Raw genomic sequence first — 54553 nt, 5'->3', positions numbered from 1 at the left:
TGCAAATTGGGCGTACTGGATGCGAACGACCCCGCTGTTAAGGCCTACCGCAATCCTGACCTCAAGAATTTCGCAGGGCTTGTAACAGGTGACATGCGTCCCAGCGTCGCTCTTGCCTGATCTCTGCGAATCCGCCACATAGAGATTGTTCTCAGGGCGGGGCGAAATTCCCCACCGGCGGTTATAGCCCGCGAGCGGCCCCAGTTGGGGTGTCCAGCAGATACTGGTGAAATTCCAGAGCCGACGGTCATAGTCCGGATGAGAGAGAGCTTCGGTGTGCTTGTGGTCCCCACATGCGCAGCGATTCTTTGCCCCGAGGTGATATGTCACCCACGCAATCGCGTGGTAATCGGGAAAGGAGACCCTAATGACAATCGCCCCACGCTACGCCTTTATTAAGGCGCAATGGCACGCCGATATTGTGGATCGTGCCTATGATGGTTTTTGCGAACTTATCCCCGCATCCCAAATCGACGTTTTTGATGTACCCGGTGCGTTTGAGATGCCCTTGGTTGCAAAGGACGTCGCCGGGACGGGTCGCTATGCAGCGATTGCTTGCGCGGCATTCGTCGTGGATGGAGGTATTTATCGGCACGACTTCGTGGCTTCCGCCGTTGTTGATGGCTTGATGCGCATTAGCCTTGATACAGGCGTACCAGTCTTGTCGGTTTCACTGACGCCGCATCACTACCAAGAAACAGATCACCACAACGCAATCTATCGCGACCACTTTGTTGAAAAAGGTCGCGAAGCCGCGCGCGCCGCTTTGATGATCGGCAAAACGCGGATGGCACTGGTTGCTTAGGTAAGGTCCCAAAGCAGTTTGGCGGCAAGAACACTTGCCGACACGACCAGCAGCGGCTTGATGAGTTTCGACCCGATCCGCATTGCCATGCGCGCGCCGACGTAAGCACCTGCCATTTGCGCAAAGCCCATAAGCAAGCCCGTAATCCACCACGGGCTTGCGACCAATGCGTAAATCAGCAGCCCGCCGAGGTTAGAAGAAAAGTTCAAAAGCTTGGTGTGTGCGGTGGCCTTTAGAACGCCGTAGCCTGCAAGTGCGACAAAACCGATCATATAGAACGCGCCGGCACCTGGGCCGATTAAGCCATCGTAAAACGCAACCAGCGGAACAACCGTCACGGCAAACATCATCGGCCCAAAACGCGCCGTTCGATCAATGTCATTTAGTCCCGGCTTCAGGGCAAAAAACAACGCAATCGCAATTAGAAGCACTGGCAATGCAATTCTGATCAGTTGGGTCGGCAATGCTGCGGTTAGAAGCGCGCCAACCCCGCCCGCTCCGAGCGCAAGCAGTGCTACCCATAGCTGTCGACGCAAGTCGACATGCCCAGCGCGTCCGTAGCTAACGGCCGCCATCCCTGCCCCAAAAACCCCCTGCACCTTATTGGTCGCAATCGCCGTCAAAGGTGGTGCGCCTGCGATAATCAAAACGGGGACCGTGATGAGACCACCACCACCCGCAATGGCATCAACGAAACCAGCAAAGAACGCCGCAGCAACCAATAACGCGAGCACATCCGGCGCGACTTCGATCACGTTACGAATTCTGTCTTAGCGTAACCTTGAATATAGAGAAGCGCCGTGAGGTCGCCGTGGTTGATGCGAACTTCGCATTTTTCCTGCAAAGCGGGCTTACCATGAAGCGCCACGCCAGTGCCTGCATTAGATAACATCAACAAGTCATTCATGCCGTCCCCAACTGCGAGGACGTCTTTCTTAGAAATTCCCAACCGCGTCGTAATCTCGCCAAGCGCGTCAAGTTTCGCCTGCTGTCCAAGGATCGGACGTACCACGTGGCCAGATAGCTGATCATCAACAATCTCCAACGTGTTGGCGCGGTTTTCATCGAACCCCAGCTCTGACGCGACCTTAGCGGTGAATGCGGTGAAACCACCCGATACCAGTGCGCCATAACCGCCGTTTGCTTTCATTGTTTGCACCAAGGCTTTGCCGCCGGGCATGTATGTGATCCGCGTGTCCAGGACGTGATCAATAATCGCAGCGTCTAGCCCTTTCAGAAGCCCAACGCGTTCATCAATTGCCGCTTCAAAGTCCAACTCGCCGTTCATCGCACGCGCGGTGATGTCTGCGACATGGGCGCCGACGCCTGCTTCATCCGCGAGCTCGTCGATGCATTCCTGCTGGATCATGGTGCTGTCCATATCGGCGAGCAGCATCTTTTTGCGGCGGCCCTCGATCGGTTGGCAAACCAAGTCCACACCCATGCATTGCACGTCGTCCCAGACACCCCACAAATTTTCCGGCATTGCTGGAACGGCAAATTCAGCCGCTTCATCTGCGGCCAACCACTGGGCCGACTGCCCACCCCACGCATTGCGCAACGATTCGACAAGCGTTGGGTCCAAGCCACCAGCTTTCGCGATCAAGGTGATAACAAACATTTGCAGTCCTCCGATTTGCTGCCAAAAACCCTGCTGAGCGCGGAATCGCAACCCGAACTATTAAATTTTATCAGGTTTGCTGTTGCCCGAACCCACCGAACCACGTACATGCGGCGGTGGGACACCCTTCCCCAACGAAGGGTCCAAGTCATTGTTATATTTCCTTTTATTTACAGTTAGTTGGACGCTTAACGCCTTGGGCTTGTGTCTATTTTGTGCCAAAAAGCACATCTGTGACGGTCGGATCGTCCATCGCATGGGCATAGAATTTCATAACTGTTCCAACGTCTTTCCAGCCACCGCGTACCGCAACGGTCTTTGGGTCTATTCCTGCCTGCAGCATCGAAGTGGCAAATCCGTGGCGGCAACAGTGGGGCGAAAGCTTTTCGATGCCCGCTCGCTCAATGACGTTGTTCCAGACCTGCCCCACGCTTTCGCCAGAGGCATACTGAAACACCAGACTGTCGGGTTTGCGGTTTGAAGGAATGTTCGCCAATGCCGCGATCACTGGCGGTGACAGGTGCGCGACGCGTTGGTCATCGATTTTGGTTTGATTTATCACGGCCTTCTTCTGAAACAGCTCAACGTCACCCCAGGTCAAAGAACATGCCTCACCACGTCGTGCTCCCGTGCCAAACATAAACAGGCACAACGCAGCCAAGTGGTGTAGCTCATCTTGCACCGCTTGCTGGGCGAAAGCTTCTACCCATGCCCTTGTGGCGGGGGTCTTTCTCTTGGCATTGACCTTGAACCGCTTCACCTTGATCCGCGCGCACCATTCCAAATCTGCTGCGTAGTTGATTATCGCCTGCGCCGGTACGATGCCTTGGCGGTTCAAAGTGGCGTTGGCTGCACCGGGATACAGCTTGCGTGCCATTTGGCGGATAGCCTCGCCTGTGATCTTTGGGACAAGCGTGTCCTTCCAATAGTCTTCAACACGGTCAAGAAATCGGTCGTCATGCACAGCCTGCCGATAGGCGATTGCGGCTTGGGCAAATGTCAGCGTTGCGCCCGGTCCATCAAGATGACTTTGCCACGCCTTTGCTTCGACTTCGGCTGCGATCCTCTCAGCGACCCTTTTGTCCGCTGTTCCCGTAGGGCCTCGTAATCGCCTACCGGCAACCGTGCCCCTGTAGCTATAGAGCTTGTTCCGTTTGAAGACTTTGAGCGGCATTCCATCGCCTCCATAAACGTGACCACATGATGATCCAACATAATGACTTTCTGACCAATTTTGCAAAAGCATCCGAGTTCGCGGACAGAATCTGACACGAATCTAGGAGAAGCGGTAAGACGCTTCGCGAGGGCACGCGGCGTCGTATATGGTGGCACAATGTCACTCATCTTCTTGCACCTCGGCTTGGCATGGCTCGACCATATTTCGAGCAATGTAGTCATGGATGGCGTTCTGAGGCAGAAGAAAATTAGCCCCATTTCTTAAGAACCTAATGCTTCTCGTCGAGATCAATTTCCTGATCCGCTTCTCAGGCCAACCAGTCTGAGCGGCCAGTTCTCTTGGGGTAAGCAGGGAACAATCGTCCATAGTTCTTTCCTCTTTACCAGATAATGGTATGAATAGGTGAAATACGTCGCATTGGGTAACGTTAGTCCAAATATGGGAACATTTGTCCGCATGTCAACTGTGTTGATCGGGATAGGCCAAAGGATGCTCAGCGTGCGCAGCCAATTGGGCTACCCTCAAAGCAAGGTCGCCGCGATACTCGGGATCGCCGACAAGTCGTATAAGAATTATGAACTTGAAAAACGGGAGTTGCCGCTCTCGATCGCAGTAAAATTCTGCGAAGAGTTCGACAAGAACCTCATGTGGTTGGTCTATGGAAGTTCTGTCCCGGACAGTGAGCAATCAGCTCGCTTGGCCGGGGAAGCCGCACAGGCAGTTTTTGAGCACGCGGATGCGAACGACAAATCCCTTACCAGCGCAGAAATCCAAAAGTTTACCAGATACATTTTTGAGCAATCCCTCTCAAAGGGAACATCGCCGCAAAGCGAGGCAAAGCTGTTCTTTTCAGCCATTGGATAAAGCGAACAACTCAATGAAGCATCTAAAAGACCCAAACACGCCGATCAATAAATTCGCTAACTCCTTGCGCTTGATGGGCATCCTGCTCTTGGTCGCTAGCAGCATTGGCTTCATCTCGTATCGATCAGAGACAGGCAACTTTTGGGACATCTATACGCTCTTCCTGCTGCACCTTGCTGTCGCGGGAGCCATCCTTGCATTTGTTGGCGAAACACTCTGGAAAATCCTCATCACGAATAGCGATGTTTCACGCCGCAAATTCTATTTTTATGATGAAGACTGACTGGCGGGCAAAATTGGAGACAAAGCTTCAACTCCGCCTCTCTACATTAGGCTGTTCGCATGCAAAGCTGACCTTCGTGCGAGATGTGGCGAAGGTACCCTAAGAGCCCGACTCGGCCATTGTGATTTTGTGCTGCGCGCTCACGCAGCAAAGAAAATGCGGCATGAGCGAAAACCTCATGCTATCGCGCGGCGGGAGAAACTGCCGTTCGAGGATGTCGCAGCATGGATTAGAGGGCGAATTTACAGGTCGCGGGACATTGGTGCCGTTCCAGATCTGAATCCTGAAGTCCGCATTGATTACCGATTGCTAATTTCAAATCATCAACCAAAGCATCACGATTGCCATAGCCACCATCATAAGGTTTTCGGTGAGGCTGACAAACCCTAGCGGGACGTTGGAGTTTCCTCCGACGCACGCGCATTTCAGCTCGCGTTTGTCGATGTAGACGGCTTTGAAGACGCTGATGGCTCCGACGCTCGCAACCAGGAGCGCTGCGGGAGTGGACACCCAGGTCAGGATCATGCCGGTCATGAGGATACCCGCGCCGGTTTCTACGAACGGATAAATATAGGCGTAAGGCACCCATTTCCGCGCGAGTAAATCGTAGTTGAGGAACATCGTGGTGAAACCTTCGATGTCGCGCAGTTTCTGCATACCGAGAAGGATCATCGACACCGAGATGAACCAGCCAAGTGTCTGCCATGTGATTGCTCCGAGAAATCCAATGGAAAGTGCCACTGCGGTAAGCGCTGCAACAGCGAACAAATACAACACAGGTCGATAGGTTGTTGCTGTAGGATCCCAGCCGGTTAGTTTCTCGCGCAGGTCTGTGTAGCCACCAACGCGTTCGCCCTCGATCCAAGCCTGGGGAGTCGTATTGACGTCGTGCTTAGCCTTGAAGGCATCCACTTCGGCGCGGGTTCGGAACAGCCGGTCATCGACGTCATAGCCCTGACGTTCGAGAAGCCAACGCGCCTTTTGCCCGGATGGGCATAGATGATCTGACAAGGCCATTCGGTAAAGCACAGCAGTTTTGCCGACTGCTTCTTGAGCCGGATTTGTTTCAATTTCAGCAACATCGCGTGCGTCTTTAGGCATTGGCTTCTCCGTTTGCGTGCTTCGTATGCGGGTGCGGTGCTTGCGTTTGCACTGCTTCGCTTTATATACCCCCCTAGGGTATATTATCAAGACCGCGAGATTTAATCCCGTGTTCTCTCGACTTTTTCTCCGCCACCATGCGAAAAGAAGGCCATGCACAACAATCGCGAAGCCACTCTAAAACGTCTCAATCGCCTTGAAGGACAGGTCCGCGGAATCGCCCGGATGGTCGAGGAAGATCGCTATTGCGTTGATGTGTTGACGCAAATCGCAGCGGTGCGGGCAGCGCTCAAGGGCGTGGAGAAGCTCGTGATAGATGATCACGCATCACACTGCATTGAAGATGCGCTTGCATCGGGGGACCGAGAGGATCAGCGAGCCAAATTCACGGAACTGCTCGAATTGCTCGACAAGGCGCGAGGCTAGGTCGTTAGAGATTGACGGGTGGTGTGGTTACACTCGTGATCGTTGCGGTTGCCAACAGGATCAGGACAACAGCTAGCATTTCAACTGAAATAGAACGGCGCAGAGCATGTGTTGCGCCAGGTTTCTCGGCGCGCATAGCAGGGACAAGCCTCACCTTATTGAAAGCCGCAAAGCCCAGAAGTACCGCAACAATCGCGACTTTGAACAAAAGCCCTAAGCCATAGGCTGTTCCGAACAGGGCAGCGACGGAACCTGAAAGGAGCCACGCGAGCGCTGTACCCGCAAGGATCAGGGCGGCCACTCCGAAAGCAGCGACATTGCCAAAGTGGTGCAACACATCAACGCCAGAGGGAGTAAGCGCCGCGCGGCGCAAAGGCAAAAGCGCACCAACCCATAAAGCTGCGGTCAGTAGGTGAAGAACAATCAAGACAGCAAGAACCAACCTGGGGTCACCCAGGGCGTGGCCCACTTGAGCAAAAGATATGGCTACGACAAGGCTGCCCACCAAAGCAATCCACTGCCCTATACGGGGGACCAAAACCGTCAGTATCGCAAGTTCGCCAAATCCACGCCAAATCGCGGCGGTGCCAAGTGGGCTTTGCCAAACAAACCCGAGCATCATCGGGTCCGTTGCTCCCTCAAAACCCATCCCGGATATGCGTGCCGCACGAATGCCGAAACGTGCAGCCAAGACCGCGAGGCCAACCAGTGCCGCACCGACCGCAAGCTGCCGAGCAAGGCGTAAGACAGACACCTCAGCGCGCTTCGCAAAGACGAAGGAAAACAGCACGCTCCCCATCGCGAGCAGAGCCGCGCCATAGCCAATCGCTTTGGCCACAATGGCTAAAGCGGCAAGACCGTCGATGGGAGCCAGTCCAGTCACTCTGCGACAGTAAAAGAGAAGTTACCCTGCATCGGGTGACCGTCTGAGGCCATGCCGCGCCAGTCGAAACGGTAGCTTCCAGGCGCAAGCTCTTCCAATGGCACTGCTCGGAATTCCGTTACTGGGTCCATACCGGTCTCGCGTTCGATTTCGATGTCATCATCGTTTGCAGTCAGCGTGACGAAAATGATGCGCATCGGATCATCGAACCGCATCGAAAGCTCTGAAACTTCCGTGACAGTCGCGCCATCAGCAGGTGTCGTTGCTTCGGACTTGGAATGCGCCGCAGCAACCATTGGAGCAATTGCGACGGCCAAGCCAAGAAGAAATTGTTTGATCATCTGAATTTTCCTTTATTCGGACTGGGCATTGAGTGCGTCGTGATGCTCTCGAATATCACTGGGCCAGGTTGATTTGATGAAGGATAGCACGGCAATGATTTCTTCATCGCTGAGCACATCTTCGTAAACAGGCATGCCGGATGGGGGTGCATTCTCCATCAGTCCGGCAAGCCCATATTTGGTCAGCGTGAAGAGCGTTTCATCGTCGTGGTGCCACGTGTGCCCGGTCGCGTCATGCGGCGGTGCTGGTAGCAAACCATCTTCGCCCCGCGTCCGCCAGTTCGGTTGCCCTTCGAGGCGCGCCCCGTGGCACGCAGCACACTGAGCCACGTAGATGCCCTGACCAAGGGCGACCACTTCAAGGTCATCAGGTGACAACAGACCGACCCCATCGGAGGGTTGTGCCATGACAAAGGCGGCGGCGAAACCGGCGAGCGCGAGCCCGCCGGTAATAAGAACTGCCTTGCGACTTGCCATCACGTGTCGAAGGGCTGTGCAGTACCAGCTCGGTAGTACACCGTTCCGGTGCCCGCCTCTCCGCCAAATGCAATAACGTCGTAACGGGCGGACGGATCATCTCCCATGCCGGGGGAACCCATCGGCATGCCCGGAACGGCAAGCCCGGTGACGTCTGGGCGATCCTGCAGGACTGCTTCCAATGCTTCAAACGGAACATGCCCTTCGAAGACATATCCATCCGCTTCAATGGTATGACAGGATGCCAATTCAAGCGGTATGCCGCGTTCTGACTTCTGCGCCTCGGGGTCGGTCAGTTCCTCGACCGTGACAGCGTAGCCACGCGCACGGGCCAAGTCGGCCCAAGCGTGACAGCATCCGCACCCGGGTGAGGCGAGAACGCGCATAGGCGTGCCTGCGCGCGCAGGAAGAGCGGTCATGACAAGAGCCGCTGCGGAAAGAGATGTGAAGTGACGACGTGTAATCATGTCTGTCGGTCCTTTGATTTGAAAGTTGAATGGACTGCGGGCTAGCGCCCGTTGCCGCTTAGACTTTCGGAGGACCGGTTGGGACAGCTAGCGTCAGGTTTGCAAAGTCGAAGTTAGCGTGCAGAACACTAACAACCGATCTGCTCGCGGGAATGACCTGCAAAATAGCAGAAGCGGCCGCGAGATCGCCAAAACAGGGCATTGACCCCATGCCGCTTGAGGCGTCGCAGCAGTCCGCGAGTGCCTTCTCAGCATCAGCCAAGGGGTCGCTTTCTGACGTTTGGGCGTGGTGGTCGGCGTGATCCGATCCATGGTTCAAGCCATGCATCACAGATGCGGTGGATGCACCAGTGAATACAAAAACAAGAATGATCGACAGAACCAAACGAAGCATAACCAATACCTACTGGGGGTATTTGGCTTTGACAAGTCACGAGGATGTGTCGCCGCGAGCCTGGCTAGTTGCAACCATTATGGCTACGCCACATGTCCGGATTATGCCCGTCTGGAACGGTGGCACAGGGATCATCTGAATAACCGCGCAAGACCGAGTACCGGCTGACTTGGGCATCAGTCAGCAATGATAAAGTCAACAGATGGGCATTCAAATGGACAAGGCGAAGAGCTGAGCGCGCTTGACCTGCTTCTGCGACTAGACGTTCAAGCATATCGGCATCTGGTGCGCCTTGTTGAAACGCTGCGTCCAGCGATTGTTCCGCCGCGACGAACCGCTCCCCAGCAGTTATGGCGTCTGATAGCATCTGCGCCCGGACTACCTCGATGTCGGCGCGCTGCTGTTCGGTCAGACCGATTTCATCGGCAAGCTCAAGGAGATGCGTTGGCCCGGGAACGCCATTTAGCTCGGCGGCGCGTGCAAGACCCCAACCGCCGCCACGTGCGATCTCTTCCAAGTCGTCCTCGGAAAGGGATTTGATAAGGCGCGTTTCTTGCCCTGCATAGTCCGATGGGACTGAGCCGTGGTTTCCAGAGTGGTTTTGAGCAAAGGCAAAGGTGGGCAAGAACAGCATGAGAAATGCGAAGCGTTTGGTTGTCATGTTTGATATCCTTGTTTGATCCGGTATTTGCGCAAAGACATTGCATATGATGAGCAACATGAAACATGATATAGATCATGTTAGATCATTGGCTCACATCATTCGAAGGCGCATCTGTTCGAACACTAGACGCAGGCGAGTATCTGTTTCGGCGTAACGATAAGGTTGAAATGGCATTCCTTGTAAGGGAGGGAAAAGTTCTTCTTCGGCGAGCTCTGAAAGATGGCGGGCTTCTTACCTTGCACACTGCAAAAGCGGGCGATCTTGTGGCCGAAGCGTCCTTGTTTGCAGATCATTACCACTGCGATGCGGTGACGGATCGGTCGACAAAGGTCTCGGGCATACCCAAAGCGAAGATTCTGGAGAACTTTGGGAACGGTTCTTCGGGGAAACATCTTTCGGTAAGGGCATTGGAGCGGACGACCAAAGAACTTCAGGCACTGCGGACGCGCATTGAGATCATGCGGTTGCGAAAGGTAACAGATCGGCTGGATGCCTATCTCGAACTTAATGGACCTCCAGAAGAAGGCGGGTGGGTGCACGTCGCCGATTGGATTGGGGTGACGCCAGCCGCTCTTTATCGCGAACTTGCGAAGCGTCGACGGGACGATCAGGCATGAACCCAGACACAAATACCCTTCTTGAGATATCGGATTTTCTGGGACTTGCAGCAACCAGATAGGTTCAGACTATAAGTTGTTGCGAAGTTGGTTCTCCTTCCTAAAATGAACTGGAGAGGAAAGATCATGTTGCCTGAGCAGTTTTCCGGTGGGTGCGCGTGTGGAGCAGTCCGATACAAATCCGAAGGTGTTGCCCGCTACATGGGTAACTGCCATTGCCGCGATTGCCAGCAGGCCACTGGAAGTGCCTATTTTCCAGCTGTGCTAGTGAAACAGACTGATTTCAGGCTTGAGAAAGGTGAACCAAAGTGGTTCGGGCGCCAAGCTGATCGCGGCCATGCAATGCTTCGCGGTTTCTGCTCTGAATGTGGATCACCGCTGTTTCTGATCAACAAGGCAAGCGAAGGAGCAATGATCCTGTTCGCGGGCAGTTTGGATGATCCAAGTTGGTACCAGCCAAGCCGTGACATTTACGTGAAGAGCGCACAGCCTTGGGACCAAATGGACCCCAGTCTCCCGAAAGCTGATGGGATGCCTACCTAGCTTTTTAGCGTTGCTACTTTTTTGGTGTCAGTCGCAATCCGACTTTGGCTCGTTGCGTACCTCAGAAGAACCTCCCCACACGTGTCGCGTACTGTTCAAACGCGCTTCCGTATTTATCCTTGAGCCAAGGTTCCTCAGAAAATGGTGCGGCGATAAGCACTGCTATTCCCGCTAACCCGACGACCATTGCCCAAGGCGCTGCTGACAAGATCATCCAGCCACTTACGATGCCAATATCAGCCATGTACTGCGGGTTCCGAGAGTAACGATACATGCCCACAGTGCGCAGGGTGCCTTTGGCTCCACCAGTCTGCGGCACCCCAAAGTGCGAGACTTCCATCCATACCACAATGTTGCCAAAGAGGATGAGAGGCAGGCCAACGCCAAACCGCACCCAACTTAGAATGGCCAGATCAGCCCAACCCAAGACACCAAGCAAGATGAGAACACCGAACAGCGTGAATGTCGGCACCCAGACAAGGAAAGGTGTAAGTGCCGTATAGCGTTTGGGCGGCCATATCCGCCGCGCAGGAAAGGCGATTGACCAAAGGATCGCGGCCAAGGTCATAGCCGCAATGCCCAGACCTAGAGCAACAAGCATGCTATGCATCATACCTCTACGTGGCCGTGGTCGATCACTTCCCGCCGTTCCGCGAGGGCTTGGCGCACGATCTGGAATGCTGACGACAGAAACAGTCCCGCCATGATTGTTGCCACGATCAGATCAGGCCAGCCCGTTGCAGTGCCCCAGACGCCCAAGGCGGCGAACATAACGGCGACGTTGCCGATGGCGTCATTGCGGGAGCATAGCCAGACTGAGCGCACGTTCGCGTCACCGTCCTTGTAGCGCACCAGTAAGAACACACTGGCAAGGTTGGTTAGCAATGCCAGAAAACCAACAGCCCCCATGATCTCGGCTGCGGGAACCCCAACATAAAAGACGCGGTGCACCGTCGATCCGAAAACCCACATCCCCATCAGCAAAAGACTAAAACCTTTGAACAGCGCGGCATTAGTACGGGCGCGGAGCGACGCTCCTATGACGGCCAGTGAGATGCCATAGGTCATTGCATCCCCTGCAAAGTCGAGAGCATCGGCTTGCAATGCCTGTGACTTCGCCAAATGGCCCGCAGTCATCTCAACCGCGAACATTATCGCATTAAGTGCAATGACGATCCAGAGCCGTCGTTTGTAGTCATCTGAGACACCATCAAACTTGGCGTCATGTCCGCAGCAGCCTGCCATGGGGTAACCTCTTTCATCTTACGTTCATGATAGTATAATGTCTCTAGTGACTAGAGGTTCAAGAGGTTTCTTTATGTTTTCTATTGGCGAGCTATCCAAGCGCACAAAGGTCAAGGTTCCCACCATTCGTTACTATGAAGAAATGGGACTTTTGGCAGAAGCCGAGCGCACGAGTGGCAACCAAAGACGCTACGATAAGGAAGGATTGGAACGACTGAGTTTCATTCGTCACGCTCGTGATCTGGGATTTTCGATTGAGGCGATATCATCGCTCATCGAGTTACAGGATCATCCAGACAGATCGTGCGAGGCCGCAACGGACATCGCTGTTTCGCAGCTTGCAGATGTTCGCGCGAAAATCAAACGGCTCAAGCTTTTGGAAAAGGAACTCACGCGAATTTCGAAGGGATGTGATGGGCACGGCGTTTCTGAAGACTGCTATGTCTTGGCGTCTCTGGCTGATCATGAACTTTGTGAGAGGGAGCACTGAAGAAATCCCTTCCTCTTGCTTCCAACGAACCGCCGCAGTGCTACAGGTGAACAGCCGCACAGTAAGACCGATGCGGGACTTTTTTGTAGAGCGGCTCGGATTTGAACTTGGTACGGAGATTGGGACTGGTCCAAAATTTGTGACTTTGGACCGAGATGGTCAGACAATCATGCTTGCTTGTCATCGAACATTGGGATTCCGAAAACATGGGTGGGCGGCCTATTTCTGGGTAGAAAACATAGAAGCGCTGCATGACGAATTCGAGCGCCGAGGCGCAAAGCTCAAAAGCCCGATCACCGACAAGCCATACGGTTGCCGAGAGATTGTAGCTATGGCACCAGATGGCCGAGAAATCGTATTCGGCGAGATAACAGGCACCCAAGCAGATTAAGCCCGTGCATACCTAAACACCGCAGCAGGACTTGCCTTCTTGGATCGGTGGGCATGGAACTGTTGCGTAAGAACAGTAGACGCAGCAATCCCCCTCTAGCGGTTTCAAGACGGTCTGACATGACTTGCATTCATAAAACCACTGGCAGGCATCGGTCGGCATAGTCTCGGTTTCAACGTGCCCGCAAGATGGACAGGTGAGAGTCGATTGCAGCACTACTTTTGCGTCTTCTGTCGCCATATCGCGTACCCCGTGAGTATGAGAAATCCTGCCAATATCGGCAGCAAGACAGCATCGCTGTAGACGACACCAAGCAGGCCTGTCAGGCCAAGCGCTGTAAGCACGACCGGCAAGATCGGCGTGAAGCAACAGAGGATCGCCACAATCGTGCCGCCCACCCCGAGCGCCAGTAGTTTGTTTTTCATCGTGTCGATCTCCACAAATCCCACATAAAACGCTGCGCTGACGCCTCCCAGAGCGGCGAAAACAGTGCGATCAAAAAGGCGATGGATGCAAGTGACGTCCAGATAATTGCGGACCGCCTGCGCGTTGAGCATGGCTTGCGCCGCAGCACCCGATACCAAGCCCAAACCAGTGCAATCGCAACACCGACAAGAATGAACCCTCGGTAAGCGATGAATGGGCCAAGCATGGTGAGCCATGCGCCACCAAGGCCTAATATCGATAGGCCGATAGGCAAAACACAACATGACGCCGACAATAGCGCCAAAAGCGCTGCGAAGGGCATCACTAGGCGGGCAGCGATGCCGGTGTCTACCACGGGTTGTTGATTTGCATTCATGTCCATTTTGCACTTCTACTTCCTGTAGCCACTACAGGAGCAAGCAAAATGTTCACCATCGGCAAAGCGTCAGAACAAAGCGGCGTGAACATCGAAACGATCCGGTATTATGAACGTGAGGGTGTGGTTCCGAAACCGGGGCGCTCGGCAGGCGGGCGTCGGCTATACTCGTCCGATGAAATTGCCAAACTCAGGTTCGTGCGCCGGTGTCGCGATTTGGGCTTCCCGATCTCGATTATTCAGACCTTTCTATCCCTGACCGAGCTGAGTGACCGATCCTGTGGCGAGGTGAAAGCAATGGCTGAGAACCATCTGGGTGAGATCACCGCCAAGATTGAGAACTTAGTGCGCCTCCAAGACGCGCTCTTGAGCCTTTCCAAGAACTGCGACGATGGCTCTGCGGCTTGTCCTATGTTGGACGCATTGATGAAGGATGGCTTTGGCGGCAACCTACACGAGTAAAGCAGCCGTTAGCTTGAGTTTCGCGAACGGTATCTCTGTCCCACCATCTTTCATATTGGCGAAGCGTACGGCGAAAGTTCGGTCTTGGCTCAGGCACAATCGGGGCCCCTGATCGACCGGTATGGCGACATCAGCTGCGACACAGCGATGAACGCGCCGCGCGTGCGAACTAATGCTGCGTCAGCAACAGCCGCGCCTGCATAAGTCCGGTTTGTCCGCGGAGCGCGCCTTGATCGGACGCGCAGCGAAGGTCAGCTCGCTACATCTGGCGCATTGCGCCGCTGTTGGAGCTAGGACGTTTTCGCGGCGTCTGGACGTGGCTCGGACGCGAATTGAGAGATTTACCAAGGGTGCAACCGGGATCACGCCTGACAAGGCACTAAGGCTCGCCGGGTCTCCAACATCTAACCACTTAGCGTGGCTTAAATCACCTGCATTGCGCGGCCCAAATTTGGCCGGGCCGCGCATTTCCACATTAACGCTTGCTGCGATGCTTTGTCGGATCAGCAAGGCGGTACTTTTGGCCCTTCTCCTCAGGAGGCGGAAGAGGTTCATTCCGAGTCACCGTGCGCTCTACACCGGTCCTGCCACCACGCGGGCCAGTGATCTCGTACTGTCCTGAGCGTGGTGCCTTTTGACCGGGCTTGAATAGCTTGTCAGACATGTGAAACCTCCATCAGTGCGGGAGGAATTTCTGAAAAGCGCTTCCCAGTAGCGATTTCGCTGACACGGCCTTGGTTTAGGTCAAAGTCTGCTGCAATGCGATGTTGATAGTCGCCCTTCGCAATTCGGGCCTTAATGATAGCCACCTGTTCAGGTGTCAGGGTCTTGATAGTAGCCATTTGGCGTACTCCTTGGCGCAAGTTAAAAGATTTGCCCTAGAGTCCCGAACCGTCTATCCCTTGTTTACCACCACAAGAGTGCTTCGGTCTCCGGAGCCACGAAGAGTAGATGCGCCTGTATCCAATCTTCATATTGTGAAAAGCGGGGTAGCCTTGCAGGGCACCCCGCTTAATTTCTTAAGCAGCATCCTCCATCAGCAGCGGTCGAACCTGCTTTGCGCCCACAAATTGCGACAAAAGCCTATAATTCTTCATCTCATGGCGAATGCGGCCTGCAATGATCGCCGGGTGAACCTTGGCTTGACGCGACAGGGAAAGGACGTTCTGGACACTGGGACGAGAACGCACGGGATGATCCAACCAAAGGTCAGAAGGTACTAGAGCCTCCTGCGCCCATTCATCGGCCTCACGTTCTCGTTCGTCGTCGCGCTCGTGATTTCGTTCACGAAGTTGCAGATCGTCTATGAAGACTTCGCTGTCTCCGTTCGTGAAGTGTCTCCCCAAGTGTGCAAGTTCATGCAGCAAACAAAACCAGAAGTTATCCAGGCGGTCATATCTGATTGTCATACCGACAACTGGAACACTATCAACAGTCCACAGTGCAGCTCCGTCCAAATATGTCTTTGGCAAATGAGATGCTACGACTAACGCAATCCCATGCTTGGCGAGCTTTTCTTTGGCAAGCTTTGGTCCTTCGTCAAATTCACTTAGACATGCAATCTCTCGGAGAAAATTAAGTGTAATTGTTCCAGGCTGAAATACCCCTTCCAGACCCGCATTGCGAGCCTTGCAAAGGATGTGCAGGCACCACGCCTGCAACGCGTGGACATCCGTCTTGGCGTTTGCCCGTGCGCCGCCACCTTGGCGGAAGAGAGCCTGGGGCAAGGCTTGCTGGCCGCCCACACAGGCTACAAGCCTCTGCACAATTTCTTCGGCACGATCTTTGATATCAGCTGACTTTTCAATCCACCCCAGCTTTGCCATCTGCGCCACTGGAAACTGCTCGATATCAATTTCGTCCAGAGTGTTCGGTAACCCATTGCCATCCCGTATCAAAACATCGGCAGGGATGCCCAGATGCTCGTTCAAAGCTCTGATCATTTTCAACGTCAAACTTCTTTTGCCGCTAAGCACTTCAGAGGCCTTTGATCGGCTCCCAAAGATTGGTGCCAAATCACTTTGTTTTATGTCCATTTGTTCCATACGAAACTTGATCGCCTCTATGGGATCAGGCTGGTCCATGGGGAATTGACGATCCTCAAAAACCTCGATCAGCGTCGCTAATATGTCCAACTCATCATCTTGAGATTGAGTGCGATCAAGGTCCATCAGCGCTTCCACGCGCGCAAGTGCAGCTTCGTAGTCCTCATCGGAATGAATTGGGCGAATCCTATGTTCGTTCATGATCACACTTCCTCCGCGTTAATTTGGTCATATTCCTTGTGCGTCCCAAGAAATCGGACAAACCCTATTCCCTTTGCATAGTCGAACTTCATTATGAGTCGATATTTGTTCCCACATACATTGAAAACCACACGTCCACCCTTCAGAATACTTGCGTTGCGGTACTGTGCCTTAACGTCCGCTGGTGTCTTCCATTCGGCGCGGTGCGCCTCTGACCACCACACATCCAACTGCGCTTTCGCGTCAGGAAACCGTTTTGAAAATGCGATCAGCTTTGGCCGGGCTATGATCCTCATCGTCTAATTACTCCAGCGGTCCCATAGTGTCAATAAGTAATACGATCCCTATAAGGGAGCAAATAGCAGATTCGCAGCTAAGCGGCAAGTTAAGTGCGCGTTTAAGATTCTTGATCGGCTCTTGACTCAAGTTCGACTATACAACCGTGAGGTGCCCAAAATGAAGAGCCATATACCAGATATCGTTGAACCCCACATACAAGCACAATATATTGAAGGCCTACTTCTTGATCTTCTCTTGATCTTAGTGCTGCAGCAACAGCCCTTAGAAGGCCTGCGCAACCAGTATGATGGCAAAACTTAATGTGTCAGCCCTCGATCCATCTCGACCTCCCGCGTCTCTAGCTCTGTCTCAACCTCTCTTCGGCGGCTTTCACTAATTTCAAGCTGCTCTCGAGTTGCGTGCGCAGCTTCCCGTAGTTCGAGCCCGCGCTCAACAAGCCGTGCAACGCAGCCACGGACGCCGTTTGCGATTGAATGAGCACCGACACGCAGGCGGCCAATCCATCCATCTGGCTCTGCATCTTGGTCGTCGAGCGTGCTTCTAACCCGCTCAATTCCTTTGCTGAGACCTCTGAGACCGTCACCAACCGCTCGACGCAGGCGAGCAAGTCTCGTTCCAAGGCTGTTAGGGGTGTCGTCATCTAATCCTCCTCGATCTTGATGCAGGTCACTGATCTGCCGCCCAGCGTGCAGGTCCTCAGCCTTGTCTTGGTCGGGTCCAATACCAGCCAGGTCCCGTCCTCCCTGTCGATCCGCGTCAAGCCCAAGTCCGTCATCTCGGAGCTGGCCAGCATCAGCGTCCAAAACAAGCTCGCCGCCATCATCAAGACGATCCCCGCCAAGAACGTCCCCGTGATCAGCCAGGGCGAGATCGTCAGCCAGCTCTTGTTCTGTCGCAAAAAGGTGCGGGTATCGATCTCGATTGTACGATGCGCGATGGTCGCAATGCTGCTCAAATCGGTTCTGAAGCTCTCGAGCTGGGATGCCATCGAGGCGGCGTAGTCCTGCCGGATCGTGTCCAGTTCCGCGTTCAGCTTCTCGCTCAGCCGGGTTGGCTTGCCAGTCCTCATGGAAAATATCTCCTTTCAAACGCCAGCGCTCGCCGGTGTCAGGGTCTTGGGCGGTCAGGTAGGCTTTACCCGCACGGGGAATGTCGAAGCCTGCATCGACGAGCCCGTCGAGCATGCTGGCGCGGTCGGTGATCAGGCCGACGCTGATCTGGTCTTGAATCCACGCGTGCAGCTCGTCGCGGCCTTGGGCGCGGGTTGGGGTCTCGATGGTGTCGCGGACCTCTTGGGTGCGTTCCAACTCCATCGGGTCGGCCCAGCCGTGGCGCTGGTTCATCACATCGCGCAGGCTGTCGAAGGCTTTCTCATAACCTGGCGGTGCGATGTTCAGACTTCGCCCTGAGATCAGCTCAAGGCGCGGTGTGCAGAAGTGAAGCTCGACGCGGTCTTCGTGGGTATGTCGGACCCAAAGCACGTCATATTGCGTAGGGTCCAGCCCCGCGAAGGCCAGACGCTCGAAGTGGTCCATGACCTCGGCCTGCTGCTCCTCGGTCGGGGCGTCGGTGGCGGCAAAGCTGATGACGCCCGCGCGGTAGGTCCATTGGTGGCGGCTTGCGTCGATCAAGGCCTCGGTGCGGTCGGGATTGCCGCGCAAGACCTCCGGCAATGGTTCGCGGGTCACGGTCATGGGCTGGCCGTTTGCATCGCGGATCAGGTCGCGGTTGTCGTCATAGGCCAGCACCTTGTCCGCGACGAGGTAGCCGACCGGACCGGACCCCGCGCCTTTGCCGTTGCGGAAGAACTTGATCAGCATCGGCGGGACACCTCGATGATCTGGGCAAGCTGGCGCTCGATGGTCAGCAGGCGGCGGGCAACGGTGAGCGCGTCGAGGTCGGTGCGCCCGATCTTCACGGCGTAATTGAGCCAACGAGCGATCTGGTTGAGGTTGCCACCGATGCGTCCGACGGCCAGCACCAACGCCGGGTCAACGCGAGGGATGGGCTTGCGACGGCGGGCTTCCGTCAAGCCAAGCGCCTCGCGCAGCAGGGTCGCGGCAGGCAAGCCAGCGGCCTCGGCTTTGGCGCGGAGCTGGGCCTTCTCTGCGGCGCTACACCGAAAGACGAAGGTCTCGGTCAGCGGCTCTTTGGTGCGGGCTTTTCCCGCGCCGGTGGGGTTCGAAGGGGAGGCGTGCCGCCCCTCGCAAGGTCCCGTGTCAGCAGCGCCAGCGTATGACATGGGTCGCCTTGCTGTTTGCTCTTCTGTGGGATTGGTTGCGGTCATAATCTGAGGCCTGCGGCTTGGAGTTGGGCCTCGGAAACCATTTTCGACGCAAGCAACGCCGTGACTTGGGTGCCCGTGATGTGTTTGCACATCGGGCTGCGATCACTGATCCAGCAGGCCAGCCGCGCTTGGTGATCGGCCTGCAATGCTGTCGCCTTTTCTCGGTCTTCCGCCTGCTTCTCGACATAGGCCTTCCAGCGCCGCGACTGAAACCAGTTGTCGGAAAAGCAGACCTTGGAACGGGTGAAGCCCGCGCTATCGGTCGCGTAGGCTTGGACGGCTAGCAGCAGGTCCTCTGGTGCGATCCCTTCCTTCACGGCCTCTTCGATCTGGGCAAGGCAGATCGCTTTGCCCCGCAATCGGTCGGATGGATACGCCGCCAAAATCTTCTCAGCTTCTTCATCCATCGCCGCCTCGCGCTTGCGCGTAGGTGGTTCTTTCACAGGTTCAATGGTAAGGTTCGTGTCCCGATTTGAGACTACCCCCGTCTCACCCTTGGGACTTTTCCCTCGCTTTTTTGAGACGTTTCCCCCCGTCTCATTTTGAGACACAACCCCGTTGGGACCGCCACCCTTCGGGAGGGCGCTTGGGCCAAGGGTGATATCGAGGTGCAGTTCATATTGGTTAGACCCACGCCCTCCATCGCCATCACCACGGGCATGACGCGTCACGAGGCCGCATTCCTCTAAGGTCGTCATGTGCCGGAACAACGTCGCACGGCCCATCTCGCATTCGTCCGCAAGCCGCTTGGCACTCGGATTGCATTGACCCGTCTCTTTGTTGTGGAAGTCCGCCAGTTGGATCAGCACAATCTTGGCGGCTGGTTTCAGGCCTTTGACGTTCGCCGCCCAGATCAACGCCATGCCGCTCATGACGCCACCTGACCCGCCAGAAATGGGCTGATTGCATGAAGCCTGCCACCTGATTCTGCGGCTCGATGTTGTGGAACAAAACCGGATTTCCTTGTGTCAAATTTGTGCCAATAGGAAACATGCGTTCCTGCATCGTTCTGCAAAAGGCTGCATTTACCTACAAAGCAAACACCTTTGCCTATTGCTGTTTTTACTGGGGTTCCGTATGTCCGGCGGTGGGACACCCTTCCCCAACGAAGGGCATTTATCTGTAAGGATACCAGCAATGGCTACTCAACAACCGGCAACGCGGCCGGCAAATCCGCGTTTTTCCTCTGGCCCCTGTGCCAAACCCCCAACATGGTCACTTGATGCTTTGAAGGACGCTCCGCTTGGTCGTTCGCATCGTGCCGCTGTGGGCAAAGACAAATTGAAAGCAGCAATTGAAGGCACGCGCGACGTGCTTGGCATTCCTGCGGATTACAAAATCGGCATCGTTCCCGCATCAGATACTGGCGCGATGGAAATGGCGATGTGGTCTCTCTTGGGCGAACGTCCTGTGCAGATGGTTGCATGGGAAAGCTTCGGCGCTGGCTGGGTCAGCGACGTCGTTAAGCAGCTTAAGATCGAGGCATCTGAACATATCGCGGACTACGGTCATATCATCAACATGGAAGCCTTGGACTACGACCAAGACGTCGTGTTCACGTGGAATGGTACAACATCCGGCGTTCGTGTCGCGGGTGATCCGATCCCTGCAAACCGTGCTGGCCTGACAATCTGCGACGCGACTTCGGCCGCATTTGCGCAAGACCTTCCTTGGGAAAAGCTCGACGTCACAACGTTCTCTTGGCAGAAAGTTATGGGCGGTGAAGCAGCCCACGGGATGATCGTTTTGTCCCCGCGTGCTGTTGAGCGCCTTGAAAGCTACACACCTGCTTGGCCTATGCCGAAGATTTTCCGCATGACCAAGGGCGGTAAGCTGATCGACGGTATCTTCACCGGTGCGACGATCAACACCCCATCCATGCTTTGCGTTGAAGACTATCTGTTCGCGCTGAACTGGGCTAAATCCATCGGTGGTCTGGATGCATTGCGTATGCGCGCCGATGCGAACGCCAACGCGATCTGGAACTTCTGTGCCACGCGCGACTGGATCGACAATCTGGCAGTTGATGCGGCCACACGTTCGAACACGTCCGTTTGCTTGAAGTTCACTGACCCGCGCATCACTGACGGCGCTGCATTCGCCAAAGCAATTGCCAAGCGGCTTGAAGCTGAAGGTATTGCATTGGACATCGGCGCTTACCGCGATGCGCCTGCGGGCCTTCGTATCTGGTGTGGTGCCACGATTGAGACGTCCGACATCGAAGCGATGTTGCCGTGGCTCGACTGGGCATTCCAAGCCGAGATCGCTGGTTAATAAATCCAATTTTTCGGGGCCGCGTTGTGCGGCCCCACCCCATACATTTCATTGAAGGATGCTAAAAATGGCTCCCAAGGTACTCGTCTCCGACAAACTTTCCGAAACCGCCGTTCAGATTTTCCGCGATCGCGGCATTGAAGTCGATTTCCAACCAGACCTCGGCAAGGACAAAGACAAGCTGGCTGAAGTGATCGGTCAGTATGATGGCCTCGCAATTCGTTCTGCGACCAAAGTCACCGAGAAAATCCTGAACAACGCGACCAACCTTAAGGTCATCGCGCGGGCCGGTATCGGGACTGACAACATCGACAAAGAAGCGGCGTCCAAGAAGGGCGTGATCGTGATGAACACGCCGTTCGGCAACATGATCACGACCGCGGAACATGCCATCGCAATGATGTTCTCTGTTGCACGTCAAATCCCAGAAGCATCTGCATCAACGCACGCAGGTAAGTGGGAAAAGTCCAAATTCATGGGTGTTGAGCTTACTGGCAAAACACTCGGGGTTATCGGTGCGGGTAACATCGGTGGTATCGTTTGCGACCGTGCACGAGGCCTGAAAATGAAGGTCGTGGCGTTTGACCCTTACTTGAGCGAAGAAAAAGCTGACAAAATGGGTGTTGAAAAGGTCGAACTCGACGATCTGTTTGCGCGCGCTGACTTCATCACACTGCACGTTCCGTTTACGGACCAAACAGCTAACATCCTTAGCCGCGAAAACATCGCCAAGCTGAAAAAAGGTGTGCGGATTGTGAACTGTGCGCGTGGTGGCTTGGTTGATGAAGAAGCCCTCGCAGACGCTTTGAAATCCGGCCACGTTGCTGGTGCGGCGTTTGATGTGTTCGCTGTTGAACCAGCAACAGAAAGCCCGCTGTTCAACCTGCCAAACGTTGTTGTGACACCCCACCTTGGCGCGGCAACTACCGAAGCGCAGGAAAACGTAGCGCTGCAAGTTGCAGAGCAGATGTCTGATTACTTGCTGACAGGTGCAGTTACCAACGCGTTGAACATGCCGTCTGTGACTGCTGAAGAAGCTAAGGTTATGGGGCCTTGGATCGACCTTGCAGGTCACCTTGGTAACTTTACAGGTCAGATGACAGATGAGCCTATTAAGGCCATCAACATCATGTTCGACGGTTCCGTTTCTGACATGAACCTTAAGGCACTGACAGCTGCTGTGGTTGCTGGCATCATGAAGAAGGCTAACCCTGACACGAACATGGTGTCCGCCCCAGTGATCGCCAAAGAACGCGGAGTCAAAATCAGCACAACAAAACAGGACAAATCCGGCGCATTCGACGGTTATGTCAAAGTAACTGTTGTAACTGATAAGCGTGAGCGTTCGGTTGCTGGTACGGTATTCTCTGATGGCAAACCGCGCTTTATCCAGATCAAAGGCATCAACATCGACGCCGAAATTGGTGCGCATATGGTTTACACAACCAACGAAGACGTTCCGGGTATCATTGGTACACTTGGCCAAACTATGGGCAAGAACGACGTTAACATTGCGAACTTCACATTGGGTCGTTCCGAAGCCAAAGGCGAAGCAATTGCTTTGCTTTACATTGACGAAGCCGCACCTGCTGGCGCGCTGAAAGACCTCGAAGCGACAGGGATGTTCACACAAGTGAAACCACTGGCATTCGACGTTAACTAAATCTTTTTGCCCTCGCCCCCTCGATTTCAATGACTTGGAATTGAGGGGGCGGGGGCAATTTCATTCTGGATCATTTGAACCCACCCCTCATCGCCACCGGCAAAAAGGACGATAAATGCTATACTGCGTCGGCGACATTCACGGCTTTACGGGTCAACTTGACCGCACGTTGCAATTGATCGAAGCAGACGGTGGTGCGGATGCCCCGATCGTTTTCTTAGGGGATTATGTGGACCGTGGGCCCAACGCCAAAGGCACAATTCAAACCTTGATTGACGGGCAAGCGGCAGGTCGCCCGTGGACCTGCTTGATCGGCAATCATGACCTCATGTTCTGGCGTTTTGTTACAAGTGGCATCACCCAAGATGCACACATCCTGTCCAACAAAGGATGGCTGCACCACCGTTTGGGCGGCAATACGACACTCGCCTCCTACATTGATGCTGACGATTTGCAGGCAGCGACAGGGATGACTAATTTCGCGACCGAAGGCTTGGACCCCACGCCAACGGATGCACTGAATTCTTTGAAAGAGCTGGCTCAGAACGCTGTTCCAAAAGAGCACCTAGATTGGATCGCTGCGCAGCCACGCTTTTACCAAACGCACGAGCATACGTTCGTTCACGCGGGCCTACGCGTCGGCGTTCCATTATCCAAACAAACTGAAGAAGACCTTACGTGGATCCGTGACGGTTGGCTCGACAGTGATGCCGACCACGGCAATGTAGTGGTTCATGGGCATACCGCGCTCGACTTTCCACAACATCATGGCAACCGCGTTAACCTTGACTCAGGCGCGGGATATGGGCGCACTTTGGTGCCTGCGGTTCTTGATGGTGGGAAATGGTTTACGCTGCATGAAACAGGGCGAACTGCCCTAACTCCAACCACCTAATCGTCCCATTCCGACATGCGCCTTTCGGCCGGTTACCCGCTGGGATAGACAACACGGTATGCGAACTGCGTTTTCCACCCTTAGCGACATTCTGAACCACGGTTTTGATACCGTGATTGATGTGCGATCGCCTGCGGAATTCGCAGAGGATCACATCCCCGGTGCGATCAACCTTCCCTCATTAAGCAACGAAGAACGAGCGCGCGTTGGAACGATCTACGTGCAGGAAACACCGTTTAAAGCCCGCAAAATTGGCGCGGCTATGGTGGCTCGAAATGTAGCGACCTATCTGGATGGACCGTTGAAGGACATGGATGGCGGCTGGCGGCCACTCGTCTACTGTTGGCGCGGCGGGCAACGGTCCGGATCATTCACATCCATCCTGACGCAGATCGGGTGGCGCGCTGAGGTGGTAGAGGGTGGCTATCAGAGCTACCGAAACCTCGTTCATGGTGCCCTCTATGACGATAGGTTGTTGCATCGGTTAATCCTACTTGATGGCAACACTGGCACGGCGAAAACAGACATCTTACACCGCTTAAAAACGCTTGGTGTTCAGGTCCTAGACCTTGAAGGGATCGCGAACCATCGCGGGTCTTTGCTTGGCGCGATGGATACTGACCAGCCTGCCCAAAAAGGATTTGAGACGGCGCTGGCTTGCGCCTTGGCGCAGCTTGATCCGAAGCGCCCAGTCATAGTTGAAGCCGAAAGCAGCAAAGTCGGCGCGCGTATTCTTCCGCCGTCTTTGTGGACGGCGATGAAAGCCGCGCCCCGTATTGAGATAGATGCACCGATTGATGCACGTGCCGCCTATTTGGCGAGCACCTATTCGGACCTCAGCGCAAATTCGGACACCCTCGCACATAAGCTAGAGTATTTTCGGCGTCACCGCGGGAGGTTGGTCGATGCATGGCTTGAACTTCTACAAGGCGGCGCGTTTGAAGACCTCGCACGTGCCTTGATGGAAGAACATTACGACCCGACATATCGGTCGGGCCGGTCCCACAACGGAGCAGAAGTTTTGCATCGTTTCGAGGCTGATAAACTGAGCGAAGACGCGCGCGTTGATCTGGCCCAACAAATCGCAGCGTGGGTTAATAGCGTTAGCTGAATGTCACTCCGCGACCTTCGGTGATCTCACCTATGATCGATATCCCAACGTTCGGGAACTTCTTTGTAATCGCAACTGCCTGATCCCGTGGAAGTGCCGCCAACAATCCGCCCGCTGTTTGAGGGTCGAACATAAGGGCGCTACGTGCGGTGTCGGGTGCAGTGATGCGCGTGTCATTTCGGTTGTCTGGAAACAGCGAAGACCGCACGCCAGATTCGGCCAACGACAACGCTCCGTCGAGCAATGGAACATTGTCCAATCGCACTGTCGCGCCAACACCCGAGGTTTCACACATGCCCGCCAAATGCCCTGCAAGCCCGAAGCCAGTCACATCCGTCATCGCATGCGCATCTTTCAACGCCCGCGCAAAGTCCTCGTTGCTTTGCGTCATAGATTTGTAGCAGGCCAAAACGTCCGCCCCTCGCGCAAGGCGGCGCATTTCTGCGGCCAGTATCGTGCCAGATCCGATTGGCTTGGTCAGAACCAACACATCGCCGACCTGAGCGCCAGCCAATGTCACCGGATCGGCGGAACACAGGCCGGTTAACGATAGGCCGATGGTCATGCTGTCGCCCATTGTCGTGTGTCCACCAACCAACGCGGCACCGCCCAAGTTTTCGGAAATGGTTTGCGTGACCTCTGTGACAGTGCGTTGCTGTAGATCGGCCGACATGCGCGGTAGCGTTAAGGACAAAACAGCCGCCTGCGGGTCAGCACCCATCGCCCAAATATCACCCAGCGCATGAATTGCCGTGATCTTTGCCATAAGAACTGGGTCGTCAGTTACCGCGCTCAAATGATCTGTCGTAAACACCTGCAACGCACCACCAGTTTTCAGCAACGCCGCGTCGTCACCGACCAACGGCACGATGTCGTTACGCCCCGTTTCTGGCAACGTCTTTAACGCACCTTGAAGGGCACCACGCCCCACCTTCGCGCCACACCCGCCGCATAATGGTGTATCCCCGAGCGCATCTTTGACGCCCTGTGCAACCCGCAACGGTAGCTCTGGCTCCATTTGGGGGAGTTTCTCAAACTGGTTCATGAACGTGCGGTCGATGTGGTTTTTCCATTTCCACAAAAGCGTGCTGCGCCGCGCTGTGCCCAGCTTTTCCGCGAGCGCTTCTTTTCCGCCAAGCGAAATCAGTTTGAGGTAATCTTTCTGCGGGTGGTAATTCCGCATCTTACCGTCCGATAGTCGGGCGCGCAGATTGTCGAATAGGTAGGGCGCTTCACGGACCGCGAACACACCAGCCTTTGGACGCGGATCATGGGATAGATACGCACAATCTCCGACCGCAAACACATCAGGATCTGAGGTTTGTAGCGTTGGTCCAACGACAAGAGACCCTTCTTGAAGATCCAGACCTATATCGGCAACCCAATCATGCGGACGTGCACCCGCAGCGCCAGTTGTGAAATCCGACGGGACAAGCGTGCCGTCGGTCAACCGAACCGCATTGGGCAAGACTTCGGCGACTTCGGCATGCTCAACCAGCGAAACATTCAGTTCTTCTAGCGCTGCGAGAAGGCGATTTCGCGTCGGCTCGTTGAACCCGTCCAGCACCTCGCCACGGTCGATCAATGAAACTTCTGGTGCTTGGTCGCGCAGGGCGTATGCCATCGCCATCGCGAGTTCCGCGCCTGCCACGCCACCACCGATTACGGCGACTTTAGGCGTTGTCGCGTTTGCACGGTAGGCATCCCAACGAGACGCAAAAACGCCGAGCGGCTTGGCCGGAATACCGTGTTCGGCAAACCCTGCGAGGGTCGGCATTTCAGACGTAATGCCAACGTCAATTACCGCGACATCATAAGCAATGTCAGGGCGATCTGGCACGCTGATTGTTTTTGCGATCGGATCAATCGCAACGGCTTTGCCAACGATAATGCGTGCACCTGCGAAACGGGCGAGTTTCACCAGATCAATATCCAACTCATCGCGGGTGTAATGTCCGGCAACAAAACCGGGTAACATTCCCGAATAGGGTGCCGTCGGGCCTGGGTTGATAACTGTCAGGCGAACACCTGGAAGCGGATTCATTCCCCAACTGCGCAAAACCAACGCATGGGTGTGGCCACCGCCAACAAGTACAAGATCACGGGTGAAAGGAACTGTTTGTTTCATAAAGCCGTTTTAACGCCCGTTGGCCATTTGGGCGAGGGGCATGTCTTCACGGCTGCGTCACTCATAGCCGGTCATTTCAAGATACCCTACGCCAGTGTGCGAGCCTTCGACGATGATCGGCCCTTCCCAATACGGAACCGACGTCTCCATCCACGATTGCGGGTTGAGGGCGTAAACATCAAGATCGACCCCACGCTCGTCGAGCCGGACATTCCATTGCGTCGGGATTTGACGGCCATTTACGTCAGAATAGGAGATAGGTTCGGCCTGAAACGCACCGTCTGGATATGCGGTCGTTTCACCATCGAGCGTGATCCACGTTGCAGATGTGTAATAGCTTCCATCGTCTTGGCGCAGGCGAAACCCCATCAGTTTTCCGTCCTCCAAAGACAGCGAGAACCAATCCCAACCCGTCTGATTTTCTGACAAAGGCTGGGATGACCATTCGCGATCCAACCATGCGTTTCCGGTTACATGGACATCCCCGTCAGGTAACGTCAGCATCCCTTCGATGGCATAAAAGGGTTGTGAATAATAATAAGACGCTTGCCCGTCGGCGGATTTAACCGAGTAGCCATCATCGCCGTGAAACACGATGTCGCCCAATGCGATCAGGTCCATGTCATAGGCAAAATCTGGCCCGCTCGCCGTCATGTTGAGATTGTCGAAATCAGGTCCGGAAAGTTGCCAGTCATCAATCCACGCTTCAAACGGGGCGGTGGTCACGCCCGCCTGCCCGATCCCGCCGCGTGCAAGGCGTTCTGTAACGTAGTGATCAATTGGCGTGGTGACGGCGGCATGCCCCATCCACAACTGTGGCGACGACCAACCGTCGCCCCCATCAGGGGTCAAAGCGGTGCGAAACAGTGTCCATTGCAGGCCGTAGTGCGTCCCATCATCGTCCTGAAGATTGGCAGTTAGATACCACCATTCAATTCGGTAATCGGGGTGCGGCTCGTGATCGGCGCTAAAGTCAAAGACCGCAGGGCTTTCAGGTGTGGCGAAGCCATCAGTGGATGTCCCGAGCCCAGCGAAGCCTTGGGCAGACGCAGCGAAAGGCCAAAGGAGCACCAGAAGAATTTTAACGTTCATTTGAAAACACCTTGAGAAGGTCTGAAGGGCGCGTTCTGGCGAGTTTTCGCGCTGGCCAAAGGGCCGCAAGAACTGCTGCACCGACTGCAAATATCGCAAGGCGCGCGTAATCCAATGGAAACAGGAACATCGGCAGACGCCAACCGAACGCTTCGACGTTCACGATTGCCAGCAGCGTCCATGCAAGTGCGAGACCGAGCGGGAGAGCAAGGACCGTAGTAAGGAGCGCCAGCAAAACAGCGCGGATGATCTCAATGCGCCCCAGCTGCGCCCGTGTAAGACCTTGTGCCCAAACGGGGGCAAGTTGTGGCAGGCGCATGGTGGCAAGTGTCAGAAGGCTCATCAGGATCGCAAAACCAGCAACGGCGAGGGTCAGCACATTCAGCGCACCCGTTACCGTAAAGGTCCGGTCGAAAACGCTGAGAGAGAAGGCCTTGATCCCCGCTTGGTTCACCATGTTTGCGTCCTCAAGGCCGAAGTCTTCGCGCAATGCGTCCGCCAAGGCAGGTACATTAGCAGTATCCATCCGAACCCCAAAACGCAGCGGCCTAATCTCGGGGAATAGTCGGTTGAATGCAATTTCGGTTACGATGACCTGGCCGATTGGGTTGCCGTAATCGCCATATATTCCAAGGACAGGAAACGGCTCGCCGGCCAAAGTGATTTCATCGCCGATGGCTACGTCGGCGCGTCGAGCGAGTTGCTCGTTTATCGCGGCGCCCTCGCCCGCCTCAATCTGTGCCCATGCCTCTGGGGCTGCTTGGAGGAATAGCCAGTTTTCGCGGTAGGTGGAGTGCGCGGTTGGGCCATAGATTTCTGAAGGCAAACCGCGCACGTTTTGGTTGGCCGATTGGATTGGCAGAACTTGGTCAACCCGCGGTACTAAGTAGGTTTGCAACGCCGCCGCCTGATCAGCGTCATCGGCATAGACGTAAAATTCAGACGCAAGCCGTTGGTCTAGGAAACCCGTGAACGTTAGACGGAAACTGCTCACCATCGTCGACACACCCACGTTTGCAGCCATGGCTAACAAAAGTGCCATCAACGCCAACGACAACCCCGGAAGCTGCTGGCGTGTGTCCGCCCAGAACCACTCAGCCATGACAGACCTTGCCCGCGACGCACCAAATGCAAGTATGCGATCAAGGATCACAGGAAGCGCCAAAGCTGCGCCGATCAACAGCGCGGCGAGCATACCGAAACCCGCCGCGAGGCCGTTTCCAACTGCACCCAAAAACACGGCGAGTATCAACAACGCAACCGCGAGGATTGCCTGATATAGTCGCCCCCTGCCCGCTTGCATCGCCCATGCGCGCGGCCGCGCCGAGGCAAGCAATGGCATGCGTGCGAGTTGGAACAGAGACGCTGCAGCCGCCATGCACGTCCCGCCAACAGCGATCATTAAGCCGGACAACCACCACTCAGGTCGTAGTTGCAACGTGCCGGACACGGATTCTCCGTACAGGCCGGAAATCGTCGCTGCGACATCGGGCAAAAGTGCAGCTGCAACAATGTAGCCAAGCCCGATACCGATTACGCCTGCTACAAGCGAAATCACCAGTAATTCGATCGCGATCAGAGCGATCAAGCGACGCAAAGGGAAGCCCAGCGCACGAAGCGTTCGAATAACAGGGCGGCGTTGTTCAAACGCCAAACCGATTGCGCCGTGCACGATGAAAATGCCAACAGCAAAAGACAACAAACCAAATGCTGTGAGGTTAAGGTGGAAGCTGTCTGTAAGCCTGCCGACGTCAGATCCGTCTTGAGGGGCGCGTAAGGTTAGGGTCGGGGTGACCTCGCTTATTGGAGTTTGCACAACCGGTTGCACAGGTGACACGAGGAGGCGGCTAAGCGTGTTTTCCAAACCGAGAAGCCGTTGTGTTGTCCCGACGTCCGTGATGATAACATTCGGGGCCGCATCGGGTGTCACGATGTGCGACACATCATGACCTTCCAACCGATCGAACGTCTCTTGCGTAGCAAACAAAACGCCGCCGATGAGAACATCAGTCGATAGGCTTTCGTCACGAACGCCCATAGGCGCCATTCCACTTGGAGATGTTAGCGGATCCAGGCCGATCAAGCGCACCCCGTCGAGGCGCCCTTCGACAACGGGGCTGACCAACCACCCAGCACGCCGCAAACGAATGTAATCAGCTTGTGGAATTACACCATCGGCTGACGTGATCTGCGCGAATTGTCCTTCGCCCAAAGTTTGCGCCGCAGCATCATAACTGGCCCGCGCTTCGGCGTTTACCGCCTGCACGCCAGACCAAAGCGCCGTTGCAAGCGACAGCCCAACGATCAATGTGAAAAGCTGCATCGGGTTGCGCAGCCAATGGGATAACAGTGCCTGTAGTCCCGCTTTCGTCATGCCACGCGACCTGCTCGCAGGTGCAACCGGCGATCCATTCGTGCAGCTAAGCGTTCCGAGTGGGTCACCATAAGTAGTGCTGCCTTTGTTTCAGCGGCCAGTTCCAGCATAAGGTTCAATACTGAATCTGCAGTGATTTCATCTAGGTTACCGGTGGGCTCATCCGCCAAGATCAGCGCGGGGCGTGCGGCCAGTGTTCGTGCAATTGCAACGCGCTGTTGCTGCCCGCCTGAGAGCTGCTCAGGGTACTTGGACATCTGTTCCGAAAGACCCATGCGCGTGGCGAGGTCTTTGATCCATGTCTTATCCTCGCGTCCGCCAAGGCGCGCTTGAAACGCTATGTTGGAGGCGACCGTAAGCGAGGGGATAAGATTGAACTGTTGGAACACGACACCAACCTTGTCGCGTCGAACGGCGGCACGTGTCGCATCATCCAACGCTCCAATGTCCGTTCCATCAATCTCAACTAACCCCGTGTCAGGTTGATCCAACCCGCCCACCAGATGCAAAAGCGTGCTTTTCCCTGAACCGGACTCACCGGTTAAAGCAAGCGTTGCACCTGCATTCATTTCCATGCTGATTCCATTCAGGATCGGCAAAGGGCCATCCGGACCAGAGTACGTTTTGACGAGATCAGTTACGCGTAACAACATAGGCCTGTACTCCAACACGCCGTCGATGCGGCGAATAACTGGTATGAGATTATATTAAATGCCAGAGATGAACATGACCCTCATTAGGAATTTAGAAAGATATCTACGGTCAATTTCTTAACGTGGGGGCAGTCAACGCGATTGCCGAGAGGGTTTACAAATGATCCAAGAAAACAACGATGTGCCTGTGATGAAGTTAAGCGAAACACATGCTGATGAAATCAATCAGGAAAGTGATGTTATGGCAATCTTTCGCATCTGGACGCATCTGACAGGCGGGGAAACGATGCGCGATCTAACGGTCGCGAACCGTAAGTTAGGTTAGCTTATTGAACCGCGCTGTGACGTCAGCCTGACGCAACGGCGCGGTCCAGACCCTGTTAGTGCCGCTAACCTGCTGTCGGGTCGGGGTAGTCACGTAAGAAAACAGGTTTGCCTTCGGTTGAGAGGTCGGAGTCGAATGCGTATCCACCCGCGGAAAAATCTTTGATCCCGTCAAATGATGACACGCGGTTCTCAATAATATGTCGCGCCATGGCACCGCGAGCGCGTTTGGCAAAGAAGCTTACGATACGTGGGCGGTCGTCTTTGACTTCCATAAAGACCGGCGTGAGGACATTCAGCTTTAGTGCCTTAGTATCCGCGGCCCCAAAATATTCCTGACTGGCGCAGTTGACCAAGGTATCCGTGCCGTTTTCCTCTCCAAGTGCATTCAACGCCTTGGACAGCGTGGTACCCCAATAATCATAGAGCGATTTTCCACGACGCGTTTTCAAACGACTGCCCATTTCCAATCGATAAGGTTGGATCGCATCGAGCGGGCGCAATAGCCCGTAAAGACCCGACAAAATGCGCAGTTTGTTTTGTGCATAGGCCAAGTCTGCTTCGTTCAGCGTCTTGGCTTCTAACCCTTGGTACGTGTCGCCATTGAACGCCAACGCAGCCGGTTTAACGCGATCAGGTAACGGCGCTTCCTCGAATGCTTTGAACCGGTCGCGGTTTAGTCGGGCAAGGTCGTCGGAGATCGACATCAGATCCTTTAATGCCCCGAGCGTTAGGTTCCGCGAAGTCTTTGCCAAGCGAACAGCGTCGTCCTGAAATTCAGGGTCTGTCGCAGCAATATCAACTGGGTCCCAGTCGAGAGATTTAGCAGGGGAAATAACGGTTAACATAAGCGGCTAAGTCCTTTGATTAAACATCACGTAGCACCGAAAGAAATGCGGTTCCAAAGCGGTCCGCGTGGCGGTCCCCGAGTAGGCGGGTAATTGATTGAACATCGCTTGGCTTTTGGCTGGCGACCTTGGCGAGTTGCGACGCGGAGCAGGACATGGGCTTGTCCGTGCCTTCGGGCCCGCGTGAAAGGTCAGCCTGTACTTCGAGGAGGCGATCGTAAATCGTGCCTTCAGTTCGCCCTGCGAGTTTTTGGCGTTTCGGATGGAGGGCTTCTGCCTCGCCGTTGATGACCTCCAAAAATGCCGCGCCATAGCTGTCGAGCTTCTTGGTGCCGACACCGCCAATACGGGCCATGTCGTCCAGCGTCGCGGGGCGTTTTTCCGCCATTTCAATGAGGGTTTTGTCGTTGAAAACTATATAGGCCGGCCCGCCAAGCTGTTCCGCAAATGCGCGGCGTTTCGCCTTGAGCGCGGACAACAATGGCGCATCTTCTTCGGACACCATTTGTTTGATCTTGGGGCCGGATTTGGCCGATTTGATTGTGTCACGGCGAAGGTCGATGGTTGCCTCGTCTCTCAATATCGGGCGCGCTTTTTGCGTCATCCGCAGCGCACCGTGGCGTTCCGCATCTGGGCGCATAAGGTCATGGCCCATCATTTGTCGAAAGATCGCCTGCCATTGAACGCGGCTGTATTCTTTGCCGACGCCAAATGTCGGTAGTTGGTCGTGACTACGCTGGGCAACCTTTTCCGTCATATTGCCTTGCAGGATATCGATGAGGTGCCCCGCGCCGAACCGTTCTTCAGTTCGCAAAGCAGCAGACAGAGCCATGCGAACCGGCGTCGTTCCATCGAAAACATCCGCGGGTTTGTCGCAAAGGTCGCAGTGACCGCAGGGGGCTGGATCTTCGCCAAAATACGAAAGCAGGTTTTGGCGACGACAGTGTAGTGCTTCGGCAAGCCCGAGGAGCGCATTCAGGCGACCGTGATCTGCTTCGCGGCGTTCTGGTGGCGCAAGGCCCTCGTCAATTTGTTGTCGGCGGTAACGAATGTCATCAGGGCCAAACAGAGTGAGGGTTTCAGCGGGCGCACCGTCACGCCCAGCGCGACCGATTTCTTGGTAGTAGGATTCAATAGATTTAGGCAGATCAGCGTGGGCGACCCAGCGGATATCTGGTTTATCGATGCCCATTCCGAACGCGATTGTCGCACAGACGATCAGACCGTCTTCCTGCTGGAATCGGCGCTCAACGTGCCGACGATCATCGGCTTCCATTCCACCGTGATAGTGACATGCTGAATGGCCAGCGTCGCGCAGCGCTTTGGCCAGCGTTTCGGTTTTGGCACGCGTCCCGCAGTAAACGATGCCTGCTTGTTCACGACGGACATTGGCGAAGTTCAGAATCTGGGCGCGCGGACCGTCTTTGGCTGCAAACGCGAGGTGGATGTTGGGGCGATCAAATCCGTGTAGGAAAATTTCCGGGGGATGATCCCCGAATAGTTTGGCGACGATCTCATCGCGGGTTTCGGCATCTGCCGTGGCGGTAAAGGCTGCAAGCGGGACATCAAGATCGCGACGTAGATCACCGATACGCAAATAATCTGGGCGGAAATCGTGCCCCCATTGAGAAACACAATGCGCCTCGTCCACGGCAATCATCGACACGCCGGCTTGCCGCAACATCCGTTGCGCACCGTTTGACGCGAGGCGTTCTGGGGCAATATAGAGAAGCTTTAGCGTACCGTTTTCCAGGTTACGCCAAACCTCATCGGTCTCTTCTTCGGTGTTTCCGGATGTGAGCGCACCCGCAACTACACCAGCCTCTTTCAGTCCACGCACTTGATCGCGCATGAGGGCGATGAGCGGGGAGATCACGACCGTTACGCCATCACGAACCAACGCCGGAAGTTGGAAGCATAGGGATTTACCGCCACCCGTCGGCATGATCGCGAGAGTGTTTTTGCCGTCGGTAACCGCCTCAACGATCTCTTGTTGGCCCGGACGGAAACCGTCAAAGCCGAAGACGTCGCGAAGAAGCGTGGCAGCGCTCATATTGGTCCCTGTAATTTGAGTGGCATGGTTGCGCGCAAAGAATCACAGGGGGCCGCTCGGGGCAAGTGTTAGCCTATCGCGATCAGTTGATTGGTTAGCACAATACGGATCGCTTCGAGGCCAAGAAGGGCAACCAACGGGGATAGATCAATACCGCTCATCTGCGGAAGAATACGGCGGATCGGACCGTAGATCGGCTCAAGCAGGCGGGACAATCCGTACCAAAGCTGGGCAACGAATTGCTGGCGTAGATTGAGAACTTCAAACTGGATCAGCCATGACATGATGAAGTGCGCAAAAATGAACAGGCGGGCGACGCCGATGATCATTAGTAAGATTTCAAGTAGCGATGCCATAGCAAGTCCTCAAACTGGTTTTCAGAGAGGTAAGCATGCAGGGGTTAAAGGGCAATGACTTTCGCCGTAAACTTTCCGTTGCGTCACCACTTGACGTTAACGTCACTTAATCGTCTGTAGGTTGCATGTATCCATTTTTACGCCTTGGCTGGACTTTGTTTTCAGCACGCAAAATGCCCTCGATGAATCCGCTGGACATGCATGTCTCTCAGCATCGTTGCCGCTTGGTCGATTGTGATATCTTTGGTGAGATGAACAACGGTCGTATTTTGACGCTTTATGAGATGGGGCGCTTTCAAGCGGCTGTCCGCATGGGGCTTTGGGCGTTGCTGAAAAAACGGCGCTGGGGCCTGACCGTCGCAGGCACATCGATCCGATATCGCAAGCGTATTACTCCGTTTGAAAAGTATGAAACACGCACGCGCATTTCCACGTGGGATGAGCGGTTTGTTTATATCGAACAGGGCATGTTCAAGATGAACGGCGAATGCGCGAGCAATGTGTTGTTCCGCACTGCCGTCGTATCAAAGGGGCGCGCGGTTCCGACGCAAGAGCTGATCAAAGCGCTTAACATCACCGCACCGCGACCCGAACCAGCGCAATGGGTAACCAACTGGATCGACGCCGAAGCGACGCGGATTTGGCCGCCTGAGTTGAACAAGACGTAACGCGACCATTGCCAGACCACGCCTTTGCCTGTCTTATCTGTTTCAGGGAATAAGGGAGCGCGAATGTCTACTGTATCCAAGAAACGTATTTGGGGCTGGATGGCCTTTGATTGGGCATCGCAGCCGTTTTACACGCTGGGTTTAACCTTTATTTTCGGCCCATATTTTGCAGTCACCGCTGCGGAATACTTCCTGTCCAACGGATCGGATGCCGAAGCAGCGAAAGCGAATGCGCAAAGCCTTTGGTCAGGCGGGCAAACAGTTGCTGGTCTATTCATCGCATTTACCGCACCGTTCCTTGGTGCGTTTGCTGACAATTCAGGGCGCAAGATGCCGTGGATTGCGTTCTTTTCAATCATCTATGTGGTTGCCACCGCGATGCTGTGGGGGCTGACGCCGGATGGTGCGAATGTCATGTGGATACTGGTGGTCTTCTATGTCGGGTTCTTCGCCGCAGAGAGTGCGCTGAACTTCACGAACGCGATTTTACCGAGCCTTGGCAGCAAAGAAGAAATCGGGCGGATCAGCGGATCGGGCGCGGCGTTCGGGTATTGGGGCGGCGTAAGCGCGCTGTTCATCATGCTGTTGCTTCTCGCCGAAAACGATCAAGGTGTTACCTTATTGGGGACTGCTCCGTTGTTTGGGCTGGACCCTGAAATGCGAGAAGGCACGCGGTCCGTTGGACCGTTCATCGCGATTTGGTTCGCGATCTTTATGATCCCGTTTTGGCTATGGGTACGTGACGATCCGAAACTTGGCGGCAAGCCGACCAGTATCGGTGCCGTCTCCGGAGAGCTTTGGGAAACGTTGAAGTCTGTTAAAGACCGCAAAAGCCTGTTGAACTTCCTGATCGGATCCATGTTTTACCGTGACGCACTGAACGCGCTTTATGCATTTGGCGGCGTTTATGCGGCCTTGGTGCTGGACTGGCAGACAATCGACATCGGCATCTTCGGCATAATCGCGGCAATCGCTGCGGCGATCACCACATGGCTTGCTGGGAAGGCAGACCAACGGATGGGCCCAAAGCCAGTAATTCGAATATCTGTTTGGGCACTGATCGTCGTAAGCATCATCATCGTCGGCATGTCGCGTGAGCAGCTGTTTGGAATGCCACTGGCCGAAGGGTCGTCCCTTCCAGACACTATCTTCTTTGTCTGTGGCGCAGTTATCGGGGGCGCTGGGGGCGCGGTGTACGCATCCAGCCGATCCATGATGGTCCGCCATACCCACCCTGACCGCCCCGCTGAAGCGTTCGGTTTGTTCGCATTGTCTGGGAAAGCCACAGCATTTCTAGCGCCGGCGTTCATTACGCTGTTCACGTATTTGACCAGTAACAACCAATTGGGCTTCCTCCCCGTTATCTTCCTTTTCCTCGCGGGGTTGTTTTTGTTAAGATGGGTAAAGCCAGAAGGAGATCGGGACGAATGGGAAACCTGACCAGAACGCGTATTTTCAAACTTGGCCTGACGATTGCCGCGCTTGCGTTGACCGCAAGCTGCCGCAATTCAGACGTGCAACGCAGCGATGTGCCGGGCAATACAACATCCCCTGCCGCTGTTATGTCCACGCAAAATGCCAACGACAATCGCTCTGCAAAAGAGGTGTTCGGATACATTCCGACAGCGTCCGATCAACGCTCCGAACCGTTTGGTGGATACGCACGTGGTTGTCAGGCTGGAGCTGTGCAGCTTCCAGAAACAGGCCCGACTTGGCAAGCGATGCGCTTGTCGCGCAATCGCAACTGGGCGCAGCCGAACACCGTTGATTACGTACAAGACCTGAGCCGTTTTGCTGCGACACTGGATGGTTGGGAAGGTCTTTACGTCGGCGATATGAGTCAACCACGTGGCGGCCCGATGTTGACTGGGCATGCCAGCCACCAATCTGGCTTGGACATCGATATCTGGATGCTGCAACCAGACCGTTTGGACCTGACGCGACAAGAACGCGAAAATCTGTCCTCGATCTCTATGCGCCGCGAACGTGGTGCGTTCACGAATTCAAGCTGGACCGAAGAGCATATGCAACTGCTGCGCGCCGCTGCTAGCGACCCGCGCACCGCACGGATTTTCGTATTTCCGGGTGCAAAAGTTGCGATGTGCAATTGGGAAACTGGTGATCGTGCCTGGCTGAACCGCATTCGCCCTTGGTACGGGCACCATTACCATTTCCACGTCCGTTTACGCTGCCCTGCTGGGGCCACTGGATGCGAAGACCAAGCGCCGCCACCAGCGGGTGATGGCTGTGCTGATGCGCAAACTTGGGTCAACAATATCCTGAACCCACCGCCGCCAAACCCGAACGCGACCCCCAGCACCCCACGCGGTCCTGTGACAATGGCGCGACTACCCGGACAATGTTTAGCCGTCGCGGAAAGCGAATAAGACACAGACCGTTTGACAAAAGAAACGCCGCCCCCCATTAGGGCGGCGTCCTTTATTCTGAAGGGCCAAGTGTCCGACTACCTTGTCAAAACGGATTGATAAAATGACCAAAATACTTCCAGGCGTTCTCGCCATGGCCATCGTTGTGGTGGCATCTAACATTCTTGTGCAATTCTTCGTTGGCGATTGGCTGACTTGGGGTGCATTTACTTATCCAATCGCATTCCTTGTGACGGACGTCACGAACCGCCTCTATGGGGCACAAACCGCCCGTAAAGTGGTTTTTACGGGCTTTGTGGTTGGTATCCTGTGTTCGCTTATCGGCAGCCAATTTAGCGTAAACCTAGGCACGGCCGATGATCCGTTCCTTGCACCTGCTGTAACACTTCGTGTTGCCATCGGGTCTGGCGTTGCATTCTTGACGGCGCAACTCCTTGATGTGGCTATCTTTTCCAAGCTTCGCGATGGCCATTGGTGGCGCGCTCCGCTTGCGTCTAGTTTTGTGGGTTCGGCGGTTGATACGGCTTTGTTCTTTACGATTGCGTTTTCGGCTGGGGCTGTTGGGCTTCTTGGGGCGGATCATAACACGGACTTCTTTAACGAAGTCGTCGCCACGCCGTTTGGGTTTGACGCCACACGTTGGGTCGGTACGGCCTTTGTGGACTGGCTGGTTAAGATCGCTATCGCCTTACTCGCCCTCGTTCCGTTCCGCTTGATTGTGGGACGTTTGCAACGAAATCCCTAACCCTCGTCATTTTTTGTTTGGTGATCCCAAGATGTTGTGCTTTGCTATCACCATCAGAAACAGAAAAGGAGGTGTACCAGTGTCTAGAAAGATAGTGGAAGCGTGTGTCGGGACAACTGTGGAGGCATGTGTCTAGGGCAGCCCTTGGGCATGTAAATGCATAGGTGAGACGTCTCTAACCGGCGACACCTCCTGAACTTTCGAAGGGCCGTACTCACACGAGGCGGCCCTTTTTAATGGGTTTTTCGTGTATAGATTCCGTATAGAAGCCGTATATATCCCGTATATATCCCGTATATACAGATTTCTTGCAGCAAAACGGGCGGGCCCCTATGGGACTGAGGATCAACGATAATATCGAGGTTAGCGATTGGGAGCTGACGGAGAGCTTCGTGCGCGCCTCTGGGCCCGGTGGTCAGAACGTCAATAAGGTGAGCACGGCGGTTGAGCTGCGGTTTGAAGCGGCGCGATCCCCTGCGTTGTCCGGCCCGATCAAGACGCGGCTAAAACGGCTGGCGGGGCGCAAGTGGACGTCTGATGGCGCGATCGTGGTGTTCGTGCAGGACACCCGTTCCCAAGCCCGCAATCGGGAGTTGGCGCGGGAACGATTGGCCGAGATGATCCGCGCCGCACTGGTGGCCCCGAAACGACGGGTAAAGACTCGCGTATCCCAGAACCAAAAACGCAAACGCGTGGATGCGAAGAAGAAACGCGGGGAGGTTAAGGCGTTGAGGGGGAAGGTGGATTGAAGGCGCTATACCTGCCAGAGGTCAGGCGCCAAGGAAGCCATTGTGTGCTGACGTTCATTGATTGCCTCTTCATTCCAATCATCTCTGACCGCAATTTCTTGTGTCATTAACAGTTCTGACTTCGCTAACTCTGGTTTCTTACTCTCGAAATTTCCGTTCTGTATTTGGCGGTTTAGCCTTGCTGAAAGCAAAGTCAAATTGCCAATGCGGTTGATAACTCTATCATGATTCGCCATTTTCTCACCTGCCAGTGGCTTCTGAGGATAAACATGCTCAACGTGAACATCTTTTGTTCCCGCGATTTCTAGTTCTTCAGTCTTCCGCAGACTCAACTCAAATCGCTTTAAGATATTGCGTCTTGAGCCATTGTGGGAGATTGAAAGCCCTCTGAAAGAGGCCTCAGTAGATTCATCGTCTGGAGCAACCCCACGTATTTTTTCACAAAATGCTGCAACATCTTTTTTCTCATGCAATTCACGAGCGGCTTCATACATGGCGCTTTCGAAGGGGCTGTTTTCAAGATTTCGAATTATTGAGTAACGAACAAAAGCGTTGTGAACTAAATGCACAGGGTCTGTTGCCTCTTCAGCGCCAACAACTTCAATTAGTGCCAAGATTGTAGGAAGTAAGATTCTAGCACGGCTTCCGTACTCTAGAACTTCAGTAAGAATTTTGTTGAGGGCCATCGATGACGTATTAGCGCCAAGAATTTGCCGATATACGTCTGACGATGTATTCATTGACGTCGATAACCGAACGCTTTCCAAGTCTTTATCCAGAATTACGCCCTTAATCTCACGGTAGAGGCTTTGGGTTTTGACATCTCCATATCGGGACACCCAATAGTGGCGAAGAAAGTTTTGGATTTGGGCATCATTCTCAAAAGAAATCAGGTCTTTCCAAAGTTCAACGACTGTATCTTCCTGGCCTTCAGGTGCTCGGCGAATAACAAGGTTTCGCAACAAATCTGGTGTCGAAAGACCAATCCCTCGATCATTGAGTGTTTCAAATACATCCGCAGCGCTGTCTTCGTCTGTTGAGTGAACTGCAATCACGGTCATTTGACGAAGCAGGCATCGAGAAAGCCCAAGGCTTTTCTTAGCCCCATCTTCTGCCGCTAACCCCTCTACAAATTTGGCTAGATAAGCTTCGAACTTCTTCCTAGTGTTCAAGATTAGGTGGTGAGATGAAATCTTCGGTTCGGGTTCACTATAGTCGGCGTTTCTCTCATCTAGAACAAGCTGTCGGAAAAAATCCCGATCGTAGATATTCAATCTGAGCTTATGAACCGTTTTGTTCTCTAAGTGATCGAACCCAACTAAGTAATCCTTTTGAAGTTGTGCGGCCGCGTCCTTGCTATGCTTGCTGACGTAGTCTCGAATTACAGAGATGAGAATGGCTGAAGTGGCAAGCCTTTGCTGACCATCTAAAAGCTTAAGTAAGCCATCTTGAGTCCGAACAATAACAACAGATCCCAAGAAATACTCTGTCTTTACTTTGTCAGTCTGTCGCTCAGAAAAGCGAACGAGGTCATTCCAGAAAGTTTCAACTTGGTCAGTTTTCCAACTGTAATTTCGCTGCCAATCAGGAACAACAATTGAAGGCTCCGTCATCGACAATAGCTGGCTTATCGTTTCTTTATTCGGGGAATATGTCGATACTGGTTTTACTTCATCTGCCATCGTGTTTCCTTTTGCTGGATTTTGGCTAGCCTATCTAAACCACAACCTCCACCCGTTCCTGTTCCCCGACTCCGAACACCCGTTTATAGCGCTCGATTTCCTCGGCGGGGCCCATGGCTTTGTTGGGGTTGTCGCTGAGTTTGACGGTGGGGGAACCGTTGGCGGATATGGCTTTGCAGACGAGGGAGAACGGGGCGAGGGTGTCGCCCTCCGTCAGGCCTTTGAAGTCATTGGTGAGCATGGTGCCCCAACCGAAACTGACTTGGCAGCGGGATTTGAATTGGTTGTGGAGCGTCACGATTTTGTCGGCGTCCAGACCGTCCGAGAAGATCACCAGTTTCTCGCGCGGGTCCTCATTACGGGATTCCCACCATTGAATGGCGGTTTCGGCGGCGGTTGCGGGGTCACCGGAATCCACGCGAATGCCCGTCCAGCCGGCCAGCCAGTCGGGGGCGTTATCAAGGAAGCCCTGCGTGCCGTAGGTGTCGGGCAGGATGATGCGCAGGTTGCCGTCGTGTTCGTCCTGCCAGTCGGCCAGCACGTCATAGGGGGCTTGGAACAGCGCCTCGTCGGTTTTGGCGAGGGCGGAGTAGACCATGGGCAGTTCGTGGGCGTTGGTGCCGATCGCGGCGAGGTCACGGTTCTTGGCGATGAGGCAGTTGGAGGTGCCAGCGAAGTTATCGCCCAGCCCTTCCTGCATGGCTTGCACGGCCCAGTCTTGCCACAGGAAGGAATGGCGGCGGCGGGTGCCGAAGTCCGCGACGCGCAGGCCGTCGAGGGGGCGGAGTTTTTCGACCTTCTCCCAGAGCTTGGTCATGCCGCGCGCGTAGAGGACTTCGAGTTCGAACCTGCCCATGGTGCCCAGCACGGCGCGGTTGCGCAGTTCCATGATGATGGCGAGGGCGGGGATTTCCCAGAGCATGACTTCGGGCCATGAGCCCTCGAATGTGAGCTCGTATTGGCCGTCGCGTTTTTCGAGGTGGTAGGGCGGGAGGCGCAGGTTTTCGAACCAGTCCATGAATTCAGGTGAGAACATGGAGCGTTTGCCGTAGAACGTGTTGCCGCGCATCCATGTGCTTTCGCCACGGGACAGCGAGAGGGAACGGACGTGATCCAGTTGTTCGCGTAATTCGCCCTCGTCAACGAGGTCGGCGAGGCGTACGGATTTGGTGCGGTTGATCAGCGAGAATGTGACTTGGGTATCGGGCTTATTGCGAAACACCGATTGGCACATCAGCAATTTATAAAAGTCGGTATCGATGAGGGAGCGGACGATCGGGTCGATCTTCCATTTGTGGTTCCAAACCCGTGTTGCGATATCGACCATTTTGAATTTCCTTTTGTCTTGCCCTGTTAAATCAAGGCTGCGCCCGAGAGGGAAGCAAAGAAAAAGGGCGCCGCCACTGCAACGCCCTTTTAGGGTTCGTAATCTAGCGTGTTTATTCCGCTGGCGTGCCGTCAAGACCAGAAGGCAGACCATTGCCTGTCGCGCCTTCGATCTTATCGTGCGTCATTGGAACACCAGCCTGTTCGCGGCGGCTGTCGTTGTAGACCGCTTTGAGCAAAGCAATGGCCATCAGTGCCATCACAATCGAGAACGGCAGTGCGCCAATAACCATCGCGGTTTGGATCGCTGTGGTTCCGCCCGAGATCAACAAGCCGGCCACAACGAACGCCAGTGCCGCACCCCAGAACAGAATGTGTGGGCGTGCCTTCGGACCTTCATCGCCCGCAGCGTTAATCGTGTTCACGATCAAAACAGCAGAGTCAGCAGAGGTCACAAGGAACGTCATCAACAAGACAACGATCATGACAGTCATCGCCCAAGACAAAATCGCGCTGATGTCCGCCAACATAAAGTTAGTCATCGCAAAGATTTTGTCGCCGTTGCTGGCATCAAAGATCACGCCATTTGCGCCACCGTTGAGTTCGAGGTCAATGGCGGTGCCGCCTGCCCATGCGAACCAAACAAAGCACATCAACGCAGGAACGATCATCGCACCAAGCACGAACTCGCGAATGGTGCGGCCGCGTGAAATACGTGCGAGGAACAGACCAACGAAGGGTGCAAATGCGATCCACCAAGCCCAGTAGAATACAGGCCACCAGCCCTGCCACTGTGCCAGCAGGAAGGATTCAGAACCTTCAACGCCATCAGAACGGAAGACATTAAAGCTCAGTTCTGGAAGGGCGATAAGATAATCCCAGATGCCGATGAACATGGCATTGAACCCAAAGAACGTCGCGCCAAAGATGATGAAGAAACCCAGCAGGATAATGGACAGCACCATGTTGATGTTGGACAGCCATTTGATACCTTTGCCAACGCCAGATAGCGCGGACAATGTGGATGCACCCATGATGATCAGAAGGGCGACAATGATACCGAATGTCGAGGCGGCACCTTCTGCATCCGTCAAACCACCAATGCCGATCCGAGTTAGGCCAGCGACGAACTGATCCACGCCAAAGCCAAGCGTTTGTGCAACGCCCAGAATGGTCGCGACCACAGCTACGATGTCGATGATGTGACCCAAAATACCCGCGAGGCTGGAACCAAACAAAGGGGTCAGGCCAGAACGGATCGTGAGGGGCAGACCGCGACGGTAGCTGAAGAATGCCAATGACAGACCGCAGATTGCATAACAGGCCCATGCGCCAAGACCCCAATGCAGGAACGACCATTTATAGGCCATCCGAATGTTATCTTCGGTGCCGCCCGTGGTGAGCCCCATGATAGTTTCAGGGTTGGATTGAAAGTGTGTCACAGGTTCGGCGACAGCCCATGTCAGCATGCCAACACCGATACCGGCGCCAAACATCATGGAGAACCATGAGAAGTTACTGAACTCTGGCCCCTCACCATCAAGCCCTAGATTGAGCCGTCCAGCCGCGGGCCAAAGCGCCAGCAAAAAACAAACGATAACAAAAAACGCCACAACCCAAATGTACCACGCTGCAAAGTTCCCCAGAATGAATCCGTTGAAACCGTTTAGCACTGCGCCAGACTGAACCGGCCAGAAAATCGCCCAAACGACGAGGGCAGAAATTATTATTTTAGCGGGCACTGCGACAGATGTCGCAAAGCCATTGTAGAACCCGCCCGCAGTCGTGTTGATATCCAGTTCCGTTAGTGGGGGCCTAATCTTATTGTCATTTGACATATTGTCCTCCTTGTTTACGTCCCACAACTCTGCGCCGAATTGTTTCTAAAAGTGAAACAAAAACGACCAAAACGCCCATAAAGTGGGCGTTTCTTCAGCTTACCTGCGTGGTTTTTGGATATTTGGACGCTTACTCGGACGAAACTGCGTTTGGATTTAACTCTTGTTGCCACGTGTCGATGGCGTCAATCGGGGCGATCAGCTGTATGGTTGAGAGCGTGAGGTTATCGCGCCCAAAGACCCCAGCGATGAGTTCAAGACCGAGCACGCCGATAAGAACAACGGGGATGCGAAGTGCGAACGCCGCGAAGAAACCGCCCATCATGAAGACGTAATCAGCAACCGCGTTCAGCACGCTGTCACCGTGATAGCCTGCGTTGATTGTTGTCGCGCGGAATGCGTCGAGCACCCAGTTTGTGTGCTCGATAACTTCCCAGCCGATTCCAGTGACAATGGCCGCAAGAAATGCGCCATTGAACCCGAAACGCGGGAACGCCAAACGGCCCAAAAGCGCGATGAGAACGCCGTGCAGGATGTGGGAAAGCGTGTACCAATCCGCGATGTGTTGCGAGTTGCCACTGTCAAAGATCGTCGGCACCCAAAGCTTGATGTCACCGCATGTGCAGATCAATGGTTGGCCCCACGCCCAAAGGGTTAGGCCAATGATGAAAAGGCCGCTGAGGGCGAAGATATTTAGGTAGGTACGGGCCATTTTGGGCTCCTGTTAACTGCTCTTCTAGGTTGAGTAGCAGGTGGGTGTGGCGGGAATTGGGCGTTACGGGTGCCGTAGCTAAGTGTTTAACCGAAGATCAGGCGATCCAATTGCTCGTCGCTCATTGGGGGCACTCGAGACGGGTCAAGCAGGGTAATGATCGTTTCTCCGTCCCATTCGTATCGAGGGATATACAAATTGTAGGGCGCTGGGCCCTTACGGGTGCGGCCAGACGTATCAAAATGGGCACTATGACAGGGGCAAAACCAGCCGTTAAAGTCTCCGGCGCCGTCGCCTATCGGGACACACCCCAGATGGGTACAAATGCCAACAAAAAGCACATAGCGACCTTCAGGATCAATTGAACGGCTCTGATCAGTTGCAGGTTCGCCGTTGTGCATTCGACCGTAAAAGTCATATCGATTATGCCGATCAATTAGATCATCCAACGGCGTTGCGCGCGCTTGATCAATTTCCAACTGCGTTCTGTGGCGCAAGAACAGAGGGCGACCTTGATATAAAATGGTAATCTGCTGCCCTTCTTCCAGATCCGCGAAGTCTATCTTAACTTCGCCTTGATATTCCTGATCTGCCGAAGGCCCCACGGCCTTTCCAAGCCCGCCGACTGCGGCTACGACACCCACCGCGCCAACAGCTGCCGTCGTGTAGTATAAGAAGTTGCGTCTGTTGCGTGGGGTGGGCATCCATCTTTCCGATCTTGGTTAGAGCTACTTTGCGGCTAGTTTGACGTCCGATTTATTTCGAAGGACGTTCCAATCAATCGCGGATCGAAACCCCCGCCGCTTTCATCCCGTCAACCGCAGCGTCCAAGCTCCTGTCGAAATCAATCGCGCGGCAGAGGTCGGTGCGCACGGTGACGTTGAGGCCGAGGTTGGCGGCGTCTACGGCGGAATAATTCACGCAGAAATCTGTCGCTAGGCCAACCAGTGTGAGGGTGTCTATGCCGCGGGTTTGCAGATATCCGAACAGGCCTGTGGGTGTTGTGTGGTCGTTTTCAAAGAACGCGGAATAGCTGTCGATGGCTGGGTTATAGCCCTTGCGTATGATCATATCGGCAGCGTCTGCTTGCAGGTCTTTGTGGAAAGCCGCGCCGCCCGTGCCGATGATGCAGTGATCCGGCCAGAGGACTTGGGGGCCATAAGGCATTTCAGTCATGCTCATGGGATCGGCGTTGTGGGTGCTGGCGAAGGATGAATGACCAGCGGGATGCCAGTCTTGGGTCAGTATCACAGCGTCGAAGTCAGGCATGAGGGCGTTGATGCCTGAGACGATTTCATCGCCGCCGGTAACGGCAAGGGCGCCGCCTGGGCAAAAGTCGTTTTGGACATCGATGACAAGAAGTGCGTGGGACATTTGGGACTCCGGCGTGCTGGGTTGCGTTCACACTAGGGGCTGAAGATTTGGGTGCAACGGGATTTGACGTAGGTCAAAGCGAAGGTCCACGCATAAGGCTAATTAAGATCGACGGCAGGGCGAAATGTTGGCGTCTGAAAAATGGAGGATCACCGATGAAGATATTTGTTGGGTATGCATCAAGGCAAGGACAGTCGTGCAAGATCGCGCAGTGGTCTGCGGATCGTTTTGCAGATGCGGGGCATACGGTCGAGCTGATGTCTATGAGTGACGCAACAAACCTAAACCTCAACCGATTTGATCGCGCGGTTTTCGTCGCTTCGGTTCATTCCGGCCACTATGGTTCGTCCTTGATTGATTTCGTTTCTGACAATGACAACGTGCTAAAGGCCCTACCCAACCTTCTGCTGTCGGTTTCGTTAGCGGCTGGTGGGCATGACCCGGAAGACTGGCGAGGGTTAAGCAACATTGTTGCCGATTTAGAGGGCGCGACTGGCTGGGCACCGAACGCGGTGTCACATGTGGCTGGTGCTTATGTGCCGTCGAAGTACGATCTGTTCACGAAATTCATAATGCGACGCATTATCGCCCAGAAAGATCCTGACGCCGATTTAAGCGCTGATCACGAGTACACAGACTGGAACGCACTCGGTGGTGTTTTGGATGGATGGGGCAAAGCCTGACGGTGCGAAACCTAGGCGCTTGCGCTCTCATTATGACGACCTTATTTGGATCACCATGTATACCGTAGCTGCATTATATCATTTCACCCCCTTCGCTGACCCTGCTGAATTGAAGGGTCCGTTGGCGGCCGTTTGTGCGGCTGGTGATGTCATGGGAACATTGTTGCTGGCCCCTGAGGGGATCAACGGGACGATTGCGGGACCACGTGCAGGAATTGATAGAGTGTTGGCGCATATTCGCGCCCTGCCCGGCTGTGCGGATTTCGAGTGGAAAGAGAGCGTGGCGAGCGTTGCGCCATTCAATCGTATGAAGGTGCGCATCAAGCGCGAGATCGTGACGATGGGGCAGCCGGATGTCGACCCGACAGCAAATGTCGGGAACTACGTGGCACCTGAAGATTGGAACGAGCTGATCACGTCTCCGGACGTGGCGGTGATTGATACGCGCAACGATTATGAAGTCGCGATTGGCACGTTTGATGGTGCAATAGACCCTGAAACCAAGAGTTTTGGCGAGTTCCCTGCATGGTGGGAAGCCAACAAAGACCGCTTTCATAATAAGCGGATTGCGATGTTTTGCACAGGTGGCATTCGCTGTGAAAAATCGACGAACTACTTGCTGGGGCAAGGGGTTGAGGACGTTTATCACCTGAAAGGCGGGATCCTGAAATACCTTGAAGAGGTCCCACAGGACGAGAGCACTTGGGATGGGTCGTGCTTTGTTTTTGATGCGCGTGTTTCGGTTGGGCACGGCTTGGAAGAAGGCCCTCATGAGCTGTGCTTCGCCTGCCGTCGCCCATTGATGCCAGATGATAAGAACCTTTCCACGTATGAGCACGGCGTGTCGTGTCACCAATGCGCTGGGGAGACCAGCGACGCAGACAAAGAACGGTTCCGCGAGCGTCAGAAGCAGATCGCGCTCGCCAAAGAGCGTGGTGAAATCCATGTGGGACCAGCTGCGGGTTAGGCTGCGACGCTTGCGCGACTCGGGCAAATGGGTGTTCAATGGAGTTCTTCATGTTTGGGAGGACTTGAAATGCCTAAATTCCTATTCGTTTACCACGGTGGTGGAATGCCAGAGACACCCGAAGAGGGTGCGAAGGCGATGGCTGCTTGGGCCGCGTGGTATGAAACGCTGGGGGCTGCAACAGTTGACGGCGGGGCACCTGTTGGCCAATCGCACACCGTAAGCGCAGATGGTCATGTCGAGAATGGCGGTGCTAACCCTGTATCAGGATACACGGTGATTGAAGCGGCAGACTATGCGTCCGCCTGCGCCCACGCCAAAGGAAACCCAATGGTTGTCGATGGCAGTGGGTCTGTCGAAGTTGCGCAAATGGTCGATATGTAGAACGCCGCCGACTTTAGAAGTCGAGGTGTTCCACATTCAACGCGTTGTCTTGGATGAACTCGCGGCGCGGTTCAACGACGTCGCCCATCAGCTTGGTGAACAGGTCGTCGGCTTCGGCAACGTCTTCGACTTTAACCTGCAGAAGCGTTCGGGCGTCTGGGTCCAATGTGGTTTCCCAGAGCTGGTCGGGGTTCATCTCGCCCAGTCCCTTGTAGCGTTGAAGCGACAAGCCGCGTTCGCCTTCCTCTAGGATCGCCTTGAGCAGATCGAGAGGGCCGTAAATGTTTTGCACACGGTCTTTACGGATCAGCGTTGCAGGCGTGTTGTAGACCTCTTGCAGGTGCTGGGTGAAGGATCCCGTTTTGCGGGCCTCGCCGCCGCGCAACATTGGGCCGTCCAACGTGCGGACTTCTTCGACGCCGCGCAGGATGCGGGTCAGACGCACGCCTTTGTCTTGGGTGATGCGGCCTTGCCAGCCGCGTTCCCATTCGTTGGCAATCAGATCAAGACGCGCGGCAACACGGTCAGCCACGCCCTGCAAATCGGCCTCAACCGCGCCAGAAACGAAGGCGCCTGCGATGGCGGCTTGTTCAAGGATGTGACGTGGATAGTGGGTCGGGAACGCATCGAGTACGCGCTTTAGGCGGCCAGCCTCATCGACGACGCGACGCAGGTCGGCACCAATGATTTCTTCGCCATTGCCCTGACGCAGCATCGCGCCTTCGACACCTTGTTCGGTCAGATAGTCATCCATCGCGGCTTGGTCTTTGAGGTACACCTCGGACTTGCCGCGGCTGACTTTGTAGAGCGGGGGCTGCGCGATGTAGAGGTTACCGCGTTCGATCAGTTCCGGCATCTGCCGGAAGAAGAACGTCAGCAGCAGCGTGCGGATGTGCGCCCCGTCAACATCGGCATCGGTCATGATGACGACCTTGTGGTAGCGCAGTTTTTCGATGTTGAATTCGTCGCGCCCGATACCAGTGCCAAGCGCCATGACGAGGTTGCCGATTTCCTGAGAGCCGAGCATCCGGTCAAAACGCGCGCGTTCAACGTTCAGGATTTTACCCTTCAGCGGCAGGATGGCCTGCGTTTGACGGTCACGCCCTGTTTGGGCGGACCCACCAGCGGAATCACCCTCCACCAAGAAGACTTCGGTTTTGGATGGGTCTTTTTCAGAGCAATCTTTGAGCTTACCTGCGAGGAAGTTCACATCCATCGCCGTTTTACGGCGCGTCAGGTCGCGGGCTTTGCGCGCGGCTTCGCGGGCGTGGGCGGCCTCAAGAATTTTGGAGACGACGACCTTGGCGATCTGTGGGTTCTCTTCGAACCATTCGGCCAGCTTTTCGTTCATCAAAGATTCAACGGCGGGGCGCACTTCAGACGAGACGAGTTTGTCTTTTGTCTGGGACGAGAATTTCGGGTCCGGCACTTTGACGGACAGAACACAGGTCAGGCCTTCACGGGCGTCATCGCCTGTAAAGTTGATCTTTTCCTTTTTGGCGATGCCACTGGAAGCCGCGTAGCTGTTGATGGTGCGGGTCAGGGCCGCGCGGAAGCCGGCCATGTGCGTGCCGCCGTCGCGCTGCGGGATGTTGTTGGTAAAGGGCAGCACCATTTCGTTGTAGCTGTCGTTCCACCACATCGCGACTTCGACGCCGATGTCGTCCTTTTCGCCGATCACGTAGATCGGTTCGGGCAAGATCGAGGTCTTGGAACGGTCGATGTACTTGACGAATTCTTTGACGCCGCCTTCGTAGTACAATTCTGTGCTGAGATGTTCGGCAGGGCGTTCGTCGGTGACGATAATGCGTGCGCCGGAGTTCAGGAACGCCAGTTCGCGCAGGCGCTTTTCCAGCGTCTCGAAGGAATATTCGCGGTTTGAGAATGTTTCGAGGGACGCCATGAAACGCACTTCGGTACCTGTGCGATCACCGCATTCACCGACGACCTTGAGTGACTCGGTTGTATAGCCACCCTCGAACCGTGCGACGTGTTCTTTGCCGTCGCGCCAGATGCGCAGTTCGAGCCAGTCAGACAGGGCGTTCACAACGGATACGCCAACGCCGTGCAGACCACCGGAAACCTTGTAGGAGTTGCTGTCGAATTTACCGCCAGCGTGCAGCTGGGTCATGATAACTTCGGCGGCAGAAACGCCTTCTTCTTTGTGGATGTCGACAGGAATTCCGCGACCGTTATCAGACACAGAAACAGAACCGTCATCATGAATTTTGACGTTCACAGCGTCCGCATGGCCTGCCAAAGCTTCATCGATACCGTTATCGACGACTTCGTAGACCATATGGTGCAAACCGGAGCCATCATCGGTGTCACCGATGTACATGCCTGGACGCTTTCGAACCGCCTCTAAGCCTTTGAGAACTTTGATGGAATCAGCGCCATACTCTTCTGGTGTATTCTGCTCGTCGGTCATTGCGGACCCTTTTTGTTAAGTTGCCCAATATATAGCGATTTGGCGCGGCAATGTCACGCATTTGGGCCATATTTTGTGGGTGAAGTTAGGTCAGGCTTGAGTGGTCTGTGAAACGCTATTTTCGTCCGTTACGTGGACGTATTGGGCGGACTCACCAAGCTCTGCGAACAGTTCGGGTCCGGTACCCGTCATGAAGGCCTGTGCCCCCAACGTGGTGATTTCAGAATAGAGCGCGGCGCGGCGATCAGCGTCAAGATGGGCGGCAACTTCGTCGAGCAGAAGGATCGGGGGGGCGCCGAAATCATCGGCCAAAGCGCGGGCGTTGGCGAGGATGAGGGAGATGAGCAGCGCCTTTTGTTCGCCCGTTGAGCAATCTTTAGCGGGGACATCTTTGGCGGCAAATATTGCGCCGAGGTCTGCGCGATGCGGGCCGATAAGGGTGCGTCCTGCGGCCATATCGCGAGAACGGTTGCCTGCGAAGGCTGAGAGCAGCGCGTCTGGGTCTTTTGGGGCGTCGCACGCAGGGTCCGAGTGCGTGAGAGATAGCGTTGCTGTCGGGAAGGCTGTTTCGGCGGCATCCTGAGCGGTGGACAGAAGATCAAGCGCATGGGTTCGGTTGCGATGGATCTGTGCGCCGGACTCAGCCATCTGGCGTTCTAGGGCGGCGTACCAATGGGCATCGCGCACCATGTCTTTGAGGAGGCGGTTCCGTTCACGCATGGCCTTTTCGTAGGACAGGACCGCCTCGGCGTGGAGGGGTTCAAACGATAGCGTGGCACGATCAAGGAAACGGCGCCGGCCTTCAGCGCCTTCAATCCAAAGACGGTCCATCGCGGGGATAAGCCAAAGGACGCGCCCGATGCGGCCCAGCGCGACCTGAGCGGCGGCTTTACCATCGATTTTGGTTTGGCGTGACGCGCCGTTTTCTGACCACGCTTCGATTTCGTGGTTTTGGCTCAGCGACGTCAGGTCTGCAGTGACTTTCCAGCCGAGCGCTTCGGGGCGGCGGGTCATGTCCTCAGAACTGGAGCGCCGCAGGCCGCGCCCCGGTGACAGGATCGACACGGCCTCAAGGATGTTGGTTTTGCCAGCCCCGTTCGGGCCGTAGATAGCGACTGGGCGCCCGTCGAGGTCCAGACTGGCGCGCTTGTGCGAGCGGAAGTGCGAGAGGGTAAGCCGAGACAGAAAAAGGGCCGACATTACGCGCGGCCCTTTTTCAAATTCTCAGACGTGAAGCGCACCGAGCACTTATACCCGCATCGGCATGACCACGTAGATCGCGCTGGTGTCATTGCCTTCGCGCATCAGGGTCGGGTCGCCAGATGAATTGAACATGAATACCGCGTTCTCGCGGTCCACTTGGGATGCGATTTCGAGGAGGTACTTGGCGTTGAAGCCGATTTCGAGACGCTCGTCGCCGTAAGCCACGACGAGCTCTTCTTCCGCCGCGCCAGAGTCTGGTGCGTTGACGGACAGGATTAGACGGTCTTCGTCGAGTTGCAATTTCACAGCGCGAGAGCGTTCAGAGGAAACTGTCGCAACACGATCAACCGCTTTGGCGAATTCGGCGGCGTCGACTTCCATTTTGCGCGTGTTCCCCTGCGGGATCACGCGGGTGTAGTCGGGGAAGGTGCCGTCGATGACTTTGGACGTCAGGGTGATGTCTGGCGTGGCGAAACGAATTTTGGTTTCAGACACGGACACAGCGATTTCCATATCATCGTCGTCGAGAAGTTTGCGCAATTCTCCAACAGTTTTGCGTGGAACGATAACGCCTGTCATGCCCTCCGCGCCTTCGGGCAGGTCAGCGTCGATGCGCGCCAGACGGTGGCCATCTGTTGCGACGCAGCGCAAAACTTTGCCGCCATCGGATTCGGACACGTGCATGTAGACACCGTTGAGGTAGTAGCGGGTTTCCTCGGTCGAGATCGCGAATTTGGATTTATCGAACAGGCGGCGTAGAACCGGAGCCTTGCACGCGAAGTTCGCAGCGTAATCAGACGTTGCCATCACAGGGAAGTCTTCCTTGGGCAAAGTCGCGAGTGAGAAGTTGGAACGGCCTGCTTCAATCGTCAAACGGCCTGATGCGCTGTCTTCTGTCAGCGTCACAAGCGCGCCGTCAGGAAGTTTGCGAACAATTTCGTTCAGCGTCACGGCGGAGACCGTTGTGGCCCCTGCCCGTTCAACCACGGCTGCGGCTTTGTCGACGACTTCGATGTCGAGGTCTGTCGCGCGGAATGTTGCCTCGGCGCCCTCTGCTTCGATCAAGACGTTCGCGAGGATCGGGATCGTGTTGCGGCGTTCCACAACGGATTGAGCTTGTGCCACGGCTTTAAGCAGTGTTGCGCGTTCGATGCTGAGTTTCATGGCCTGTCTCCGCTAGTGATGCCCGCAAGATGTCGGGACGCCAAAACTAGCGGATTTCAGCCCATCCACAAGGGTTTAATGCCTAGTCTTCGAGTGCGCGGCGCAGCATTTCCAGATCATCGGCAATCTGACTGTCAGATTGGCGCAATTCATCAATTTTGCGCACGCCGTGCATGATTGTGGTGTGGTCACGTTTGCCGAACTTGCGGCCGATTTCAGGCAAGCTGCGGCTGGTGAGCTGTTTGCACAACCACATTGCAACCTGACGTGGGCGGGCCAACGTGCGCGTGCGCTTTGGGCCAAGCATATCGGACAAGCGAATGTCGTAGTGTTCGGACACTTTGCGTTGGATTTCTTCGATGGTGAGCTTGCGATCAGAGGCACGCAGAATGTCGGACAGGCAATCCTGTGCCATTTCAACGGACACGGTGCGGCCGACGAGGGACGCGAGCGCGTAAAGGCGGTTCAATGCGCCTTCAAGAACGCGGACGTTGCTGGAAATCCGGTGCGCGAGGAATTCGAGAACGCCCGTTGCGATTTCGACGCCAGGGTAGACGTTGACGAACATCTCTTGCTTGGCGTGAAGGATGCCGAGGCGGAGTTCGTAATCCGTCGGGTGCAGGTCGACCACGAGGCCACACTGCAGACGGGATTTGATGCGCTCTGACAAGTCACGAATTTCGCCCGGTGCGCGGTCGGCGGAAATGATGATTTGCTTGCCGAGGTCAACGAGTGCGTTGAACGTGTGGAAGAACTCTTCCTGCGTTGATTCTTTGCCCTCTAAGAACTGGATGTCATCGACCATCAACACATCCACGGAGCGGAAGTGCTGTTTGAAGTCCATCATCTTGCGATCGCGCAGAGCGGAAATGAAGCGATAGATGAATTGGTCAGCGGATACATAAAGGACGTTGAGGTCAGGGCGCTTTTCGCCAAGCTCGTGTGCGATAGCGTGCATCAAGTGCGTCTTACCTAAGCCAACGCCGCCATAAAGGAAAAGCGGGTTGAACGTGGTAGGGCCGCCTTCAGCAACGCGTTTTGCGGCAGCATGGGCGAGCTCGTTCGGCTTACCGACGACGAAGCTGTCGAATGTGAAACGTTGGTCAGGCTGTGCATCTGCTTGGGCATTCGCTGGTTTAGCCTGAGCCGGTTTAGCGGCGGGTTGAACTGGGGTGTTGGCAGCACCTTCAACATCAAACGCCAAGCGCTGAACCGCCATACCGTGACGGTTAAGGTGATAGATGATTTGATCGCCATAGGTCTTGCCGACGTAGTCGCCAACAAATGGGCTGGGTGCGCCAAGACGTGCAACGCCTTCAGCAGCTGTCACGAGTGTGAGCGGTTCAATCCAACTCTTGTAGTTGCCTGCGCCAATGGCTGCACGCATGTCCGATTTCACCTTGTCCCACTGCACGTTCGTCATATTGTCCCCGTTGTCCCGATCTAAAATGCACCAATAGCTGCCACCATGGTCCGCGCCCATATCGTTCCCCGCAATCCACAAGATTAGGCACCGCGAAATACCCTTGCGGAGGCTTGCCTTGCACTGATGCGTTGAGCCTACTGCATCAAGGAAACGTCCC

63 protein-coding genes and 1 riboswitch (1 of these 64 cut by a window edge) are annotated in these 54553 nt (G+C 55.0%); of the genes, 23 read left to right on the top strand and 40 right to left on the bottom strand.

The genetic code is table 11. The annotated features are described in order from the left end of the window. Together OSB_RS00305 and OSB_RS00300 are read left to right on the top strand one after the other, a co-directional pair. Window positions 1-120: the final stretch of an asparaginase gene (locus OSB_RS00305; RefSeq protein WP_049833101.1), read on the top strand. Its footprint begins 873 nt before the window's first position; 120 of the gene's 993 nt are visible here — the last part of the coding sequence; its start codon lies beyond the left edge, outside the window; it ends in the stop codon at window positions 118-120. Between the two features lie 23 nt (window positions 121-143). Then, a riboswitch (FMN riboswitch) is annotated at window positions 144-274 on the top strand. A gap of 93 nt (window positions 275-367) precedes the next feature. Beyond that, window positions 368-805, top strand: a complete 438-nt coding sequence (locus tag OSB_RS00300) for a 6,7-dimethyl-8-ribityllumazine synthase (protein WP_049833100.1) — start codon at window positions 368-370, stop codon at window positions 803-805. Here the strand turns inward: OSB_RS00300 and OSB_RS00295 are convergent. The 4 genes from OSB_RS00295 to OSB_RS16985 form a co-directional block, all read right to left on the bottom strand. Continuing rightward, window positions 802-1560, bottom strand: coding sequence for a TSUP family transporter (locus OSB_RS00295; RefSeq protein ID WP_049833099.1), 759 nt, complete (start codon window positions 1558-1560; stop codon window positions 802-804). The two genes, OSB_RS00300 and OSB_RS00295, sit on opposite strands and share 4 nt — an antisense overlap. Then, window positions 1557-2426 carry a phosphoserine phosphatase SerB gene (gene serB / locus OSB_RS00290; protein ID WP_049833098.1) on the bottom strand — a complete coding sequence of 290 codons (870 nt, stop codon included), beginning with the start codon at window positions 2424-2426 and terminating at the stop codon, window positions 1557-1559. Before serB ends, OSB_RS00295 begins: the two co-directional genes overlap by 4 nt. 208 nt (window positions 2427-2634) lie before the next feature. Then, window positions 2635-3600 (bottom strand): tyrosine-type recombinase/integrase, encoded by a 966-nt coding sequence (locus tag OSB_RS00285; RefSeq protein WP_049833097.1) that lies wholly within the window; start codon window positions 3598-3600, stop codon window positions 2635-2637. A 162-nt stretch (window positions 3601-3762) separates the two neighbouring features. Further along, a complete protein-coding gene (locus OSB_RS16985) occupies window positions 3763-3969 on the bottom strand; it encodes an excisionase family DNA-binding protein (RefSeq protein ID WP_049833096.1) in 207 nt (68 codons plus the stop codon). Window positions 3970-4005: 36 nt separating this feature from the next. Here OSB_RS16985 and OSB_RS00275 point away from each other — a divergent pair, with 36 nt between their 5' ends. Continuing rightward, entirely contained in the window at window positions 4006-4467 is a 462-nt protein-coding gene (locus OSB_RS00275) for a helix-turn-helix domain-containing protein (RefSeq protein ID WP_143831324.1), read from the top strand. Between the two features lie 13 nt (window positions 4468-4480). Continuing rightward, the gene (locus OSB_RS00270) at window positions 4481-4750 is read left to right on the top strand and encodes a hypothetical protein (protein WP_049833094.1); all 270 of its coding nucleotides are present in this window, start codon (window positions 4481-4483) and stop codon (window positions 4748-4750) included. Between the two features lie 315 nt (window positions 4751-5065). Here OSB_RS00270 and OSB_RS00265 read toward each other — a convergent pair whose 3' ends face one another. Continuing rightward, a complete protein-coding gene (locus OSB_RS00265; protein WP_049833093.1) occupies window positions 5066-5851 on the bottom strand; it encodes a MauE/DoxX family redox-associated membrane protein in 786 nt (261 codons plus the stop codon). A 153-nt stretch (window positions 5852-6004) separates the two neighbouring features. Here OSB_RS00265 and OSB_RS00260 point away from each other — a divergent pair, with 153 nt between their 5' ends. Continuing rightward, complete coding sequence (locus tag OSB_RS00260; protein WP_025054237.1) at window positions 6005-6277, top strand: metal-sensitive transcriptional regulator; 273 nt, start codon at window positions 6005-6007, stop codon at window positions 6275-6277. A gap of 4 nt (window positions 6278-6281) precedes the next feature. On the opposite strand, the gene OSB_RS00255 is transcribed toward OSB_RS00260, so the two are convergent. From OSB_RS00255 to OSB_RS00230, 6 genes are all read right to left on the bottom strand, one after another. After that, window positions 6282-7160 carry a CopD family protein gene (locus OSB_RS00255; protein ID WP_049833092.1) on the bottom strand — a complete coding sequence of 293 codons (879 nt, stop codon included), beginning with the start codon at window positions 7158-7160 and terminating at the stop codon, window positions 6282-6284. Further along, window positions 7157-7501 (bottom strand): copper resistance CopC family protein, encoded by a 345-nt coding sequence (locus tag OSB_RS00250; RefSeq protein ID WP_234967413.1) that lies wholly within the window; start codon window positions 7499-7501, stop codon window positions 7157-7159. The genes OSB_RS00255 and OSB_RS00250 overlap by 4 nt, the downstream gene beginning before the upstream one ends. 12 nt (window positions 7502-7513) lie before the next feature. Continuing rightward, window positions 7514-7978, bottom strand: coding sequence for a c-type cytochrome (locus tag OSB_RS00245; RefSeq protein WP_049833091.1), 465 nt, complete (start codon window positions 7976-7978; stop codon window positions 7514-7516). Next, window positions 7978-8445, bottom strand: a complete 468-nt coding sequence (locus OSB_RS00240; RefSeq protein ID WP_049833090.1) for a DUF411 domain-containing protein — start codon at window positions 8443-8445, stop codon at window positions 7978-7980. The genes OSB_RS00245 and OSB_RS00240 overlap by 1 nt, the downstream gene beginning before the upstream one ends. 58 nt (window positions 8446-8503) lie before the next feature. Further along, window positions 8504-8839, bottom strand: coding sequence for a hypothetical protein (locus OSB_RS00235; protein ID WP_049833089.1), 336 nt, complete (start codon window positions 8837-8839; stop codon window positions 8504-8506). Between the two features lie 64 nt (window positions 8840-8903). Beyond that, window positions 8904-9500, bottom strand: a complete 597-nt coding sequence (locus tag OSB_RS00230; protein WP_074202275.1) for a Spy/CpxP family protein refolding chaperone — start codon at window positions 9498-9500, stop codon at window positions 8904-8906. Between the two features lie 77 nt (window positions 9501-9577). Here OSB_RS00230 and OSB_RS00225 point away from each other — a divergent pair, with 77 nt between their 5' ends. Beyond that, on the top strand, window positions 9578-10120 hold the full coding sequence (locus OSB_RS00225; protein ID WP_049833088.1) for a Crp/Fnr family transcriptional regulator: 543 nt from the start codon (window positions 9578-9580) through the stop codon (window positions 10118-10120). Between the two features lie 105 nt (window positions 10121-10225). After that, a complete protein-coding gene (locus tag OSB_RS16980; RefSeq protein ID WP_425303909.1) occupies window positions 10226-10663 on the top strand; it encodes a GFA family protein in 438 nt (145 codons plus the stop codon). 61 nt (window positions 10664-10724) lie between these two features. Here the strand turns inward: OSB_RS16980 and OSB_RS00215 are convergent, their stop codons facing one another. Beyond that, window positions 10725-11264, bottom strand: coding sequence for a methyltransferase family protein (locus OSB_RS00215; RefSeq protein ID WP_158454096.1), 540 nt, complete (start codon window positions 11262-11264; stop codon window positions 10725-10727). Between the two features lie 8 nt (window positions 11265-11272). Next, window positions 11273-11908, bottom strand: coding sequence for a cation efflux transmembrane domain-containing protein (locus OSB_RS00210; protein ID WP_049833086.1), 636 nt, complete (start codon window positions 11906-11908; stop codon window positions 11273-11275). Between the two features lie 73 nt (window positions 11909-11981). On the opposite strand from OSB_RS00210, the gene OSB_RS00205 reads away from it, so the two are divergent. Together OSB_RS00205 and OSB_RS00200 are read left to right on the top strand one after the other, a co-directional pair. Further along, on the top strand, window positions 11982-12398 hold the full coding sequence (locus tag OSB_RS00205; protein ID WP_038006129.1) for a MerR family transcriptional regulator: 417 nt from the start codon (window positions 11982-11984) through the stop codon (window positions 12396-12398). Further along, window positions 12322-12789: a VOC family protein gene (locus OSB_RS00200; protein WP_342342030.1), complete on the top strand. Its 468-nt coding sequence runs from the start codon at window positions 12322-12324 to the stop codon at window positions 12787-12789. Before OSB_RS00205 ends, OSB_RS00200 begins: the two co-directional genes overlap by 77 nt. A 12-nt stretch (window positions 12790-12801) precedes the next feature. On the opposite strand, the gene OSB_RS16835 is transcribed toward OSB_RS00200, so the two are convergent. The 3 genes from OSB_RS16835 to OSB_RS00190 are packed head-to-tail and all read right to left on the bottom strand — an operon-like array spanning window position 12802 to window position 13597. Continuing rightward, entirely contained in the window at window positions 12802-13029 is a 228-nt protein-coding gene (locus tag OSB_RS16835; protein WP_072936797.1) for a GDCCVxC domain-containing (seleno)protein, read from the bottom strand. Continuing rightward, window positions 13005-13214 (bottom strand): mercury resistance system transport protein MerF, encoded by a 210-nt coding sequence (gene merF, locus OSB_RS00195; RefSeq protein ID WP_038006607.1) that lies wholly within the window; start codon window positions 13212-13214, stop codon window positions 13005-13007. Before merF ends, OSB_RS16835 begins: the two co-directional genes overlap by 25 nt. Further along, window positions 13211-13597: a hypothetical protein gene (locus OSB_RS00190; protein ID WP_049833084.1), complete on the bottom strand. Its 387-nt coding sequence runs from the start codon at window positions 13595-13597 to the stop codon at window positions 13211-13213. The genes merF and OSB_RS00190 overlap by 4 nt, the downstream gene beginning before the upstream one ends. 42 nt (window positions 13598-13639) lie before the next feature. On the opposite strand from OSB_RS00190, the gene OSB_RS00185 reads away from it, so the two are divergent. Continuing rightward, entirely contained in the window at window positions 13640-14053 is a 414-nt protein-coding gene (locus OSB_RS00185; protein WP_049833083.1) for a MerR family transcriptional regulator, read from the top strand. Between the two features lie 475 nt (window positions 14054-14528). Here OSB_RS00185 and OSB_RS16400 read toward each other — a convergent pair whose 3' ends face one another. From OSB_RS16400 to OSB_RS16830, 7 genes are all read right to left on the bottom strand, one after another. Further along, on the bottom strand, window positions 14529-14717 hold the full coding sequence (locus tag OSB_RS16400; RefSeq protein ID WP_074202277.1) for a hypothetical protein: 189 nt from the start codon (window positions 14715-14717) through the stop codon (window positions 14529-14531). Beyond that, window positions 14710-14895: a hypothetical protein gene (locus OSB_RS00180; RefSeq protein WP_049833082.1), complete on the bottom strand. Its 186-nt coding sequence runs from the start codon at window positions 14893-14895 to the stop codon at window positions 14710-14712. Before OSB_RS00180 ends, OSB_RS16400 begins: the two co-directional genes overlap by 8 nt. A gap of 177 nt (window positions 14896-15072) precedes the next feature. Continuing rightward, a complete protein-coding gene (locus tag OSB_RS00175) occupies window positions 15073-16299 on the bottom strand; it encodes an ImmA/IrrE family metallo-endopeptidase (RefSeq protein WP_049833081.1) in 1227 nt (408 codons plus the stop codon). 2 nt (window positions 16300-16301) lie between these two features. Then, a complete protein-coding gene (locus OSB_RS16975; RefSeq protein ID WP_049833080.1) occupies window positions 16302-16595 on the bottom strand; it encodes a type II toxin-antitoxin system HigB family toxin in 294 nt (97 codons plus the stop codon). Between the two features lie 300 nt (window positions 16596-16895). Further along, on the bottom strand, window positions 16896-18419 hold the full coding sequence (locus OSB_RS00165; RefSeq protein WP_049833079.1) for a relaxase family protein: 1524 nt from the start codon (window positions 18417-18419) through the stop codon (window positions 16896-16898). Next, window positions 18413-18841 (bottom strand): plasmid mobilization protein, encoded by a 429-nt coding sequence (locus OSB_RS00160; RefSeq protein WP_082166492.1) that lies wholly within the window; start codon window positions 18839-18841, stop codon window positions 18413-18415. The genes OSB_RS00165 and OSB_RS00160 overlap by 7 nt, the downstream gene beginning before the upstream one ends. A gap of 41 nt (window positions 18842-18882) precedes the next feature. After that, entirely contained in the window at window positions 18883-19758 is an 876-nt protein-coding gene (locus OSB_RS16830) for a helix-turn-helix domain-containing protein (RefSeq protein WP_234967414.1), read from the bottom strand. 265 nt (window positions 19759-20023) lie between these two features. Between OSB_RS16830 and OSB_RS00145 the strand changes: the two genes are divergently transcribed. From OSB_RS00145 to mnmH, 4 genes are all read left to right on the top strand, one after another. Further along, entirely contained in the window at window positions 20024-21160 is a 1137-nt protein-coding gene (locus OSB_RS00145) for a phosphoserine transaminase (RefSeq protein ID WP_049833078.1), read from the top strand. Window positions 21161-21227: 67 nt separating this feature from the next. Beyond that, a complete protein-coding gene (gene serA / locus OSB_RS00140) occupies window positions 21228-22823 on the top strand; it encodes a phosphoglycerate dehydrogenase (protein WP_049833077.1) in 1596 nt (531 codons plus the stop codon). Window positions 22824-22938: 115 nt separating this feature from the next. Further along, window positions 22939-23718 (top strand): metallophosphoesterase, encoded by a 780-nt coding sequence (locus tag OSB_RS00135; protein ID WP_049833076.1) that lies wholly within the window; start codon window positions 22939-22941, stop codon window positions 23716-23718. Between the two features lie 58 nt (window positions 23719-23776). Beyond that, entirely contained in the window at window positions 23777-24829 is a 1053-nt protein-coding gene (gene mnmH / locus OSB_RS00130; protein WP_049833075.1) for a tRNA 2-selenouridine(34) synthase MnmH, read from the top strand. Here the strand turns inward: mnmH and selD are convergent. From selD to OSB_RS00110, 4 genes are read right to left on the bottom strand one after another with little or no spacing between them, the layout of a single operon-like run. Continuing rightward, window positions 24822-26957 carry a selenide, water dikinase SelD gene (gene selD, locus OSB_RS00125; RefSeq protein ID WP_049833074.1) on the bottom strand — a complete coding sequence of 712 codons (2136 nt, stop codon included), beginning with the start codon at window positions 26955-26957 and terminating at the stop codon, window positions 24822-24824. The two genes, mnmH and selD, sit on opposite strands and share 8 nt — an antisense overlap. A gap of 57 nt (window positions 26958-27014) precedes the next feature. After that, window positions 27015-28049 (bottom strand): lipocalin-like domain-containing protein, encoded by a 1035-nt coding sequence (locus OSB_RS00120; protein ID WP_049833073.1) that lies wholly within the window; start codon window positions 28047-28049, stop codon window positions 27015-27017. Continuing rightward, entirely contained in the window at window positions 28039-30423 is a 2385-nt protein-coding gene (locus tag OSB_RS00115; protein WP_049833072.1) for an ABC transporter permease, read from the bottom strand. Before OSB_RS00115 ends, OSB_RS00120 begins: the two co-directional genes overlap by 11 nt. Then, window positions 30420-31076: an ABC transporter ATP-binding protein gene (locus OSB_RS00110; protein ID WP_049833071.1), complete on the bottom strand. Its 657-nt coding sequence runs from the start codon at window positions 31074-31076 to the stop codon at window positions 30420-30422. The genes OSB_RS00115 and OSB_RS00110 overlap by 4 nt, the downstream gene beginning before the upstream one ends. 160 nt (window positions 31077-31236) lie before the next feature. Here OSB_RS00110 and OSB_RS16650 point away from each other — a divergent pair, with 160 nt between their 5' ends. Then, on the top strand, window positions 31237-31401 hold the full coding sequence (locus OSB_RS16650; RefSeq protein ID WP_158454095.1) for a hypothetical protein: 165 nt from the start codon (window positions 31237-31239) through the stop codon (window positions 31399-31401). A 64-nt stretch (window positions 31402-31465) separates the two neighbouring features. Here the strand turns inward: OSB_RS16650 and yaaA are convergent, their stop codons facing one another. The 3 genes from yaaA to OSB_RS00095 form a co-directional block, all read right to left on the bottom strand. Further along, a complete protein-coding gene (yaaA, locus tag OSB_RS00105) occupies window positions 31466-32248 on the bottom strand; it encodes a peroxide stress protein YaaA (RefSeq protein WP_049833070.1) in 783 nt (260 codons plus the stop codon). A 19-nt stretch (window positions 32249-32267) separates the two neighbouring features. After that, window positions 32268-34301, bottom strand: a complete 2034-nt coding sequence (gene recQ / locus OSB_RS00100; protein ID WP_049833069.1) for a DNA helicase RecQ — start codon at window positions 34299-34301, stop codon at window positions 32268-32270. Window positions 34302-34369: 68 nt separating this feature from the next. Further along, window positions 34370-34657 (bottom strand): YggT family protein, encoded by a 288-nt coding sequence (locus tag OSB_RS00095; protein WP_049833068.1) that lies wholly within the window; start codon window positions 34655-34657, stop codon window positions 34370-34372. A gap of 173 nt (window positions 34658-34830) precedes the next feature. Here OSB_RS00095 and OSB_RS00090 point away from each other — a divergent pair, with 173 nt between their 5' ends. The 5 genes from OSB_RS00090 to arfB all read left to right on the top strand — a co-directional run bounded on the left by OSB_RS00090 (window position 34831) and on the right by arfB (window position 39206). Then, the gene (locus OSB_RS00090; RefSeq protein WP_234967415.1) at window positions 34831-35325 is read left to right on the top strand and encodes an acyl-CoA thioesterase; all 495 of its coding nucleotides are present in this window, start codon (window positions 34831-34833) and stop codon (window positions 35323-35325) included. 63 nt (window positions 35326-35388) lie between these two features. Beyond that, window positions 35389-36765 carry an MFS transporter gene (locus tag OSB_RS00085; RefSeq protein WP_049833066.1) on the top strand — a complete coding sequence of 459 codons (1377 nt, stop codon included), beginning with the start codon at window positions 35389-35391 and terminating at the stop codon, window positions 36763-36765. Beyond that, window positions 36753-37712 carry a penicillin-insensitive murein endopeptidase gene (mepA, locus tag OSB_RS00080; protein WP_082166396.1) on the top strand — a complete coding sequence of 320 codons (960 nt, stop codon included), beginning with the start codon at window positions 36753-36755 and terminating at the stop codon, window positions 37710-37712. The genes OSB_RS00085 and mepA overlap by 13 nt, the downstream gene beginning before the upstream one ends. A gap of 103 nt (window positions 37713-37815) precedes the next feature. Further along, complete coding sequence (locus OSB_RS00075; protein WP_049833065.1) at window positions 37816-38457, top strand: queuosine precursor transporter; 642 nt, start codon at window positions 37816-37818, stop codon at window positions 38455-38457. A gap of 332 nt (window positions 38458-38789) precedes the next feature. Next, the gene (gene arfB, locus OSB_RS00070) at window positions 38790-39206 is read left to right on the top strand and encodes an alternative ribosome rescue aminoacyl-tRNA hydrolase ArfB (protein ID WP_049833064.1); all 417 of its coding nucleotides are present in this window, start codon (window positions 38790-38792) and stop codon (window positions 39204-39206) included. A gap of 5 nt (window positions 39207-39211) precedes the next feature. On the opposite strand, the gene OSB_RS00065 is transcribed toward arfB, so the two are convergent. The 6 genes from OSB_RS00065 to pncA all read right to left on the bottom strand — a co-directional run bounded on the left by OSB_RS00065 (window position 39212) and on the right by pncA (window position 46138). Continuing rightward, on the bottom strand, window positions 39212-40888 hold the full coding sequence (locus OSB_RS00065) for a DUF262 domain-containing protein (RefSeq protein ID WP_049833063.1): 1677 nt from the start codon (window positions 40886-40888) through the stop codon (window positions 39212-39214). A gap of 34 nt (window positions 40889-40922) precedes the next feature. Further along, window positions 40923-42215: a nicotinate phosphoribosyltransferase gene (gene pncB, locus OSB_RS00060; protein ID WP_049833062.1), complete on the bottom strand. Its 1293-nt coding sequence runs from the start codon at window positions 42213-42215 to the stop codon at window positions 40923-40925. Window positions 42216-42327: 112 nt separating this feature from the next. Beyond that, window positions 42328-44052, bottom strand: a complete 1725-nt coding sequence (locus OSB_RS00055) for a BCCT family transporter (RefSeq protein WP_049833061.1) — start codon at window positions 44050-44052, stop codon at window positions 42328-42330. A 130-nt stretch (window positions 44053-44182) separates the two neighbouring features. Beyond that, window positions 44183-44764 (bottom strand): DUF2585 family protein, encoded by a 582-nt coding sequence (locus OSB_RS00050; protein ID WP_049833060.1) that lies wholly within the window; start codon window positions 44762-44764, stop codon window positions 44183-44185. A gap of 86 nt (window positions 44765-44850) precedes the next feature. Next, window positions 44851-45468, bottom strand: a complete 618-nt coding sequence (gene petA, locus OSB_RS00045; protein ID WP_074202278.1) for a ubiquinol-cytochrome c reductase iron-sulfur subunit — start codon at window positions 45466-45468, stop codon at window positions 44851-44853. Window positions 45469-45541: 73 nt separating this feature from the next. Further along, on the bottom strand, window positions 45542-46138 hold the full coding sequence (pncA, locus tag OSB_RS00040) for a bifunctional nicotinamidase/pyrazinamidase (protein ID WP_049833059.1): 597 nt from the start codon (window positions 46136-46138) through the stop codon (window positions 45542-45544). A gap of 155 nt (window positions 46139-46293) precedes the next feature. Between pncA and OSB_RS00035 the strand changes: the two genes are divergently transcribed. From OSB_RS00035 to OSB_RS00025, 3 genes are all read left to right on the top strand, one after another. Next, window positions 46294-46821, top strand: coding sequence for a flavodoxin domain-containing protein (locus OSB_RS00035; RefSeq protein WP_049833058.1), 528 nt, complete (start codon window positions 46294-46296; stop codon window positions 46819-46821). A gap of 55 nt (window positions 46822-46876) precedes the next feature. Beyond that, window positions 46877-47788, top strand: a complete 912-nt coding sequence (gene trhO / locus OSB_RS00030) for an oxygen-dependent tRNA uridine(34) hydroxylase TrhO (RefSeq protein WP_049835975.1) — start codon at window positions 46877-46879, stop codon at window positions 47786-47788. A 69-nt stretch (window positions 47789-47857) separates the two neighbouring features. Next, a complete protein-coding gene (locus OSB_RS00025) occupies window positions 47858-48172 on the top strand; it encodes a hypothetical protein (RefSeq protein ID WP_049833057.1) in 315 nt (104 codons plus the stop codon). Between the two features lie 13 nt (window positions 48173-48185). Here OSB_RS00025 and gyrB read toward each other — a convergent pair whose 3' ends face one another. The 4 genes from gyrB to dnaA form a co-directional block, all read right to left on the bottom strand. Beyond that, on the bottom strand, window positions 48186-50603 hold the full coding sequence (gene gyrB / locus OSB_RS00020; RefSeq protein ID WP_049833056.1) for a DNA topoisomerase (ATP-hydrolyzing) subunit B: 2418 nt from the start codon (window positions 50601-50603) through the stop codon (window positions 48186-48188). A gap of 90 nt (window positions 50604-50693) precedes the next feature. Beyond that, window positions 50694-51803: a DNA replication/repair protein RecF gene (gene recF / locus OSB_RS00015; RefSeq protein ID WP_049833055.1), complete on the bottom strand. Its 1110-nt coding sequence runs from the start codon at window positions 51801-51803 to the stop codon at window positions 50694-50696. Between the two features lie 48 nt (window positions 51804-51851). Beyond that, window positions 51852-52970: a DNA polymerase III subunit beta gene (gene dnaN / locus OSB_RS00010; protein ID WP_049833054.1), complete on the bottom strand. Its 1119-nt coding sequence runs from the start codon at window positions 52968-52970 to the stop codon at window positions 51852-51854. 82 nt (window positions 52971-53052) lie between these two features. Next, window positions 53053-54393: a chromosomal replication initiator protein DnaA gene (gene dnaA, locus OSB_RS00005; RefSeq protein ID WP_049835974.1), complete on the bottom strand. Its 1341-nt coding sequence runs from the start codon at window positions 54391-54393 to the stop codon at window positions 53053-53055. Window positions 54394-54553 lie beyond the last annotated feature (160 nt).

This window comes from Octadecabacter temperatus (genome assembly GCF_001187845.1).
In the GTDB taxonomy this organism is placed as follows: domain Bacteria; phylum Pseudomonadota; class Alphaproteobacteria; order Rhodobacterales; family Rhodobacteraceae; genus Octadecabacter; species Octadecabacter temperatus.
This window is presented reverse-complemented; position numbering and strand designations above follow the sequence as displayed.

Excerpts from the sequence above, each read along its gene's own strand:
- OSB_RS00300 (WP_049833100.1), top strand. The coding sequence starts at position 368 with ATGACAATCGCCCCACGCTACGCCTTTATTAAGGCGCAATGGCACGCC.
- serB (WP_049833098.1), bottom strand. The coding sequence starts at position 2,426 with ATGTTTGTTATCACCTTGATCGCGAAAGCTGGTGGCTTGGACCCAACG.
- OSB_RS00285 (WP_049833097.1), bottom strand. The coding sequence starts at position 3,600 with ATGCCGCTCAAAGTCTTCAAACGGAACAAGCTCTATAGCTACAGGGGC.
- OSB_RS16985 (WP_049833096.1), bottom strand. The coding sequence starts at position 3,969 with ATGGACGATTGTTCCCTGCTTACCCCAAGAGAACTGGCCGCTCAGACT.
- OSB_RS00270 (WP_049833094.1), top strand. The coding sequence starts at position 4,481 with ATGAAGCATCTAAAAGACCCAAACACGCCGATCAATAAATTCGCTAAC.
- OSB_RS00265 (WP_049833093.1), bottom strand. The coding sequence starts at position 5,851 with ATGCCTAAAGACGCACGCGATGTTGCTGAAATTGAAACAAATCCGGCT.
- OSB_RS00260 (WP_025054237.1), top strand. The coding sequence starts at position 6,005 with ATGCACAACAATCGCGAAGCCACTCTAAAACGTCTCAATCGCCTTGAA.
- OSB_RS00250 (WP_234967413.1), bottom strand. The coding sequence starts at position 7,501 with ATGATCAAACAATTTCTTCTTGGCTTGGCCGTCGCAATTGCTCCAATG.
- OSB_RS00245 (WP_049833091.1), bottom strand. The coding sequence starts at position 7,978 with ATGGCAAGTCGCAAGGCAGTTCTTATTACCGGCGGGCTCGCGCTCGCC.
- OSB_RS00240 (WP_049833090.1), bottom strand. The coding sequence starts at position 8,445 with ATGATTACACGTCGTCACTTCACATCTCTTTCCGCAGCGGCTCTTGTC.
- OSB_RS00235 (WP_049833089.1), bottom strand. The coding sequence starts at position 8,839 with ATGCTTCGTTTGGTTCTGTCGATCATTCTTGTTTTTGTATTCACTGGT.
- OSB_RS00230 (WP_074202275.1), bottom strand. The coding sequence starts at position 9,500 with ATGACAACCAAACGCTTCGCATTTCTCATGCTGTTCTTGCCCACCTTT.
- OSB_RS00225 (WP_049833088.1), top strand. The coding sequence starts at position 9,578 with ATGTTAGATCATTGGCTCACATCATTCGAAGGCGCATCTGTTCGAACA.
- OSB_RS16980 (WP_425303909.1), top strand. The coding sequence starts at position 10,226 with ATGAACTGGAGAGGAAAGATCATGTTGCCTGAGCAGTTTTCCGGTGGG.
- OSB_RS00215 (WP_158454096.1), bottom strand. The coding sequence starts at position 11,264 with ATGCTTGTTGCTCTAGGTCTGGGCATTGCGGCTATGACCTTGGCCGCG.
- OSB_RS00210 (WP_049833086.1), bottom strand. The coding sequence starts at position 11,908 with ATGGCAGGCTGCTGCGGACATGACGCCAAGTTTGATGGTGTCTCAGAT.
- OSB_RS00205 (WP_038006129.1), top strand. The coding sequence starts at position 11,982 with ATGTTTTCTATTGGCGAGCTATCCAAGCGCACAAAGGTCAAGGTTCCC.
- OSB_RS00200 (WP_342342030.1), top strand. The coding sequence starts at position 12,322 with ATGGGCACGGCGTTTCTGAAGACTGCTATGTCTTGGCGTCTCTGGCTG.
- OSB_RS16835 (WP_072936797.1), bottom strand. The coding sequence starts at position 13,029 with ATGGCGACAGAAGACGCAAAAGTAGTGCTGCAATCGACTCTCACCTGT.
- merF (WP_038006607.1), bottom strand. The coding sequence starts at position 13,214 with ATGAAAAACAAACTACTGGCGCTCGGGGTGGGCGGCACGATTGTGGCG.
- OSB_RS00190 (WP_049833084.1), bottom strand. The coding sequence starts at position 13,597 with ATGGACATGAATGCAAATCAACAACCCGTGGTAGACACCGGCATCGCT.
- OSB_RS00185 (WP_049833083.1), top strand. The coding sequence starts at position 13,640 with ATGTTCACCATCGGCAAAGCGTCAGAACAAAGCGGCGTGAACATCGAA.
- OSB_RS16400 (WP_074202277.1), bottom strand. The coding sequence starts at position 14,717 with ATGTCTGACAAGCTATTCAAGCCCGGTCAAAAGGCACCACGCTCAGGA.
- OSB_RS00180 (WP_049833082.1), bottom strand. The coding sequence starts at position 14,895 with ATGGCTACTATCAAGACCCTGACACCTGAACAGGTGGCTATCATTAAG.
- OSB_RS00175 (WP_049833081.1), bottom strand. The coding sequence starts at position 16,299 with ATGAACGAACATAGGATTCGCCCAATTCATTCCGATGAGGACTACGAA.
- OSB_RS16975 (WP_049833080.1), bottom strand. The coding sequence starts at position 16,595 with ATGAGGATCATAGCCCGGCCAAAGCTGATCGCATTTTCAAAACGGTTT.
- OSB_RS00165 (WP_049833079.1), bottom strand. The coding sequence starts at position 18,419 with ATGCTGATCAAGTTCTTCCGCAACGGCAAAGGCGCGGGGTCCGGTCCG.
- OSB_RS00160 (WP_082166492.1), bottom strand. The coding sequence starts at position 18,841 with ATGTCATACGCTGGCGCTGCTGACACGGGACCTTGCGAGGGGCGGCAC.
- OSB_RS16830 (WP_234967414.1), bottom strand. The coding sequence starts at position 19,758 with ATGAGCGGCATGGCGTTGATCTGGGCGGCGAACGTCAAAGGCCTGAAA.
- OSB_RS00145 (WP_049833078.1), top strand. The coding sequence starts at position 20,024 with ATGGCTACTCAACAACCGGCAACGCGGCCGGCAAATCCGCGTTTTTCC.
- serA (WP_049833077.1), top strand. The coding sequence starts at position 21,228 with ATGGCTCCCAAGGTACTCGTCTCCGACAAACTTTCCGAAACCGCCGTT.
- OSB_RS00135 (WP_049833076.1), top strand. The coding sequence starts at position 22,939 with ATGCTATACTGCGTCGGCGACATTCACGGCTTTACGGGTCAACTTGAC.
- mnmH (WP_049833075.1), top strand. The coding sequence starts at position 23,777 with ATGCGAACTGCGTTTTCCACCCTTAGCGACATTCTGAACCACGGTTTT.
- selD (WP_049833074.1), bottom strand. The coding sequence starts at position 26,957 with ATGAAACAAACAGTTCCTTTCACCCGTGATCTTGTACTTGTTGGCGGT.
- OSB_RS00120 (WP_049833073.1), bottom strand. The coding sequence starts at position 28,049 with ATGAACGTTAAAATTCTTCTGGTGCTCCTTTGGCCTTTCGCTGCGTCT.
- OSB_RS00115 (WP_049833072.1), bottom strand. The coding sequence starts at position 30,423 with ATGACGAAAGCGGGACTACAGGCACTGTTATCCCATTGGCTGCGCAAC.
- OSB_RS00110 (WP_049833071.1), bottom strand. The coding sequence starts at position 31,076 with ATGTTGTTACGCGTAACTGATCTCGTCAAAACGTACTCTGGTCCGGAT.
- OSB_RS16650 (WP_158454095.1), top strand. The coding sequence starts at position 31,237 with ATGATCCAAGAAAACAACGATGTGCCTGTGATGAAGTTAAGCGAAACA.
- yaaA (WP_049833070.1), bottom strand. The coding sequence starts at position 32,248 with ATGTTAACCGTTATTTCCCCTGCTAAATCTCTCGACTGGGACCCAGTT.
- recQ (WP_049833069.1), bottom strand. The coding sequence starts at position 34,301 with ATGAGCGCTGCCACGCTTCTTCGCGACGTCTTCGGCTTTGACGGTTTC.
- OSB_RS00095 (WP_049833068.1), bottom strand. The coding sequence starts at position 34,657 with ATGGCATCGCTACTTGAAATCTTACTAATGATCATCGGCGTCGCCCGC.
- OSB_RS00090 (WP_234967415.1), top strand. The coding sequence starts at position 34,831 with ATGCCCTCGATGAATCCGCTGGACATGCATGTCTCTCAGCATCGTTGC.
- OSB_RS00085 (WP_049833066.1), top strand. The coding sequence starts at position 35,389 with ATGTCTACTGTATCCAAGAAACGTATTTGGGGCTGGATGGCCTTTGAT.
- mepA (WP_082166396.1), top strand. The coding sequence starts at position 36,753 with ATGGGAAACCTGACCAGAACGCGTATTTTCAAACTTGGCCTGACGATT.
- OSB_RS00075 (WP_049833065.1), top strand. The coding sequence starts at position 37,816 with ATGACCAAAATACTTCCAGGCGTTCTCGCCATGGCCATCGTTGTGGTG.
- arfB (WP_049833064.1), top strand. The coding sequence starts at position 38,790 with ATGGGACTGAGGATCAACGATAATATCGAGGTTAGCGATTGGGAGCTG.
- OSB_RS00065 (WP_049833063.1), bottom strand. The coding sequence starts at position 40,888 with ATGGCAGATGAAGTAAAACCAGTATCGACATATTCCCCGAATAAAGAA.
- pncB (WP_049833062.1), bottom strand. The coding sequence starts at position 42,215 with ATGGTCGATATCGCAACACGGGTTTGGAACCACAAATGGAAGATCGAC.
- OSB_RS00055 (WP_049833061.1), bottom strand. The coding sequence starts at position 44,052 with ATGTCAAATGACAATAAGATTAGGCCCCCACTAACGGAACTGGATATC.
- OSB_RS00050 (WP_049833060.1), bottom strand. The coding sequence starts at position 44,764 with ATGGCCCGTACCTACCTAAATATCTTCGCCCTCAGCGGCCTTTTCATC.
- petA (WP_074202278.1), bottom strand. The coding sequence starts at position 45,468 with ATGCCCACCCCACGCAACAGACGCAACTTCTTATACTACACGACGGCA.
- pncA (WP_049833059.1), bottom strand. The coding sequence starts at position 46,138 with ATGTCCCACGCACTTCTTGTCATCGATGTCCAAAACGACTTTTGCCCA.
- OSB_RS00035 (WP_049833058.1), top strand. The coding sequence starts at position 46,294 with ATGAAGATATTTGTTGGGTATGCATCAAGGCAAGGACAGTCGTGCAAG.
- trhO (WP_049835975.1), top strand. The coding sequence starts at position 46,877 with ATGTATACCGTAGCTGCATTATATCATTTCACCCCCTTCGCTGACCCT.
- OSB_RS00025 (WP_049833057.1), top strand. The coding sequence starts at position 47,858 with ATGCCTAAATTCCTATTCGTTTACCACGGTGGTGGAATGCCAGAGACA.
- gyrB (WP_049833056.1), bottom strand. The coding sequence starts at position 50,603 with ATGACCGACGAGCAGAATACACCAGAAGAGTATGGCGCTGATTCCATC.
- recF (WP_049833055.1), bottom strand. The coding sequence starts at position 51,803 with ATGTCGGCCCTTTTTCTGTCTCGGCTTACCCTCTCGCACTTCCGCTCG.
- dnaN (WP_049833054.1), bottom strand. The coding sequence starts at position 52,970 with ATGAAACTCAGCATCGAACGCGCAACACTGCTTAAAGCCGTGGCACAA.
- dnaA (WP_049835974.1), bottom strand. The coding sequence starts at position 54,393 with ATGACGAACGTGCAGTGGGACAAGGTGAAATCGGACATGCGTGCAGCC.